This is a genomic window from Bradyrhizobium sp. JYMT SZCCT0428, assembly GCF_018131075.1.
Classification (GTDB): Bacteria; Pseudomonadota; Alphaproteobacteria; order Rhizobiales; family Xanthobacteraceae; genus Bradyrhizobium.
The window spans coordinates 1-57,671 of the sequence record NZ_JAFCLS010000027.1; the positions used below are offsets into that span (position 1 = coordinate 1).

Consider the following 57,671-nt stretch of genomic DNA (forward strand, 5'->3'; position numbering starts at 1 on the left):
GCGCTTATGCTTGGTACCCGGCTGCTTATCCTGGATGAGCCATTTCAGGGTCTCGCGCCTGTCTTGGCGCAGCGATATGCGGAAGCACTCCGGCGGTTTCGTTCGCAGGACAAGGACATTACCCTGCTAATCACCGAGTCGAACCCAAAGCTGCTCGAGACATTCGCCGACGTGACGCTCACCATTGAAAGAGGTGAGATCGAGGGCCCGCCAAGCTAATTGAAGATGCGGTGTTGGAGCCGCCGGCCTAAGCAGACCTCGTCGTCAATGTCTCCTGGGGGCACATATGGAACCCCTGGCGGTTTCCTGAAACAGCGTCCGCTTCCTGGACGAAAGCAGAGACTGCCACGTGTGGCTTCCAGTGCTCAAAAAAACGGCTCCAGTTCGTTTTTCGCGGATGGTCTCCAGGCTCCCATTTCGATTGTGAGTAGGCCGAAAGTCTCCGGGGCTGAAAACGAGGCTGTCGAGGCGAAGTTCTCTTGATATTTCAAAGGCTGAAGCTCAATCGGGAATGTCTGAGTTCGATCCCTCCCAAGCAGCCAGCCATTCGCTCAACCACAGAGAGTGTACTTGTGTTGGTTAAAAGTACCGCATTTTATAGAGTTTTTGTGCGACTGTCTAAAGTCTCCGGTCTCCAGAAACCGGCAACCTTGGCGAGAAATTGTCGAAAGTCTCCAGCCCAAACTGCCGAAATTACCGTTTTCGTGGAGACGATCGGCGGAGACTGGTTCGATCGCCACTGGACGGTGGGGATGGCAGTGAATTTTGGACCGGTTCAAACCGTTTGAACGAGGATGGTCGCCCATTCCTATACTATCTATCGGGCGACGGACTTGCGACACGTCCCACTAAAGAGGCCGTTCGGCGCGCTGTCGCCTTCGGCGCCTTGAGCGCGCGCCTCACTCCGCTCATCAAGGGACGAATAGGAGGTGCACGGCGAAGCTACTCGTTGACGGCTGTGACGTGGAGATTTGGCTAGGCACCGTGAAGAACTAAGGCCCGCCTCACTTGGCGGCTGACAAAAGAAACGGCCCCAGCGGAGGAGGAAGGCTGGGCCGTCGTTCTACCGATGCCAGTTTGGCGGCGTGGCATCCGGTAGTTTCAAAATATCGTGCCCACTCAATTGATCGTGCTCGCTTTGCTTACGATGAGAGAAACGGCCCCAGCGCGGGGCTGGGTCGAGCTGGGGCCATTCTAGGAACGGTGCAGCAGCTCCCACGGCGCGCCGTTCGCAAAAAGTGCAGCACATTTACCGCGCTGGAGCTGGTCAATTTTGACCACTCGCAAAATAAATCACCCAACCCAAGTGGCAACTTACCACAAATAGATTCGAGCGCCTCGGCCATGCTCTCAACCGCCAGGGGTTAGCGCCGGCTCTCCCGAGTAGCGGATATCGCATCCCGATGCGGGACGTCATGACTTGCTCGACGTGATGACCTGGAAATCCGGCGTGAGCCACCATCTTTCACCGTACGTTGTATGAATTTCGCTGCCGACCGTGGCAGCCCGAGTTCCGACCGGCCCCGACTGGTTTCACGAAATCAAATATGACGGCTACCGGCTGATGCTGGTCCGGCAGGACGACCGCGTGCGCCTCACGACAAAAGGCGGCCACGATTGGTCGAAACGCTTACCCTGGATTGTCGAGACGGCGCGCCAGATAAGGCAAAAGCATTTCGTGCTCGATGGTGAGGGCGTGGTGCTCGGTGTCGTCCGATTTCAACGCGCTGCACTCGCGCAAGCACGACGCCGGGGGGCAGTTCTATGCCTTCGACATGCTGGCCGGCGACGGCGACGACCACCGCAAGCTGCCGCTATCGATGCGAAAGACCAACCTTCGCGGCTCGGCTGTTGGCGCGGCGCGCCGAGGGCATTTTTGTCGCGCCCCATCGAACAGGTTGACGTCGGCACCGACCTATTCCGGGCATTGTGCGGCATGGGCCTGGAAGGGCTCATCAGCAAGCATCGTGAGCGCGCGTATCGCGCTGGCCGGTCGGCACACTGGATCAAGGTCAAGAACCGCCGGCACCCGGCGACGAGCCGCGAGTTTTGACTTCCGCGGCGGCCTCGGTGAGCGACCGCACCGGGCGCAAAATGTGCTCGACGGGATTGCCGCTTATAAGCGCCAATGCCTGGATTGGCGCGGGCCCCGCTCCATCCGGGAGCTGAAAGTGAGCTGTTGTAAAAACGCGGGTCTGGTTTTCCCGGGTTCGTCGCGCCGCGACCGTTGACAGGACTCGAACAGGGGTTACCGTGGACAAGTGAGGCCCGCCGCCCCAGGTCACCCCAGAGCGGCGGTCTCGCTACCAGGTCTGCGATAATCGAAGCCGTCCTCGCTCATAACGAGGGCGGCTTTTCGCAGACCCTGCCCGCCGAACATGACGAAGCAGTTCAAAGTAGCGTGAGGCATTCCAGGGGGGACCGCAAGGTGGCGCGGTCGTGAACCCACACCCGGAAATACGCATAACACGAAGGCGTGAATACGAGGCGGCACATAGCCGGGTTTCGGGTTTGGTCGCCGACGGTTTGGGTGCGGGGGTACGCCGCATCAACGGCGCGTGAGGTGTGGGGTGGTTCACACTTAAGAACGGCGAGTTCATTTACACGATGCCGTGGTCCCGAGAGATAGCAATGCCGCTATTCAACCAGTTAACTTGGCGAGGAATTGGCGCCACGCTGGCGCTCATATTGGTCGCGCTCGCGTTCGCGGTTGTTGGTTATGCGGAATGGTCATCGCAGACCGCGTTTGACGACTTTCTAACCGCGAGCACGCCTTCGTTGTCTGATCAAAACCAGTCCGCCGACACGCCGATCCCGCCTAATAAGGGGCAACCGAGCTGCTACCGGAACAAAGGGGCGTGGCCAGCTGCGTCCCAGTGACTTCCGTTCGACGCGATCGCTATCCCGCCTAACCAGGCGCGGTTGCCGGCGGTTCGGTGGCGCGAAAAGGCTCGCAACCGGATTTCGTAGGCTTGCCGCGGCCGACGTCGCTTACTGCTTGCCGGCCAAACAGGCTCGCAGATCAGGACATCATCAGGAAGGTGACCGCGGCACATCGCTTACCCTCAACATTGCAGTCGTTGTAAAGCATCGTCAAAAGCCAATTATGGGCTGACTGTCTGGGGGAGGGGGTCAGTCGGCCATTGCGAGCCAAGATCGCAGTGATAGTTGACGGCGCGGGCACGACTGCGGCACCCAAAAATTCAAGATGTGAAGCAATTCTTCGACCGTCCCACCGAGGGTGATCCGCTCGTACGGACAAGGACAGCCAGTTCGGCTGCCTTGGAGGAGCGCGACGGTCTGTGCCGAGGGGGCACGCGAGCGATCTCGCAAGCCTTTTTCGCCTTCCGCTCGGTACCTGCCTAAGGTCTGATAACCAGTTTTCGGGCTAATGTTAAATTGCCTGCAAGCAGCGTACATTTGACCTCGGAGGTAACGCAAGCATGACAAAATTGCCCTGCGCCTCGCAAATGGAGCTTGTCGTCCATGGCATGTAAGCCTCCCAAACCGATTTGTTGGACTGACCCTTGCCGGAATATGTTGTCACCGACCTCGACGATGCGCGAATCCGATCTTGGCGGCGCTTAAGTGGACTTCGCGCTTTGGGTTGAGACGAAGCAGACTGCATGGGGTGCCATCCCGTGCTCGAAAAAAGGCCCTAGTTCGTTTTTCAAGGATAGTCTCCCAGGCTCCCACTTGGATTGTGAGAAGGCCGAAAAGTCTCCTGTAGAGGTTTTCGAGGCAAAATTCTCTTGATATTTCAAAGGCCGAAACTCAATCGCGAATGTCTAAGTTCGATCCCTCCCAAGGCAGCCATGCAGTCACTCAACTAGAGAGAGTGTGCCAGTATCGGTTGAAAGTACCGCATATTATAGGGTTTTCGTGCGATTGTCCAAAGTCTCTGGTCTCCGGAAATCGGCAACCTTGGCGAGAAATTGCCGAAAGTCTCCAGCCCAAACCGCAGAAATTCCCGTTTTCATGGAGACGATTGGCGGAGACAGGTTCGAGCACCACTGAGCGGTAGGGTTGGCAGATGACCACCGCGATTACCGGGGCAAATCTGAGCCAAGCTAAAGTCGCGCGCGAGCCTTCTCTAATGCCTAGCGAGCACCAACGAGCGTGCTTGCAGGATCATTCATCTTCGACGTCTACGGCTAAGCTGCGGTGGGGACGACCTTAGGTCGTCAGCCGTTACGTCAACCAGCGTGAAATCGGCGCCGGACGATTCCGCTAACGCGGCACTTAAACGCTATTCGGGTCCTTTGGGTGATACTCGACCTTCTTGGCCTCCAGCTCGTCGATTAGCTTCTGAGCACCATCGCGTTTAAGCAACTCTGGTGGCCCGGTAGGCTCCCACCTGCAACGAAGCAGGGCATCATGTGTGACAAGTGCGACGAGATCGACAAGACCATCTTGCGCTACCGAAATATTCAGCGGAGGGTTCTCGATCAAATGCTGTACGTCTACCGGGATATTTTGTTCCGCGAACTTCGTTAACGCGCGTTTGGACACTTTCTAAATCACCTTAGGACACAAGGCCTTAATCGGGCAGCAGCGAAAGGCCATGTAAGAACAAATCACGATTAGAAACATATTGGTGCCAACGGCCGAAATCGGGACCAAAAAAAATTTTGAAGGACCCCTTGAAACCAAAAACGGGTTTTTCTAGTTCTGGTGGCGTCACCATTGTGTGATTTCTGGGCGCCATTCGGGCCCAGAACAGGAAGAGACGGGCACCGGTCGTGTCCGGTGCCGCTCGTACCCATTTTGCTCTTAGGAGGATCTGGCTATGCGCACTTACGACTTCTCACCGCTCTGGCGTTCGACCATCGGCTTCGACCGCCTTTTCGACCTCGCAGAAACCGCTCAGCGCGGTGTCGAGGATAACTATCCGCCCTACAACATCGCCCGCCTCGATGACGACCGGTACCAGATCTCTCTGGCGGTTGCCGGCTTCTCCCCTGAAGAGATTTCGATCACGGCTGAGCAGAACGTCGTGACGATCGAGGGTAACAAGGCCGACAAGCCCGACGCCCAGTATCTCTATCGCGGCATTTCGACCCGCGGTTTCAAACGACAGTTCAACTTGGCCGACTACGTCAGGGTCAAGAACGCGTCCTTTGACAATGGCCTGCTCAAGATCGAGCTATTCCGCGAAATCCCTGAGGCCATGAAGCCGCGACGGATCGCGATCAATGAAACCACGCCGGGCAACGTGCAAAAGCTCGAGGCCAAAGCGGCTTAGGTTTCTGAAGGGGCGGCCTGGTCGAGAACCGGGCCGCCAATCACTCGTCGTTAGAAGGGAGATGACCATGCGGCCGACGACCGCCACGGGCGATAACGTGTTTGATTTTGAAGCCATCCTTCACCCCGGCATAGTCTTCGAACATCCCAGGGACGTTGTGGCTGATCCAGGCCTCACGTTGGGCGAAAAGCGGGCAATTCTTGCTTCGTGGGCCTCCGACGCTTCAGCGATTGCTTCATGCCCTGCGCTTCGGGCGCCGGCGGGCCTGAAAGCCCCCGTCAACATCGACACCGTATTGGAAGCGTTGTGCGAGCTTGACGGCAAACCCCGCGATCCTCCTGGCGGCAAGCCGAAACGACGCTTTTCCGTTTCCCGTGTAGCAGCCTAGACGAGGGAGCTATGGAGACGACCAGCCTTCCGTATCGCCACGGGAACGAACAAGTTTGGGCTGAGTGGCTTCAGCGCGAAGCCGCTTCGTGGATGGGCCACACGCGAGCCAGGCAATCAGGCCGTGTCAGCCTGCGAAACGCCCGAAAAATCCCGGTGACGGTCAAGCGTTCAAGTCAAGCGGCAAACGTCAACAATCGAGGAACGATCTCGCCGCAGCGTTCGCATTGCTGCAACTCCCCGCAGGGATAACAAAATGCTGGCGCGCTTGCGCGCGCACCGCAACAACATCCATCGCTACCGGAGGCTGCTGAAAACGGAGCTGTCGGACCTAGAGCGCGATTTCATTCTCCGGCGCCTGGAAGAGGAGGAAGGCTCGTTCAATCAACTCTCGGCAACTGCGTGTTCTGTGCCATTGGGTCGGGCGGCATCCATGCGGTCGGAAAGTCATGTTTGACGTTGATGCGTTGGTCGTGCGGGGACATGAGAAGGTTATACAACATTACCGCTGGCTACTGGACCGTTCGGCTGAACCAGAGCGTGTGGCTCTTCAGAAGCGGATGGAAAAGCGATGGCGGAGCTCAACCAGCATTTGGCTCTACGAGCGCCTGGCCGAGGAACACTCACGGGCTGACCAAAGCTATCGTCGGGCGGCGTAATGGCACCGGGAATTTCGATTCGTGATGAGCAATGGAAGAAAGGGATCTGGTCTGGGCTATGTTGGGAGTTGGGATTGCTGCGGTGATGCTCGTGGCAGGATTGCTGTTCCTCGTCACTCGAGAAGTGCCGGTCGCGCCGCCCCAGCCGGTACCAACGGTTACGTCGTTCATATCCGGCTTTACGCAGGCTGAAGTCCAATCAACCCAAGTCAAATCAACAGAGGCATCGTCATGATAGCTAACGCCAGAACCCTTCCAGCACTTTCAGGCGGACTTGCCCACTACCTCACCGAGATTCGCAAATTTCCGCTGCTTACCTGGGAAGATGAAGTCACGTATGCCCGCCGTTGCCGTGACCAAAACGACCGGGAAGCGGCCTATCAACTGGTTACGAGCCATTTGCGCTTGGTTGCCAAGATTGCGATGCGCTACCGCGGCTATGGGCTTCCCGTTGCCGATATCATCTCCGAAGGCAACGTCGGTTTGATGATTGCCGTGAAGCGGTTTGATCCTGACAGTGGCTTCCGCCTGGCGACCTATGCGATGTGGTGGATCAAGGCCCACATCCAGGACTACATCTTGCGCACCTGGTCATTGGTCAAGATCGGAGCGAGTTCGGCGCAAAAGAAACTTTTCTTCAAACTTCGGCAGACGAAAGCTCGGATCTCGGCGCCCGAAGACGGTGACTTGCGACCTGAACACGTTCAGTTGCTGGCCACTCGGCTGCAGGTCAACGAGCAAGAGGTGATTGACATGGACCGCCGGCTTCGCGGCGACGTATCGTTGAACGTTCCGGTTAACAACTTGGAAGAGGCGGGCGATTGGCAGGATTGGCTGGTAGATCCAACCGCCAGTCCTCAGGACGTCAGTGCCGAGGATGACGAATCAGGAAAACGCCGTCGCGCCCTCGCGGAGGCCTTGAAGATGCTTAGCGATCGTGAGCGCGATATCATCCAACGTCGGCACATGGCGGATGAAGCCGAGAACCTCGATTTTTTCGCCACCAAATATGGCATCTCCCGGGAACGCGTCAGGCAAATCGAGACGCGCGCTTTAGCCAAGCTCACGAAGTCTGTGAAGGACCGGTTTGCGAAACACGCTACGCAGCTTTAACGCGGGCTGAAGCATCTGTCCGACCCGACCTCGGGGGATTAATGTTGGTGGCGACGCTATTTTGCACAGCCTGATGCGACCGATTATGGCCTTTAGCTGACTTAAGGGAGGGGTGAGACGCTGTCCGCCTCTGGCCCGAAAAACGGCACTAATTCGTTTTTCGCGGTAGTCTCTAGGCTCCCACTTCGGGTGCAAGAAGGCCGGAAAGTCTCCGGGGGTCGAAAAGAGGCTTTCGAGGCGAAATTCTCTTGATATTTCAAAGGCCGAAACTCAATCGGGAATGTCTGAGTTCGATCCCTCCCAAGGCAGCCAGCCAGTCGCTCAACCAGAGAGGGTGGGCCCGTATTGGTTGAAAGTACCGCATTTTATAGGGTTTTTGTGCGGTTGTCCAAAGTCTCTAGTCTCCAGAAAACGGCAACCTTGGCGAGAATTTGCCGAAAGTCTCCAGCGCAAACCGCAAAAATTCCCGTTTTCGTGGAGACGATTGGGCGAGACAGGTTCGATCACTACTGAGCGGTAGCCACGGCACTCACTCGACCGCGAGCCTGACATAGTTCTCACAGGGCCGGACCTGGTGGCAGGTGTGCGTGAAGCGATCGAGCTGCGCTTGACGGCAGCCATAACTCCTGGGTGCCGGTGCCCGTGTTGACAACGGCAATGCCGCCGACGATGCGACAGCACAGCCCGCCTTCCAACGAGACCAGGCTGCCATCAGGAGCACGGCCGCCTCCAGGCGGTGGTGCGCGCCCAAGGCAGAACAAACCGTGCCACTACCCGTGCGCGACCATGACATGGCGCACGGCCGTGTAGTCTTCCAATGCGTAGAGCGACATGTCCTTGCCGTAACCCGATTGTTTGACCCCGCCATGCGGCATCTCGTTGGTCAGCATGAAATGCGTGTTGATCCAGGTGCAGCCGTATTGCAGCCGGGCCGCCGTCGCCATCGCGCGTCCCACGTCCTTTGTCCATACCGACGAGGCGAGCCCATAGTCGCTGTCATTGGCCCAGGCGACCGCATCATCGACATCCGTGAACCGGGTGACCGACACCACCGGCCCGAAAACTTCACGCCGCACGATCTCGTCGTTTTGCAATGCGCCCGCGACGACGGTCGGCTGGTAGTAGAAGCCGTTGCCCCCGCCGACCTTGCCGCCGGTCGTGACGGAGATATGTTTGAGTTCCGACGCACGCTCGACAAAGCTTGCGACACGATAGAGCTGACGCTGCGAGATCAAGGGGCCAATCTCGTTTTCGGTGTCGTCCGCGCGATCGTACTTGATCGTTGAAACGGCCGACGAGAGATCCGCAACCAGCTTCTCGTAAATCCCCTTGCCGGCATAGATGCGGCATGCGGCCGTGCAATCCTGGCCGGCATTGTAGTAACCGAAGGCGCGCAATCCGGTCACCACCGCTGCGAGATCGGCATCGTCGAAAACGATGACGGGCGCCTTGCCGCCAAGCTCCAGATGGGTGCGCTTCACCGACTTTGCCGCCGCCTGCAATACCTTCTTGCCGGTTGCGACGTCGCCCGTGATCGAGATCATGTTAACCTTGGGGTGGTTGATGAGCGCGTTGCCGACCGTGTCGCCGCGCCCGAGCACGACGTTGACCACGCCTTCGGGCAGGATGTCTGCCAGCACCCTGGCCAGTTTGAGCGCCGTCAGCGGCGTCTGCTCGGATGGCTTGAACACCACCGTGTTGCCCCCGGCGATGGCCGGCGCGAGCTTCCAGGCCATCATCATCAGCGGATAGTTCCACGGCGCGATGGATGCGACGATGCCGATCGGGTCGCGGCGGATCATCGAGGTGAAGCCTGCGAGATATTCCCCGGCGATTGCCCCGGGCATGGTACGGACTGCGCCGGCGAAGAACCGGTAGCAGTCGACGATCGCCGGCAGTTCGTCGTTGAGCACGGCGTTGATCGGCTTGCCGCAGTTGAGCGCCTCGAGCCTGGCAAACTCGCTGGCCTCCGCCTCGATACGGTCGGCGATGCGCAGGAGATAGGCCGAGCGCTGCGCAGGTGTCGTGCGCGACCAGGTCGCAAACGCTTTCTCGGCGGAGTCGACTGCCGCCTCGATCTGCTGCAGCGAGGCCTCGGGCATCTGCAGCACCGTCTCTCCAGTGCGCGGATTGAAGATGGGCTCTTCGGTTTCGGTTCCCTTTTCCAGCTTCGAGCCGATCAGCATCGACATATCCATGGCCCAGTCTCCTTCCTGCATTTTCTATTTGCCCGCGCCCGAGACTTGATCGCCCTCGCGCGTCAGGTAGTAGGCGGCGATGATCGGGAACAGCGTCACGAGCACCACGACCATCGCCACCACGTTCGTGACCGGCCGCTGACGCGGCCGCACCAGTTCTTCCAGCATCCAGATCGGCAGTGTCTGTTGCTGCCCGGCCGTGAAGGTGGTGACGATCACCTCGTCGAACGACAGCGCAAACGCCAGCATCCCGCCCGCGAGCAGCGCGGTGCCGATATTCGGCAGGACGACATGGCGAAAAGTCTGAAAGCCGTCGGCGCCGAGATCGTACGATGCCTCGATCAGCGAGCCGGCCGTGCGGCGGAAGCGCGCGACCGCGTTGTTGTAGACGACGACCACGCAGAACGTGGCGTGGCCGAGCACGATGGTCCACGTCGAGAACGGAATATCCATCAGCGAGAAGGCGGACCGCAACGAGATGCCGGTGATGATGCCGGGCAATGCGATCGGCAGTATGATCAGGAGCGAAATGACCTCGCGGCCGAAAAAGCGCGAACCGCTCACCGCAGCAGCGCACAATGTTCCGAGCACGAGCGCGATCAGGGTTGCGATCGCCGCGACTTTCACGGACGTCGTCAGCGCCTCCCAGACGTCGGGCCGATTCCAGGTTACCGCGAGCCACTGTGTCGTGAAGCCGGGCGGCGGCCATTGGTAGGTTTTGTCTTCGGTGGTGAACGCGTACACGAAGATCAGGAGGATCGGCACGTGCAGGAACAAAAGGCCGCCGGCGGCCGCCAGCTTCAGCCCGAACGGCGCGGATGCTTCGCGATCAGATCGCATCGAACGCCCCCATGCGCTTGGCCATCCACAGATAGAGGCCCATGACCACGATCGGCACGACGGTGAATGCGGCGGCGAGCGGGATGTTTCCGGCCGTTCCCTGATGGGCGTAGACGGCCTGCCCGATGAACAAATGCGAGGTGCCTATGATTTTCGGAATGATGTAGTCGCCAAGCGTAAGCGAGAACGTAAAGATCGATCCTGCGGCGACGCCCGGCAGCGCCAGCGGGAAGATCACGTTCCAGAAACTCTGCCCTGGCGAGGCTCCCAGATCAGCCGACGCCTCGATCAGGCTCACGGGAATGCGCTCGAGTGACGCCTGGATCGGCAGGATCATGAACGGCAGCCAGACATAGACGAATACGATGAACGTGCCCGTGGACGACACCGACAACGAGTTGCCGCCGACGATCGGCAGCGCCAGCCAGGCCTCGAGCAGGCCCGTCAGGTGCAGCTTTGCAAGCGCCCAGTTGAGAATGCCTTCCTTGGAGAGGATGAGCTTCCAGGCATAGACCTTGACCAGATAGCTCGACCACAGCGGCAGCATGATTGCGAGATAGAACAATGCCTTCCACTTGCCGCGGGCATAGCGGGCCGCATAATAGGCGATCGGAAACGCGACGATGGCGGATGCGATTGTCACCAGCGTGGCCATCACGACGGTGCGAATTATGATGTCCAGATTGGAAGGCTGCAGCAGTTCGCCGTAGGTCTTCAGCGTGAACTCACGCTTGATCATCCCCGAATATTCATCGATCGAGAAGAAGCTCTGCAGCAGCAGCGCAAACAGCGAGCCGAGGTAGACGATGCCGAGCCACAGAACCGGTGGCAGCAGCATCAGAAACAGCAAGAGCTTCGGCTTGCGCCAGAACAGATCGGACAGGGCGCCCAGCACGCCGTTGCGCGCGGTGAGGACCGCCGGCGCGCTCCGATCGCTCAGCGCAACCGTATCGCTCATGCGTCGGCCGCCATCACATGCAGCGCGTTGGCGCCAAAGGAAAGCACAACGTCCGCTCCCTGCTCCGGCACGATCGCGCCGACCGGTACCGTCGCGTGCAGTCGCAATCCTTCGGCGTCCAGTCCGAGCCGCGTCGCCGCGCCGGTATAGCTCACCGACACCACGCGCGCCGGGATGCCCGTGCCGTTGGTCTCGGTGCTGACGCGGATCGCCTCCGGCCTCAGGCTGCCCCAGCCGTCGCGCTGGCAATGGCGTTTGACGAAATCCGGCGGCACGACATTGGAGGAGCCGACGAAATCGGCCACGAACCGCGAGGCCGGGCGGGCGTAGATGTCCTGCGGCGTGCCCACCTGCATGATGCGGCCGTCGTTGAAGACGGCGACGCGATCCGCCATCGACAGCGCTTCGCCCTGGTCATGCGTCACGAAGATGAACGTGATCCCGAGCGTTTTCTGCAGCGCCTTCAGCTCTTCCTGCATGTTCTCGCGCAGTTTCAGGTCGAGCGCGCCAAGCGGTTCGTCCAGCAGCAGCACCTTGGGCCGGTTGACGAGGGCACGCGCCAGCGCAACACGCTGGCGTTGCCCGCCGGAGAGCTGCCCGGGCTTGCGCGTGCCGTAGCCCGGCAGGCGGACCAGCGCCAGCGCGTCCTCCGCAGTCCGGATCCGCTCTATCCTGGGGACACCTTTCACCTTCAGGCCGTAGGCCACATTGTCCAGCACGTTCATGTGCGGGAACAGGGCGTAGTCCTGGAACACGGTGTTGACGTTGCGCCGATACGGCGGAACGCCCTCGGCACGTTCGCCGAAGATCGAAATGGCGCCCGTAGTCGGCTGTTCGAAACCGGCGATGAGGCGAAGGCAGGTGGTCTTGCCCGACCCGGACGGCCCGAGCATGGCGAAGAACTCGCCGGGCTGCACCACGAGGTCGACCTGGTCGACCGCTTTAACGCTGCCGAAATGGCGCGATACGTTCTCGAATGAAACGGCGGCGATCATGCTTTGCCCGCGTTGCTCGTATGATCCGGCGCTCGGCGCACGGCGCCCGTCGTTGGCCAGTGGCGGCAACCCTCAAGGGGTCGTCGCGCCTGGCCACCTTTGCCGCGGAATTTGCTCCGCGGCGTCAGGCTTCAGCGCCCGCCGATGACGCCGATATAGTCCGACACCCAGCGATAGTAGGGCACGCACTTGTCGCCCTGCGTCGCGCATTTCGTCGTCGGCGTCGTCCAGAAGCGAACCTTCGAGAAGTTGTCGAAGCCGTTGGTCGAGCAACCCTCCTTGGTCTGCATGCCGCGTCCGTCCGTGCACGCCGCCGGGACCGCCGGATTGGCTCCGAACCAGGCCGAGAGGTCGCTCTGCAGGTTGGATGCCAGCGAATGCTCAATCCACATGTAGGAGCAGTTCGGATTCTTTGAGTCGACGTGCATCATGGTCGTGTCGGCCCACCCGGTGACACCCTCGTCCGGGACCACCGATGCGATCGGTTGGTTCTGGCTCTTGAGCAGGTTGACCTGGAATGGCCACGAGCCCGACGCGACGACGCCTTCGTTCTTGAAATCGTCGATCTGGATGAAGGCATCGTGCCAGTAGCGGCCGACCAGCTTGCGCTGGGCGCGCAACAGTTCGAGCGCGGCCTTGTACTGCGCTTCGGTCAGCTCATAGGGGCTCTTGATGCCAAGATCGGGCTTGTGCGTCATGAGATAGAGCGCCGCGTCTGCGATGTGGATGGGGCCGTCATAGGCCTGGACGCGCCCCTTGTTCGGTTTGCCGTCCGGCAGCGCCATCTCCTCGAACACCACCTTCCAGCTCTTCGGTGGGTCCTTGAAGACCTTGGTGTTGTACATCAGCACGTTCGGCCCCCACATGTAGGGAACGCCGTACTGCACGCCGTCGACCGTGTGCCAGGGCGCCTTCTTGAGGCGATCGTCGATCGTTCCCCAGCTCTTGATGAGGCTGATGTTGATCGGCTGCACCCGCTTGCCGGCAACGAGCCGCAATGAGGCATCGCCCGATGCGGTGACGAGGTCGAAGCCGCCTTCATTCATCAACGCCACCATCTCGTCGGAGGTGTTGGCGGTCTTTACATTGACCTTGCAACCGGAAGCTTGTTCGAACTTTGTGACCCAATCGAACTTCTTGTCGGTCTCACCGCGCTCGATATAGCCCGGCCAGGCGACGATGGTGAGTTGCCCTTCGGCCTTCCCGATTTCCTTGATTTGCGCCGCGGATGGATGCGCAAACGCCAGCGCCAACGTCACGCCGCTCAGCAGTGCGAGTTTCGACTTCATCAACACCTCCCAGGTCCAGACGGCTGCATGTTCGAGGCAGCACGGTCCTCGCACCGAGCGTGTCGGTAAACGCAACCTTTCGCAAATTCATTTGTCAGGGGGCCGGTTTCGCTTTTTCCGATAGCGGGCCGTCATGGCCGCTGCCTTGCGCCCCGCTGGGCCTGCGCTATGCCTATGAAATCGCGTGCGTTTTGCGTGAGACCTGACCCGCGCCGCCACGTCATGCCGATTTGAACGACCGGCAGGGAGCCGGAGACGTCGCGCGATTCGATGCGATCGCCTTCCAGCGACCAGGGCCGGTAGACGAGATCGGGCAGCAGGGCGAGGCCGGCGCCAGTGGCGACCAGGCTGCGCACCGCCTCGACGGATCGCGTGCGGAAAGCAATCTTGGGGCGGGTGCCGAAGGCGGCGAGCAGTTTGCCGGTATTCTCCTCCACCTCGTCGATGGTCAGCATGATCAGGGGCTCGGAGAGAATGTCGGCAAGCGCGATGCTGTCGGCGCTTGCAAGTGGATGTCCGAGCGGCAGCCACAAGCGATAGGGCGAGACTTCGACGATCTCGGCGTCGATGGCGAGGCGGTCGCGCAGGTTCGACACCACCATGACGGCGACATCCAGCTCGCCGCCGATCAGGAGGTGCTCGAGATAGTCGCCGTTGTCTTCGATGGCGTGGACCTCGACCGACGGAAACGCGCGGCGATAGCGCGCCAGGAGATCCGAGAGCACGTAGCCGGCGACCAGCGAGGTGACGCCGAGCTGCAGGCGGCCGCCGCGGTTCGCAGCCTGCTCGGAGAAGGTCCTGCGTGCATCGGAGATGTCGGTCAGGATGCGCGTCGCGTGGCGCAGGAACTGATGGCCGGTGTGGGTGATGGACAGGCCGCGCGGATGCCGCTCGAACAGCTTGACGTTGAGATCGGCCTCCAGCTCCTTGATCGCCTCGGTGACCGACGATTGCGAGATCGACAGCGCCTGCGCGGCATGGGAAACCGTGCCGGTCTCGGCCACCGCGACAAAGAACTGGAGCTGTCTGATCGTAAACGCCATGACGGAACTAAGCACCAATTTAGCAGCGGATGAAAGCGGGAGCCGCGGGCCAAACCATCATTGGGCCGAACGGGGCCGGTAAAACCACGTTTCTCAACATATCGACGGGTTATCTGCGGCCGCAAGCTGGCACCGTAAGCTTTCTCGGCCACGACATTACAGCAGCTTCCGCGCACGATCACCAAGCTCGGCATCGCCCGCGCCTTCCAGATTCCACAGCTGTTCCTCGATCAGACCGTGATGGAGAATATGCTGATCGCGGCCGCCTCCCTGCGAGGACGCCCGTCCGGCTTCCAGGCTCTTTCGCGCATGCCGGAAGTGACGGAAATGGAGCGGCTGCTGCATCTCGTCGGTGTCAAGTCGTACGCCGAACGAACAGCGCGAGAGCTTCCCGAGGGACAACGCAAGCTTGTCGATATCGCGCTCGCGCTCGCGCTGAAGCCAAAGCTCCTGCCGATGGACGAGCCGACCTCGGGCGTTGCGTCGTCCGAGAAGCTCGCCATTATGGACATTCTCACCACGGCGCTCGTAAAGGAGAAAGTGACCTCAGTCTTCGTCGAGCACGACATGGACATGGTAGAGCGCTACGCCAGCCGCGTCGCCGTGTGGAATGTCGGCAAGATCCAGAAGGTCGGCACGCCAGCGGAGGTTCTCGCTGACCCGAAGGTTCGTGAACAGGTGATCGGGATATGAAACCGATGCTGAGTTTCGAGAATGTCAACGTCGCGATTGCGGACGCGCCTGTGTTGCGCAATGTGAGTTTCTCGCTGCTGCCCGGCGTGAGCGCTGCGCTTATCGGGCGAAACGGCGCCGGCAAGACCACGACCGTGCGCACTATCATGGGCTTCACGAAGGCGAGCGGCACCGTTCGTCTGGGCGGCGAAGATCTTGGACCGATCGCGCCGCATCGCCGGCCATCGCTGGGTCTTGGCTACGCGCCTGAGGACCGGCGTCTGTTTTCCGCCTTCACCGTGGAAGAAAATATCCTGCTTCCCGGTCGTGTCGCCAAGCTGAATCCGGACGAGACGCGACGGCGGCTGGAGCGAGCCTATTCGGTGCTGCCGGAACTCAAAGAGCTTGCCAAACGTCCGGCGGGATCGGTCTCGGGCGGACAAGGCAAGATGGTGGCGCTTGGCCGGGCGCTTATGCTTGGTACCCGGCTGCTTATCCTGGATGAGCCATTTCAGGGTCTCGCGCCTGTCTTGGCGCAGCGATACGCGGAAGCACTCCGGCGGCTTCGTTCGCAGGACAAGGACATTACGCTGCTGATCACCGAGTCGAATCCAAAGCTGCTCGAGACATTTGCCGACGTGACGCTCACCATTGAAAGAGGTGAGATCGAGGGCGCGCCAAGTTAATTGAAGACGCGGTGTAGGAGCCGCCGGCCTAAGCAAACCTCGGCGGTTTCCTGAAACAGCGTCCGCTTCCTGGACGAAAGCAGACTGCCACGTGTGGCCTTCCATTGCTCGGAAAACGGCCCCAATTCGTTTTTCATGGCTGGTCTCCAGCTTTCGCCGACGATTCTCCGGATCGGGAAGGGCTTGGCGAGACCGAACAGCTTGCCTGCCGTGCGAGACCTGCACTCGATGGTGAACATTGATCGCAATGTGGTCAGCGGCTCAACTGACGAGGAATTTAAGAAAAGCTGATCAATTCCGTGTGCCGACCAGTTGCGATAACGTCCGATGCGCGAGCGCAAACCATGATCGCGCACGGCCAAAGGCGGCAGCATTCGTTGCGAAGCTTTATCCTAGGCGGCCTTCCCCTCAATCATCGGAGGATCTTCAATTGCCGAAATCTCCGGCATCGCTTGACCCATAATCCCGTGAAGGTCGCCAACCATGCCGACTGTTGAGTCAACCATCGCGGTGACTTGCGCTTCGCGCTTGGCCCAAGCCTTCATCATGAACTTGCGCTCTTTGTCGATGTCGTCGCGCATCTCCTTGAAGCGTTCAACGACGGCCTCAATGCGTTGTTTGAAGCGCGAGCCAGTCAAGTAGTTGTACGCTTGCTCTGCTTTTGACTGCTGGCCCTGTTGAGCCGTGCGTGCGTTAGCGACCTCTAGCAGGCCTTGACGTAGGGTGAGAGCCACCGGCACGGCGCAGCGTGCATGAGCAACGTAAACGCCGTCGATCAAGTCAAACGTTTCCACGCCTTTGGGCAAAGCGGTTGAGACGATCAAGGCTACGTCGGCCTTCGCCGCGCGCTTGTTGTCACGCAGCTTGGGTAACCAGGTGTCAGACCAGGTTTTGGTGTTCTTTAGCTCCCAAAGGATCACGCCGGCTGGCGCACCAGCCCGAGCGTTGATTGTCTGAACGATGTCCCCGCCGGTCTCGCCTTTCGCAACAGGTTCAATCAGGTCGAGCGGAAACCTGCCTCGCAAAAGGCTTTCGAGCTCAAGTTCGAAGGCCTCGCCCTGCGTCTGTTGGGAACCTTGTTCTAATTTTCGCTTCAATTCTTCAACAGTCCGGCCAAGGGACTCAATTTGAGTGTCCTTCTGGGAAATTTGCGCCTTAAGTTCATCGGCCGCAGCCTGCTTCGCCTTCGTCACTAGCTCTGATTGGCTCGCCTGCACACGCGTCTCGATCGTGACTTCGAGCTCCCGGGTCTTTTCTTCGAAATCACGCTGCTTGCGTAATGCTTCCGCTTGAACCTGCTGCGCTTCGGCGAGCTTGGCCTCTCTTACCTTTAAGAGTTGCTCGTTTTCCGCAAGTTGCTGCCTGACGGCAGCCAAATCACCTGCCACCTCTTCTCGTGCTTTCTTCGCTTCGGTTGCCGCAACTTGAGTTCGCTCAGCCGCCAGACGCTGCCGAACCTGCTCTTCGATGTTCTCGCGAGCTTTGGAGAGGTCATCTTGCTGTCGACGCAGGTCTCCTGCTTTGCGCTCAAACTCAGCCTCGCGCGCAGCCAGTTTCTGCTGAAAGTTCTTTCGTTCAACTTCGAGCAGCGGCGCTGCAATCGACTCCGTCAGCGGGATTAGATGGCTGCATTTCGGGCAAACGATATGTGGCTCATGGGTTTCGCTAACCACGTGAAGCACTCCAGTTCACTATTTGTTCTATTGTGAACCAAGGTACTCCGGCGGTCAACTGGTAGCTGTATTAATCCCCAAATCTTCTCAGCGGTCGCGAGCAGCGAATGATAGGGAAACGAGTAGAACCCGCCGGTCTCGACCCACACTTGGCTTAACCAAAAGCGAATCGATCAACCTGGAAACAAGCGGCTAGTCGGCCGAAACATTTGGCCAGCCACCTTTTAGCGGGCCATTCGGCTAAGCTGGGCTAGCTTGACCGGGTGTCAACCAGTCCTACAATCCTCGGTTTAGGCGGGGGCCATTTTGGCGGGAACATCGATACGAGACAGGCTTTTGGCGGACCGGCGAGCTCTGCTCGATCTGGGTACGCGCAACAGGCTGATAAACATTCCCCTGCGGACAAAGAACATCCGGGCGATCGAGATCGTGGATTGCAAGTCGACAGAGGTTTTCGACCTGCTTGGTCAAGCGAAGCGCTGTACCTTCGTCCATACCGAGGAAGATAAACCCGCTTCAGCGGCTGACGGATCGACGGGGACGTCGGCACTCGCACCCAAAGAGGTCAACGGGGGTTCTCGGTCGCGGCAAACGGAAACAAAGCTCCAAACCAGGCTGTCCTCGGAAGGATTACAGAAGCGACTCCTCGACATTTGGTACGATGCGAAAACCTTGGAGGAAGAGCAGGGCGTCAACATCCTCTATCTGGCCTTCGGCCTGCTAAAATGGTTCGAGGACGATAAATCCGATACCGAGCGTTTTGCGCCACTCGTCCTGCTGCCCGTGCGACTTGAGCGGAGCAGTGCCGCCGATCGATTCCATCTTGTGTCCCGATCAGAACCTCCGTCACCCAACCTTTCTCTACAGGCGAAGATGGACGGCGAGTTCGGTCTAAAAATCGAAGATTTCGGAGACGAAGACGACGTCGATATCGCTGCCTATATGTCTGGCATCGCTGAGACCGTATCGCGAAAGTCTCGTTGGGAAGTAAGGCCGGACGCGATGGTCCTTGGCTTCTTCTCGTTTTCGAAGTTCCTGATGTATCGGGATCTCGATCCGGAGAACTGGCCGGCCGACGGGAGTCTCGACCTGAACGCCCTCATTCGGGGCCTGCTTCAGGACGGCTTCGAAGCAACAGAGCCGATCGTTTCCGACGACGGCAATATCGACGCGGTCATTCAGCCGGTAGCGATGAACCACGTCGTCGACGCCGACTCATCGCAGACCGTCGCGATCGAAGAGGTTACGCGAGGACGGCACCTCGTTATCAAGGGGCCACCGGGTACTGGCAAATCGCAGACGATCACGAACATCATCGCGTCGGCGGCCGCTCAGGGCCAAACGGTGCTTTTCGTCGCGGAAAAGATGGCGGCGCTCGACGTCGTCCACCGGCGGCTACGAGATGTTGGACTGGGCTCGCTCGCTTTGGAGCTTCATTCCAACAAGGCCAACAAACGGGTGCTTCTGGAGGAACTGAAGCGGACGCGGTCGATGTCGGCACCTCAGCCTCGCGGAGAAGCCACCCTCGTGCAGAGACTGACCGACATTCGCGATCGGCTTAACGAACACGCAGGAATGATGCATGCGGCTCACGTTCCGAGCGAACTCACTCCTTTTCGGTTGCTTGGTAACCTGATCCGATCATGGGGCTCGGCGGGCCAGTCCGGCCACGAACTGGAGGCGCCGGAATCGTGGTCCCCACTCGAACTCGAGCGACGGCGAGAACTCGTCCAGGAGATAGCTGAACGCGTCGCTTCGGATGGTCCGCCTAACCTTCACCCTTGGCGCGGCGTTGGTCGGGACGCCCTCGATCCTGGCGAAATGGAAACCCTGAGAAGGTTGTTAGACCGGCTGGCCGAAGATCTAGCGAAGGCAGCCGCGGGTGCGGATCGCGCGTGCGCTCTTTTCGATTTGTCCCGACCTGACACGTTCGGACAAGCCGCAGATCTCCTCGGGTTCGTCGAAGCAGCCGCAGCAATGCCCGAGTGCGACCGGGCGGCTTTCCGGGATCCCATTTGGGAACGCCCCGACGAGATCAGTGAGATCGTCGAGAAGGGGGCACGCTTTTCGAAATTGAAGGGCGTGTTCGAGTCAGCATTCGTCGAATCCGCGTGGGACGCATCCGTCAGAGAATGCAGGGATGTGATCGCGAACAAGGGCCGCTCCTGGTTGAGGATATTCAGTCTGCGTTATCGGGCACAGACGGCGACTCTTGCATCGTATCTGAAAGTTCCGATGCCGAAGACGGTCGATCAACGATTGTTGCTCCTCGACGGGCTCATCGCTGCCCAGACGGCACGTCGGTCATTCGAGGAAGTCCAAACTGCGGGCCGTTCGGCTTTTGGAGGCTCCTGGCGCAAGGAAAGATCGGATTGGGAAAGGTTGGAATCCCTTTCATCCTGGTGGGATAGCTTTCCAAAGGAAGTAGCGGGGGAAGGTACACGAGATCGCCTCGCACGCGTGGTTTTGTCCGCCGACGATAGGAAGTCGCTCGAGGACTTCAGGAGAACCCTCGACGCCGCGAAGACCGGTGTGGACCAGCTGTTCGATTTTCTGCGGCTCGATCCTGGGCGCCTCCCGGTTCAGGTGGGCCCCGATATGCTTTTCGCCGAGGTATCCGCGAAGGTCTCGGAATGGCGTCGTTCGTCCGAGCGTATTACTCGGTGGGTCGCATTCATGGATCGTATCCGTACGGCGGAGGACGCCGGACTCGGGACGCTGGTCGGTCGGCTGCTCGATGGGTCTCTATCGGGCGATGCGCTTTCGGAGACGTTTGATCGTGCCTACTTCGAAGCTATGCGGAGCGTCATCTTCGCTGGACATCCCGAACTGAAGAAATTCGACGGGGAATCTCATGGGCGTCAGGTGGAGAGCTTCCGCAAGCTGGACCAGGAGCGCATGAAGCTCGCGCGCGATCAAATTGCTCACGAACATGCCTCGCGCCTGCCGAGAAACATGGGTGGTATCGGCCCGCTTGGCGTGCTGAACGGAGAGGTCGCGAAGAAGCGAAATCATTTGCCAATCCGGCAACTTTTGGAACGGGCCGGACCGGTCATTCAGCAGATCAAGCCGATCTTCCTCATGAGTCCGCTTTCGGTGGCTCAATTCCTGAAGCCGGGCGCGGTCTCGTTCGATTTGCTGGTCGTCGACGAGGCTTCCCAGATTGAACCAGTAGACGCACTCGGGGCGGTGGCGCGATGTCGACAGATGGTAGTCGTCGGCGACGAGCGGCAGTTACCGCCCACCCGCTTCTTCGCTAAGCTGACGGGTAACGACGATGATCGAGATGAAGATGACGAGGTGACCTTCCAGGCGAAGGATGCCGAAAGCATCCTCGATTTGTGCCTGGCGAAGGGGCTCCCGCATCGGATGCTTAATTGGCACTATCGCAGTAAGCATCAATCGCTGATCGCGGTCTCGAACAAGCAGTTCTACGACAATCGACTGTTCATCGTACCCAGTCCCTATGACGCCGTCGCCGGCATGGGCCTGAAATTCAACCATCTGCCTGATGCGCACTACGATCGTGGAAATACCCGGACGAATCCCAAGGAAGCCCGGACCGTGGCAGAAGCGGTGATGCGGCACGCACGCGACGCGCCGGATAGGACGCTGGGCGTGGCTACTTTTTCGGTCGCCCAACGCCAGGCCGTACAGAATGAGCTCGAGCTCCTCAGAAAGCAGAATCCCGAGACGGAGGAATTCTTCAGCCGCGGATCCTCCGAACCCTTTTTCGTAAAAAATCTCGAGAATATCCAGGGTGACGAAAGGGACGTCATCTTTATATCCTTGGGATACGGTCGGACCAAGGAGGGGTATGTCGCGATGAGTTTCGGACCCCTCAATTCTGATGGTGGCGAGCGCCGGCTCAACGTGCTGATCTCGCGAGCCAAGCTCCGTTGCGAAGTCTTCTCGTCGATTACCGGCGACGACATCGATCTGTCGCGTTCGAAGGGCAGGGGCGTCGCGGCACTCAAGATGTTTCTCTCCTTTGCGCAAACCGGAAGGCTTGGCATCGCTGAAGAGACGGGCCGAGATCCAGATTCAGTATTCGAAGAACAGGTTGCGGCGCGACTGACAGCGCTCGGTCACGATGTAAAGACACAGATCGGGACTGCCGGCTTCTTCATAGATTTGGCGGTAGCCGATCCGGACAAGCCCGGTCGGTTCGTCCTCGGTATCGAATGCGATGGCGCGCAGTATCACTCGTCCCGATCGGCTCGCGACAGGGATCGTCTTCGGCAGAACGTCCTGGAAGCGCACGGATGGGTTTTACATCGCATCTGGTCGACCGATTGGTTTTTGCGGCCGGAAGAAGAGACGACAAAGGTCGTGAAGGCTATCGAGGCGGCGAAGGCGCAGTGGCGGGAGATGGACGAACGTGCCGACGACTCGGTCTCAGCCGTTCCCATTCGCTTTTCGGCTCACGAAGAGGTCGACGCCGAGGTGGTGGTCGCCGAAATTGGAACGGTGAGTGAAGCGACCGCTCGCTACGAGGAAGCAAAACTTTCGGTACGCCGGCAGGTAGAACCTCATGAAACGCCTCTGCCAGAGATGATGAAACATGTCGTAGAAGTCGTCACAGTGGAGGGGCCCGTACACGAGTCGGAAATCGTCGTCCGAATCCGCTCAGCCTGGGGATTAGCCCGTGCCGGCAACCGGATTAGGGATGCCGTCCAGGCGGCAATCAAGGCAGCAAAGCGGAAAGGCGAAATCAGTGGAGGGCCATTCTACCTACTACCGGGACAACAAGTGATCGTACGGAGTCGCGGAGAAGTCGATTCTAACACGCTTCGGCGTCCGGAAATATTGCCGCCGGAAGAAATCAGGGTCGCGATTGCGCAAGTTGTAGAGGAGAATTTTGGCGCGGAGCGAGACCAGTTAGCACAGGCCGTTGCTCGGCTGTTCGGATTTGCGTCGACGAGCTCTCAGTTTCGGGAAGCGGTGGAGGGTACTCTCGCGGATCTGCTCGAATCGGGCCAGTTGCGCTTAGACGGTCGACTCATCACACAAGCATAGGCGCTTCCGCAGGTGGATTTTTTCTGGAAATCGTGTGGTACCTACAGGGTGCCCTCCAGACGCGTGGTGTAGCCGGTGAGGTAAGTATCACTGTCGAATTCTCGCGAATCTTTAAATCCCCACGAAGGCCCTTGAGGTTTTCGTCACGACTTTGGTCGCAGGAACAGGAAGGCACCTTGACAACTCATGTCGTGCAACCTTCATTGATGCAATCAATGATTTTATAGCCCGCTTTGTACAATTTATTTCTTGGACACCACTTATGGTTGACGACAGCAGTTTGTTCGAATGGTGCGCCGCACGCTCAAAATGGCAACAGGAGGCCGTGAGGCTTCTGGCCACAAAAGCGAAACTTGATGAGAGTGAGCTTAGGCAACTGGAGGTGGCCGTCAGAGCCGAAGCCGGCTTTGCTGTCGGAAAGGCAGCCGCGTGGCCCGCTCTCTCCAAAGCCCACCTCAAGGCTGGCAACAAATTCGCGCCGATCACGGTGCTCGGTTCGATCGGTCCATTGCGCAACATTGATCGCCTGGCTGCGCAGCAACCCCCGCTCAAATTCGCCATTAATGGCGTGACCCTCATCTATGGCCCGAATGGGTCAGGGAAAAGTGGCTATTGCCGCATTGCCAAGAAAGTCTGCCACTGCCTCCATGATGTTACCTTGCGGGGCAATGTGTTCGAGCCGGCATCGACCGATCCGCGCGAGATCACGCTGACCTTTCGTGTCGACGGCGACAAGACGCGGACTGTTATCTGGGATGACCGGACCGATCCGCCGTCAGAGTTAGGACGCATTTCCGTTTTCGATAGCGACGTCGCCGGATTATATGTCGATGCCGAGCGCAATATTGAATTCCTGCCCTTCGAGCTTGCCCTGCTGACCAATCTGGCTGAAGCGCTACGCATCCTCGATAGCCGCTTCAGAGCCGAAGAAGCGCAGTTGAACAAGGCGCACAAAACGCCTCTTCCGCTTGGCTATGAGAAGAATACCAAAGTGTCGGCGATGCTTGCTAATCTGAGGGCAGACGAGCATCTTCCCGCTGAAGCCGCGATGAGATCACTGGCGGCATGGACCGACAAGGACGACGCCGAGCTGCAGGCGATTAAGCTGGAGCTAAGTCAGGACCCAGCGCTCCTGTCGAAAGTGAAACAGGCGACTAAGGGGACGGTCGAGACACTTGTCGTGGAGGCCAATACGATATTCGATACAATCGGCAACGCTGGCGTTGGCAGGTTGAAGGACGCTCAAGCGAAGGCAGCAACGATGCGCGATGCGGCTAAGGCAGCTGCAGCCGCATTTTCCGAGGCTTCTGCGGTTCCTCAACTGGGCAATGAGACTTGGCGTCAGATGTTGACGTATGCCCGCGACTTCGCTGCCGAAGCGTATCCGACCCTTTCTAAACCCCAATTGGTCGCCGCCGATATCTGTGTGCTCTGCCATCAACCCCTTGATGGGGAGGCGCGTTTGCGGCTGGCGGCGTTTGATAAATACGTTGAAGGCCGGGCGAACGCCGACGCTGAGCAGGCAAAGAAGCTCTTCGCGGACATCGCCCGCGCGGTGCTCGACGTCAAGTTTACGAATGGACCCGAAATCAAGAACAGGCTGGTCAACTTCGTCGAACGCTCGGCTCACCGCCAGGGGCAGGCCGATCGGCTGGAGCAGTTTTATGCCACAGCCCAGGAGCGTCACGACCTGCTTTCAAAGGCCATCAAGGCTGTCGACTACACGGGACTGGATGGACTCGCCGATCTTGACCGGTCAGTTATTGATGAGCTGGTCGCGGAAAGCGCGACGCTCGCCAAGGAAATCGAAGGCCTGAAGCCAGCCGCCGGCGAAGCCGCCAAACGCGCCGAGCGTCAACAGAAGCTTGATAATCTCGAGGCGCGGAAGAAATTGTCGACCGATATCGAGACGTTTGTAGCGCGGCGAAACTCGCTGGAGGTTCTCGTTAAGACAAAGGCCTGCATAGCGGCTTGCTCTGTGGCCACGATCACGTCCCATATCACCCGTTTGAGAAGGAAGGTTCTAACGGATTCGCTTCAATCGAGCCTTCACGATGAAATCGTTGCGTTCGACCTTCAGCATCTTCCTCTGAAGCTTGCCGACCGCGGCGAGGTTGGCAAGAGCAAGGTCCACATCGGCCTCGAAGCGCAACAGAAGATCGGAAAAAACAGCGATATCCTGAGCGAGGGTGAAAAGAGAGCGCTTGCCTTGGCGGGCTTCCTGGCGGAACTGAAGGAAGTGGGGGCCAAGCATGGAATCGTGGTCGACGACCCTGTTTCATCACTTGACCACGGGCGGACCGACGCGGTGGCAAAGCGCCTGGTGAAGGAAGCGGCCGCTGGACGGCAGGTCATTATCTTCACGCACAATCTTTTCTTCCACCATGCGGTCGTGGAGGCCGCGCAGGAGATGAAGGTGCGCGTTAGGGAAGAGTGGATTGCGAAGCACGGCGATGGCCGCTTCGGCATCATTGATGACAATCAACGACCCTGGATTTCTATGGGGGTCTCAAAGCGCCTGTCGCTAATCACGGAACTCCTGCAAAAAAAGAAAGCGACCTATTCGGAATCGGACGAGACCCAGCGTTCATTTGTTATCGAGCTCTATACGAAGATGCGCGAGACTTGGGAGCATTCGATCGAGGAAATCCTTTTTGCCGGCGTCGTGGGCAGGTTCAGGCCGAACGTTTCGACCATGAAGTTGAGGGCTGCCCGGATCGAAAAGGCCGACTACGAATCCGTGTACGCTGGCATGACGCGCTGTTCGAAATTCTCCGGGCACGATCAATCCATAGGGGTGCCGGTTGATCTACCGAAGTGGGACACAATCAAAGCGGACCTTGATAGCCTTGCCACATTTATTAGCGTTGCGGATAGGCGGCGTAGAGCGCTTGAGGACGAAGGTAAAGCGTTCGAGAAGGGGCCTATGGCTGCCGATATACTCGAATAAGCTTTCGCTCGAGGTTAGACTGCCATCTCTGCTAAGCGTGACCTTCTGCGTCGACTCGCGTGCGTGAAGTAACCGTTGATACATACAAAGTGAATTCAAGGAGTTGCTGAAAAAATGGTTGGCAGTCACCCACCAAGAGCGCCCTAACCCGCAGATTCGGGAGTAACAAACTACGGGTGGTGGGCTGACTAGGTTTCCAGCAATGTGGAATCGGTTGGTAGGCAGATAAACAAATTATACAAGGATTATCAGTTGGTATCGATGTTCCATAACATCCGATGGCCGAATCTCAGCCGATCGATTGATGCTGCTCTCGCCATGATAGGGGCAGGCATTTTGGGATCTGCTTCAGTTCAGTCGTCGCTTCGCCGTCCAAGGCTGCCCGTGTCAGGTCAGGTGACAGAAACGCGAGCCGCAGTCCTTGCCGGATTACCTTAGGATGGAGATCTGTTGCTGCAGCGAGCGCTTCGATGGATGCCTGGCGCCCGCTTGATAGGTCTTCGAGCCATGCATGAGCCCGGATAATCGATTTCACAAGCTTTTCGTCGATCTTGGCAGCCGGCGGGGTATTAACTTCCGTGGAGCCCTTCGGCTTTGGATTCCAGGGAATATCGATCGAGCGTCGTTTTCCTTTTGATGGATTGAGTACCAACCGGATCCGACTATTAGACACAGTGATTGTTTCGGCCTGCTCAAGCAGCTTGTCTCTTGGCAACTGAAGATTTTCACTAAGCGCGGTCTCGATCAGCCCCTCGATCTCTGGCGCCGAAATTCGCGTGACCGAGCCGGCCTGATGGCGTCGCCCTCGCAACGCCGTACTGACATAGAAGCGGTAGCGGACACCGTTCTTGCTCGAAAAGCTCGGTCCCATGCGGTTACCCTTGTCGTCGAAGAGCTTGCCCTGGAGCAGCGCACCGCTTTCAGAACATGTGACCTTGCGCCTCACGGTGTTGGATTTGAGCAATTCCTGCACGCGCTCGAAAGTCGGCCGGTCCAGAATCGGATTGTGCTCGCCCTTGAACCATTTGCCGCCATAATGTGTTTCCCCAATGTAGATCCTGTTCTTGAGAAAGTGGGCAAGGGGTCCGTAGGTGAAGGGTATGCCACCGCGATATTTTGCCACCTTCACGTTACGTCGCTTGGTGACGATCTTCCGCCGATCGAGTTCAGCAACGAGCCTGCTAAACGATCCTAGTGCCAAATAGAGCTTGAAGATCGTACGGACGGTTTCGGCTTCTGATTTGTCGATGACGAGCTTTTTATCTTTAGTGCCGTATCCGAGCGGCACCGTGCCGCCCGTCCATTTTCCCTTGCGCCGGCTGGCGGCCACCTTGTCCCGGACGCGTTCGGCTGAGAGCTCCCGCTCGAATTGGGCGAAGGATAGCAGCACGTTTAATGTCAACCTGCCCATAGACGTGGTCGTGTTGAATTGCTGGGTGACAGCCACGAACGAGACCGATTTAGCATCGAAGGCCTCGACCAACTTGGCAAAGTCGGCGAGGGAGCGGGTGAGCCGATCAATCTTGTAGACTACAATCACATCGACCTTGCCGGCTTCGATGTCGGCGAGAAGCTTCTTCAGAGCAGGGCGGTCGAGGTTGCCGCCGGAGAAGGCAGGGTCATTATACAGCTGGGGCAGGGTCTTCCAGCCCTGAAACGCTTGGCTAGTGATGTAGGCCTCACAGGCCTCGCGCTGGGCATCTAGCGAGTTGAATTCCTGCTCAAGGCCATGCTCGGTGGATTTGCGGGTGTAGATGGCGCAGCGCAGGAATTTCGGGTCATTTCCCATCGGGAGCCTCCAGACGCGTCGAGCGCAGCCCGAAGAACCGGGGTCCGTTCCATCGGGTTCCGGTGATGGCAGTGGCGATCTCGGAAAGGCCGGCAAAGGTTTTGCCGCCGTAGGTAAAGCCATTGGCCACTACCATCACACGGTAGGTCCGCCGATTCCAAGTCCGCACCAATTCTGAGCCCGGCTTGATCCTCCGCGGCAAATCCAGCCGGCCATTGGGCTTCACTGAGGTGGCCGTCACCAGTTTGTCGAGCAGTCGCCTTGTTGTCAGGGGAAGGCCGCCGTAGGCCTTCTCCTGGATGATGTGCGCAATGCTCCGGCGCAGGAGGTCTGGACCGAAAGCCTTTGGCGGTTCGGTCCGGAATAGGTCGCGATAGCGTTTCCGCAGGTCAGCGATCGGCATTGTCGGCAGCCGACCCAGCTCTGATTCAACCGCCGGATCGGCCTCAATTGAACTATTCTTGGGTTTCACGACGATGCACCCGCTTTGGTGATCCGGAATATGCGGGTTCCGTTGACCTTCTCCGAGGCGAGGTGGAGCTTCATTTTCTTCTTGACCACACCGGCAAAGAAGCCTCGCACGGAGTGCTGCTGCCAGTCGGTTGCTTTCATAATCGCGGCGATCGTTGTGCCCTTTGGCTGCCGAAGTAGGCCGATTACCGTCTCCTGTTTCGATGAGCCACTTTTGGTTTTGCCTTTGGACGGAGCAACAGAGTGTCCAGCTGCGCCCTTGTCGGCGCTCCGCCTATGCCGTTTCACCCGTGCTCCCTTGGCGGTGCTCTTGGATGATTTCACTTTGGATTGCTTGGTGGCCATCTGGCTCTCCATCTTTCGACAGCTCACATGCTGCCACCGACACAAGCCCCGCGATCATGCGGGGCGCGAGGAGAGGAAGCCGCGCACTATACCTGACGCAGGCTACTTCGAAGGCGTTCAGATCGTGGGCATTGCGCTCAGGTGCAACATTAACCACCGCAGCCCTCAATAGTCGGCGATGCCACGGTTCGCCTGAGGCCGCGGCGAGTTTACTGACGCTCCTGTTGCGCCTGAAGTCCAACGAATTCGGAGCAATCTTGTGGCTCATTTCTCGCTGTTTAGATCATGAATGTGCTGGGCGTGCGAAGGTCACACTCACTGCCGAATCGTGGTGCGGCTTTCTTTAAGCCGCTTACTTTTAAGGACCCCCGACCCAACGCATGCTGGTGTCGTAACTGAGCGGATCATACGCGAGCGCCTGTGTGATGCTATCGACTTGGTCGTCGTTTCTGCCTTGCGGAAACGTCAGTAACTCCGCTTCCAGCTCAGCTAGAAATGACGCCTCTCTCGGAAATAGGACGAGACCTTCCGCAAATTTGCCTGTTTGAACGTAGAGCCGGCCGATCTTGTCCCGGTCCACTGGAATGAGGTCTACATAGTAATGCCGGCTTTGATTGAGTTCCTGGGCGAGGGCGATACCGGTGGAAGCGTCCTCGATCAGAATTCTGCTCGGCTTGTAGCGCTCGGCGAGCTCTAATGCCGTGGCTCGCAACTGCGGGTATTCATAGCGGCCGCGGGTCAGATCGAGCAGATAGAAATACTTGTCGACCACGAGCCAAGTCGTGCAAACTGACCAATCGTTTTGAGCCCCGTCTTTGGCGGCGGTATCCCAGCTCTGGATCACCGTGCCGCTCGTGAGCTCGGGAGCCACGTCGTAAGAGCGCAGCCAGTTTCGCTTGACCATGGCACCGCCGGCTGGAACGGGAGACTGCTGATATTGGGCGGCGAACACGTCCGGCCCAAGCGTCTGCTGCTGTTTGCGCAACGTGGCCAGCGATTCGTGAGCCTCATGCAGCGCTTCGCCCATCTTACGGTGATAGAATTGATTAATGCCAACGGGGATGTTTTCGTCCACTTCAGCGATCGCGGGTAGACTCAAGATCTCCCAGTCATCAGAGGAGCTCGATAGGAACCCCGAAAGATCGTCCAGGTGAACGCGCTGCATGACCACGATGACGGCGCCTGTTGCCTTATTATCCAAGCGTGACATCAAAGTATTGGACACCCATTGATTGAGGGTATTGCGGCGGACCTCCGATTGCGCGTCTGCCGGCTTTTGTGGATCGTCAATGATAAAGAGATCGCCACCGAGGCCGGTAAGTGGACCCGACACAGACGTCGATTTTCGGAAACCGCGTTTGGTGGTGATCAGTTCTCCTTCCGTGCTGCGCGTTATTCGCATGTTCGGAAAAGCCCGTTTATACCAAGGAGAGTGCACGACCGAGCGGAAGTCGCTGGCATGCTTGGCCGACAGGTCGTCACCATAACTGATTGCGAAAATACGACGCCAGGGCATTTGTCCTAACATGAATGCCGTGAATGCCACCGAGATCGTGAGCGACTTGAGATGTCGGGGCGGCATATTGATAATGAGCCGGGTGATTTCGCCACGGCGAATGCGGTCGAGTTGATAGGCAATGGCCTGAATGTGCCAGTTCGGCAGAAACGGCGCGCCCGGGTTGAGGTACAGAACGCACCTGTGCAGAAAGCTTTCGAAATTACTGCGCAGAATCGTATCGATAGCCCGTTGAGCGTCTCGCGAATCGTTGGTCATGACTAGCCCTCATTGTTTGAACGATACTTTTGCAGGTACGCCTCCAATACGGCCTCATCGTCTTCGCTGAGCCCTGACTCCATAGTTCCCCCGGACGTCGCCGCCTGATAGCGGTTGAGGATGAAAGCGGCGCTCTTGGTATTGCCCTTCAGTCCATCTTCGATGATGCGACGGAATATGGCTTCCAGAATGGTAATTCTTCGCGCTTTGCCGCGCTCGTTCAGGCCGACCTGCTGTTGAAGCAGTTCCAACAGGATCGTTTCCGGATTCTTGGCGCCCTTGGGTCGTCCTTTCGGATTGCCGCTTTTCCCTGGCTTGAACTGATGCTCGCGAGGTGGTTTTCCGTATCCGACGTCGTCCCGCTCCCCAGCACGCTTCTTAGCCGGCGGGGTTCGTTTCCTCGCTTTGATCATTTCGCCCTCACACGTTTCGCGGAGGGGCGGGTAGCGGCCACCTCGTGGAAGGTCTGGCCGGTCGCCTTCAGAACTGCATCTCGCCTGGTAAAATTCTGCCAGCGCCGGATGGCGGCATCGACGTAGAGCGGATCGATCTCGACGCCGTAAGCGCGGCGACCGACCCGTTCGGCGGCAAGGATCGTTGTTCCAGATCCGATAAAGGGATCGAGAATGATGTCGCCGCGACTTGAGCAGTCACGCATCGCGTCTGCGACGAGCGAAACCGGCTTTACAGTCGGATGAACTGATAGATCGTCGAGGTGGCCGGTGCGGAAGGTATTTACGCCGGCATAGGTCCAGACGTTTGAACGGTTTCGGCCATGCCGGCCTAGTTCGATGTTGTTTTGGTGCGGACCTTCGCCGTTCTTAAATACGAGGATGAGTTCATGCTGCGATCGATAGAAACTGCCCTGACCTGCATTGGTCTTGGCCCAAACAACGAGATTCTTAAACTCAGTATACACCTCGTTGCCCGCTGCCATTGCTTCGCCAAGATGGCGCCAATCCATGCAGACGTAATGAATCGAGCCCTCGCGGGAATATTGCGCGGCTAGAGAGAAAGTTCTCGTAAGGAAACTAGTGAATTCGTCTCGTGACATTTCGCCGGACGCAGACGCAAATTCACGATGCTTGATCTTCCCGCGACCTTGCACAGAAGCAATGCGAACATTGTACGGCGGATCGGCGAAGACCATGGCGGCGCGGTTGCGCCCCATCAGCGCACCCAGTTGGGCGACGTTAGTTGCGTCGCCACAAAGCAATCGGTTCTCGCCGAGCGCCCAATAGTCATCTTTTCGGCTAACTGGGATCTGCTCGATGTGAGGGATATCATCAGCATCGTCTCGCTCGCGATCAACGAGGTCACCCAAGAGGGCGTCGATCTCAGCTGGTTCAAAGCCGGTAATCTCAAGGTCGAGACTACACTCGGGGAGTAGCGTCGCTAATTCGCCGAGTTCGGCAGCCAGAACGGCACGATCCCAACCAGAATTGGCAGCGATCTTATTGTCTGCCAAGGCGAGAGCGCGCTTCGCTGCATCGCTTAGGTCGGACATCACGATGACCGGGACTTTATTGAGGCCTAGCTGGATCGCCGCTTGCCAGCGGCCGTGACCGCAAATGATTTGGCCGTTATCGTCAACTAAAATCGGATACGTCCAATTAAATCTCAGTATGCTGTTCGCGATCTGGTGAATTTGCTTCTTGGAGTGGGTTCGAGCGTTACGCTTATTCGGCCGCAAATTGCGGACGTTCATCATAGTAATGCGATCGAGAGTCATAGCGAGCTCCATTCGAATAACGAAAGAAGCTCCGTATATTCATCATTTTTGCCGGGTTGACAGCAAACTTGATCCAACTCCGATTGTGGCGAGCCAACTTGAAATGTGGCAGCATTGGATGCTCAGGTTCGACGAGACCTTTTAGCAGGAATTCGCATTCCAAATTTTCTCAGCGTGTCTGCGATCTTTTGTTCCGAAACAGTTGCGAATTCGGGAGCGCGGTCGGCAATATGGGCTTTGATGACTTTCAATTGGGGGACATCGAGGCCGGCAAGCTTGCTGCAATCGATAAAGCCGACGTAAGGATCGTCCTCCGGATGGCCGAAAAACACCTCTCCGGTTGAGTACGAGCATTTATCCAAAGCATCCATTTGCGATATCGTGAGAGCAACGATTGTGAGATCAAGGGCGCTGACCCCGTAAGGAAGCAGCGCCGGTGTGATCTCGACGGCGCGCATCAATGTGCCGTCTTGCAACTCGACGTTTCCTTTCTCGTCTAGAGTTGCACCCTCTAGCCGGCCGATATCGTCGATTAACAATTCAGCCTGTAAAGTAGCCTTGAATTTGGTAGCAGTTGGCAGTTTGACGATGAAGGTCTTTCGATGGGCCGCGCTTTCAAACGAAACCCACGTAAGGCTAACGACGTCGCCCGAGGGTAGCCGCATCCGGCCAAGTTGAATTTCACCGCGGTCGTCCCCATTGAAGCCGACGCTTTTTTGCAGAACATCGATCGCGTCAGCGATTGTTCGTCGCTTCTTCCATTCCTTTTCGCCGAGCACTTCGTATTCTGACATGCTGGACGGCCCAATCCGTGCCGATGGTAGCTGGTGAACGAGCTTAAAGCGGCAGCTGCTATGGAGCAGATATACTTGATTCCGGGGGAATTCAATGTCGATGGGACGATGTTTAGATTCGCGTAATGAGCGGTTATGGAACGTAGCCATCTAGGCGCCCCATCTTGGATGCCAGCAATTGATTCAGTGCGTCGGTAGGCAGGCGCGGCAACTGCGGCACGATGGGTTTCAGCCACCGCGCCTGGTCGTCTCGAACAAAAACCAGACCCTCCGTTCGCCTTCGTCGATCCAATTCTCGAGAAGGCTCGCGCCGGCGAGATCGCCCTTTTCATCGCAGAGCGCGTGTGCCTTGCGCATGTTTCCCACGAGAAACGCGTTGTCCTTGCGCAGTTCTTCCAGCATGTCGGCGGGTCGAACGTCGGCCTCATCGTTGTCGCTCAAACGCTGGCATCTTGCAATATGACCGATCGATCTGATCGTGGTGCCGCCCATCTTTCTCACGCGCTCGGCGATCGCGTCCGTCGTCGCGAAAATCTGCTCGCTCTGGTCGTCAAGCAGCAAATGATAATCGCGGAAATGCGGCCCCGAAATGTGCCAATGAAAGTTCTTCGTCTTGACGAAAAGAGCGAACATGTCCGCCAAGAGCCGCGTGAAGGACTCGGAAAGCGCCTGAACAGCATCGTCGGAGAAGCCGGCTGAAGTCTCAAGTGCGGCAAGTGCAGTCATTTCGTCGATCTCCAACTCGTGGCGGGTCAGGTCGTGGATCATCGGCGGGAAGACGCTAGTTCCGCTGAGCGGTCCAATACCCTGAACAACGCGCATTTCCCGAATAGCCGCTCCATCTGCCGCCGCCGGAGTTGCTCGAGAGCCGGCCCGAGCCGGACGCGTACTTGTCGTGAACGGTTACCGAAGCACGAACGGCACCCGAACGCGCCACATAGCCTTTGAACCTCACCAGATTTGGATGGGTGACGATCCCATCAGCGATGTTAACAGAGAAGCTATAGGTCGGGTCGCACGTGCCTCTCTGCGTCACAAACTGAAGCTCCCAGGGACCGTCGTAGGCCGAGCGAGCCTGCGCGCCGCAGGTCAAAGCAACAAGCGAGACTGCGGCGGCGGTCATACAGAGCGAGGGATTCTTCATCATCATCATCATGTCTCCGAGACGTTATGGGCGTTGCCACGGGTATATCGGGAAGAAGAGTGTGAACTATTGTTCAAAACTGCCTCAATCGTTCGCGATTGTCTTGAGGCCGTCCAGGTTGGTGGCCGCCGTTGCAAACTGCAATCCAGGGCGTCAAACGCCTATGAGGACTTGCTGCAGGCAGTTCACCAAAGTTTGTGCCTCGAAGGGCTTGCGGAGAAAGCAGGTCGCCCCGCTGGACATCGCTTTCTCCTCGGTGCCGGGTTCGGTGCGGGCGGTGATCATGATCACCGGCAGCGAAGAATGGCGAATGCCGAGCTCACGTTTCAATTCGAAACCGTTCATTCCGGGCATTTGGATGTCGGTGATGGCGCAGGCAAATTTTCCAAGATCGCTCGATGCGAGAAAATCCTCGGCCGATGCAAAGTCGCGCACTTCGTAGCCCAGCGAGCGAACAAGCCCGACCAGCGCTTCGCGCATGGCAGTGTCGTCATCGACGATCGAAATCAGGTGGCCAGCCGTCATCCGCAGGTCTCCCAGTGTGCTGGCGGCCGCCGAAATGTTTCATTGTCGTGACGAATGTGCATGGATGAGCTCTCTCAACGTGTCCGGTTCTTCAATGTATCCGCCATGCGGACCAGTTCAGCCAACGAACGGGCTCCCATCTTTCGCATCGCTGCGCCGCGATGAATTTTGACCGTTACCTCACTCAAGCCAAGTTCACCCGCGATCTGCTTGTTCATCTTGCCCGCGGTCACCAACGCCATCACTTCGCGCTCGCGCGGGGACAGCGTGACGTAACGATCGACGATGGCGACCGCTTGCTGCTCACTGGCGCGTTGCAGTCGGTCGCGGTTAATCGCCGCCGTCACCGCGTCGATCATGTCCTGGTCGCGGAACGGCTTTGGCAGGAAGTCGACCGCGCCGGCCTTCATGGCACGCACCGACATCGGTATGTCGCCGTGTCCCGTCATCAGGATCACGGGCAAGGGTACCCCGAGCCTGACCAACTCCGCCTGAAAGTCCAGGCCGTTGGTCCCAGGCAGGCGGATGTCGAGCACGATGCATCCCGGAGCGTCCAGGTCGTCAGCCCTCAGAAAGTCCACGGTTGAACGGTATGCTCTCGCGTTCAATCCCACGGAGCGCAGCACGCTGCTCAGCCCATCGCCGAGATCCGGATCGTCATCGACGATGTGCACAACGGGAGACTCGTCTGGCGGGTCGGGCATGCAACGTTCCACCCAGTAATGAGAGTAAGCCTCCATAGCACGGCAAAAGCCGCCAATGTCATCACACGAAGGTATGGTCGGTGATGGCAGGTCGTTTTCCAACAGCGGTCAACCGCTGGCGCGGAGGGCATGACCTACGCTCACACTAAGGTGTGAGGGTGATGAGACGCATCGACGATTGGCGTCACGAGAGGTAGCGGCCATCCTTAGTTTCACAATCAGGCATGAGACCTCGCATTGCGTGCTCAATGCCAGGCAAGTGCGACGTAGCAAATCGGGAGCAGCTGATGTTGAGGATCATGAATGAGCTGGAAAGCGAAGGTTCCACAGAGGCGTTTCGGCCGGTCAGTCTCCAACCGGAAGCGAATTTGCCGGTACCGCACCTGCTTCCGTCCGGCGCGATGGTGACGGCGGGCCTTGCCCGCGGCGGACTACCCCCAAGGGTGCTGCGGCGGATTCGCGAATATATCGAAGACAATATCGACCAGCGGATTAGCGTAGAGCTGCTGGCAGGATTGGCAAAGCTATCGGTTTGCTATTTCGTGCGGGCCTTCAAGCAGTCCACCGGTATCACGCCTCACGACTACCTGATACGGCAACGTGTGGAGAAGACCAAGCAACTGCTTTCGGACACCGACATGCCTCTGTCGGAAATCGCGCTTACCGCGGGCTTTGCAGATCAAAGCCATTTTGCCCGGCGCTTTCGTCAGCATGTCGGAATGTCGCCGCGCCACTATCGCTGGTCTAGTCCGTAGCAAGCAGGTCGGCGGCCGCCGTCGCCTCAACTTGCTGCAGGACAGGGAGACGAATCTTGAACAAGGCCCCCCAGCGGTCGCCGGAGGTCGCCGAGATCGATCCGCCGTGGCTCTCCACGATGGTGCGGCTGATCGAGAGTCCCATGCCCATTCCGTCAGCCTTTGTCGTATAAAAGGCGGCAAAGAGGTTGTTAGCCACCTTCGGATCAATTCCAGTTCCCGTATCCTCGATCTCCAGGACGGCCATTTGCGAAGTTGAATCCTCCAACGATGTCCTGGAAGTGATCGACAGCAGGCGTCTCCGACCTTCGATCTGCGACATCGCGTGAATAGCGTTGACGACGAGATTGATGATGACCTGTGCAAGCTGCACGCGGTCGCCGAGCACGAGCGGCGCGGGTGCCTGAAGGTCCACCTTGAGCGCCACGTCGTTGTTATGCATCTCGCGCTCGACGAGCGGAATGACGTCGGCAACGATATCATTCAAGGTGAGCACTGCGTGGGACGGATTGCTCTTCCGTGCCAGGGCACGAAGACGGGCGATGACATCGCTTGCGCGCCGACCGTTGCCGATCATTCGCTCGACCGCGCTACGCACTTCTTCAAGGTTGGGTTCGTCTCGCAACAACCATCGCAAGCTTGCTTCGCCATTGGTTACGATCGCCGCGAGCGGCTGGTTGACTTCATGCGCGATCGACGCAGTCAATTCGCCCAGGGTACTGATGCGCGTCACGTGCTCGAGCTGGCTACGTGCGTGACGGAGCGCATCCTCGGCCTGCTTCTGCTCTGTGATATCGCTGTTGGTCTCCATGGTGGCGAATGGGCGCCCGCGTTCGTCGCGCTGCATTGCCCAACGGCTTACGACCCATACTTCAGTGCCGTCGCGTCGGGTGTGAACGAGTTCTCCTTGCCAACGGCTGGAGTCGTCCAGCTGCTCCATGGTGCCGGCCGACAGCAGATACTTTGTCTTCAGTAGCGCGTGAGATTTTTGCCCTAGCGCCTCCTTTCGTGGCCAGCCATAGAGCTTCTCGGCCCCGGCGTTCCAGTAGGTGATGACATCGTTTCCATTGCGCACGAAGATCGCATCATGGGTCAAATCGAGAAGCGCCGCCTGGTCGCTCAGGCTTTCCGCCGCTTTCCGGTTCCTGAGCGCGGCGAGGGTCGCAATGCCTATAGCGCAGAGCCCGATCAAGGCGCGGAGTACCGGCCCGCTCTCAAACGCTTCGCTGTGAACGATTACGTAGCTCAGAAGTGTTTGCAGCACGCAGGCGGCGCAAACAAGCAGGATACCGCGTCGGCCCAGGAAATCTGCCGATGCAATCACCACGACGGCGTAAAGCACCGCTATCTCGATATCGAGCGGAGCGAACGTATCGATTGCAAAAATGACGGCTACCCCAACGAGCATCAGGGCGATTTGGAGACCGGTTGGCCGGCTCATCATTCGAGATAGTCGTTCTGACATCGGCCTCTGTCGAGCGGTAGTGTGTCTGAAGTCCGCCTCGGCGGTGTATCCAGTCTAGCTGGGAGCGGGGGGCGGCCGCTTGTCCCTGCGCGCTCCGACTTGCACGTTCGTGCGCCAATTGAGTTGCATCCCACGAGCAAGGACTGCGCGTGGGCAGGAATCTCCAAGTTGTCGCATAAGCTTACAAGCGCCGGGAACCCTGCTGCGTCTAAGCTCTTCCGGGGCAATGCCGGTGGCGTCGCAACCACGCTGTCGGGGAGGATCTTCAAATGCTCAAAGGCTTTACGGTCCCGCGGTCACCTCTGGGGACAGCGGCGCTAACACCGCCGCCTCCATGGCACTACGCAGGTGACGTTCTGGCCGTGGAGTTCTGGAATGAGCCGGATGTGTCGGCTGACATTCTTCCGCGAGGTGTCAGGCTGGATACACTGTGTTGGGGGCGGTCTGTCGCGATCTTCGCCGATTGCCAGTTCACCGCCAACGGTGACGAGTATCTGGATCCCGCGCGCTATCAGTGCCGCGAATTCATCGTTCTCCTCGATGCAACATGGCAGGGCTCAAGAATAGCCTGGTGCCCGTATGCCTACGCCGACAACGATGCCGCGATCTTGAGGGGCTGGATCCAGGGGTACCCGACGAAGTTCGGCGTTGTGCACCAGACCCGCACATTTGCCGCCGCCAGCCCGGCTTCGGCCCCACTCGCCAACGCGAGCAGATTTTCCGGTTGCGTATCTGCTCATGGTCAGCTGCTGGCAGAAGCGCGTGTGATACTGCGAGAGCGGGCAGATCATCTCGTTGGCCTGCTTGATCGTCCGATTGTTGCGCGCCGATATTTTCCACGGCTTTGCGCTGGCATGCACGACATTCCTGCAGTGGATGAGTTGGTTCGGTGCAGCATTGACAAATTCCTGATCTCGAACCTGTGGATCGGGGAAGGAGAGCTGACTTTTCCCGAAGCCCAGGGCGAAGAACTCGACATGTTGGGGCCGATCAAGGTCGGTCGCGGCTTCCGGTTCTCGTTTTCCTGTTCGTTCACCGATTGCACGATCTTGGCAGACTTGAGCGCCGAGCGAATGATTTGCCGACCAAAGAAGGGGCGATGAACCGATAGTGGTCTAGCCGCAAGAATAGACAAGCCGACGCAAGCCGGTGAAATCAACTGCGGCTGCCTTCGATAGACTCTGTTGAACGTCGGAAGGACGCAGGAGTTGGACGTGCTGAAAGGTTTTACCGTTCCCAAGTCGCCATTCGGTCTGGCGGCACTAACCCCACCGCCCCCGTGGCACTACTCCGGCGACGTTGTCGGAGTTGAGTTCTGGGCCGATCCCGACGCAACAGCCGCGACGTTGCCAAGCGGTCTCTCTCTCGACGCCAAATCGAACGGCCATGCGGTCTTGATGTTCCTGGATTGGCAATTCACCGCGCAGAACGATGAACTTCTCGATCCGGCCCGCTATCAGTATCGCGAGGCGTTTGTGTTGCTTGACGCGATGTATCGCGACACACCTGTGATGTGGTGCCCCTATATCTATGTCGACAACGATGCCGCGCTGGCGCGAGGGTGGACGCAAGGCTTTCCGAAAAAAATGGGCAGCATTTTTCAAACCCGCACATTTGCCGCGGCAAGCCCTGCCGCGGCACCGATTGTGCCCGGTGGCCGATTTGGCGCGAGCCTTTCCGCACACGGCCATCGTTTGGCAGAGGCCTGCATCACTCTGCGCAAGCCAGTCGAAAACGGATTGTCGCTCCTTGGCCGGCCGACGGTCCTGTTGCGATATTTCCCGAGGCTTGCCGCCGGACTTCAGGACAAGCCGGCGGTCAACGAGCTGGCGATGTCGATAACCGACAAGCTTACCGTCGCCGACGCATGGGTCGGAGAAGGCGAACTGAATATTCCGGACGCGCAAGGTGAAGAGCTCCACGCACTCGCGCCAGGCCGCGTCGTATCTGGCTTCCGCTATTCGCTCGCCTACTCGGTCACGGATCTGAGGATCCTGGAGGACCACACCCGTAAATAACCCGAACAACACTCCCGCCGTTGCGGCGAAGCGCACAGTCCCTCGCTTCGCCGGGAGGGCCTCCGTGGATCCCCCCGTCCCAAAGGAGGCCCTCTGCGGGAGTGTTTCATGAAGAAGGACAAATGCGTACAGCGTCTAAATATCCGGCCGACGGTTCGTTTACGAAAGAAGCGCAGATGGTTATACCGGTTCACATATGGGGACACGCGCTGCGCATATGGCTGGCGGCAGTGGCCGCGCTCTACGTGGCGTTCTGGCTTCAGCTTGGCGGAGCATCATCGGCCGCAGTAACCGTCGCTATCCTGGCGCAACCGACGCGCGGGGCCGCGCTCGCGAAAGCCGTCAATAGGATTGCCGCAACGTTTATCGGCGCTGCGATGTCAATCGTGATCGCGGGTCTCTTCCCCGGTGAACGTGTCGGCCTGCTTGCGGCTTTCATTCTCTGGATATGCATTTGTGTCTTCGTCGGCAGCTACTTCCGCGGCTTTCGGGCCTATGCCGCCGTTTTGTCCGGCTACACCGTCGGGATCATTACGGTAGTCAATATTGATACGCCGCAAAAGGTGTTCACAACAATGACCGATCGCGTGGCCGCGATCACGATAGGTATCCTTTGCGTGACACTCATCAACGATCTCTTCGGTTCCCCGTCCGTGTGGCGTGAGCTGGATCGTCGGATGGGCCAGACCTGGCATGATGTGCGCGACTACGCGCGCGACGTGTTGGGCGGAGCCAAGGACGATTCGGACAGAGCAGGGATGCTCTTCGCCGCGATTGTTGGCTTGAGGGACGAGGTCGATATCGTTGCTCACGATATGGCGGATGGTCGGCATCGGGCCGGTGGTGCGCGGAGCGCGATGCTGGCGCTGGTTGAGATTGTCCAACAGGTTCGATTGGTGAGCTTACTTGAACGTGGCGATCCCTTGGCAGCGACTATCAGGGACCAATGCCTTGCTGCGCTCGATGGCGATCGCTCGGAGGCGCTGAGGTTCCTTGCCAGGCTGCGCGACGACGAATTGTCGCGTCCCGACGCGACTGTCGCGGCCATAGGGCAGATTCAGCAGGCCATTCGCGGCGTGGAAGCGATGACTCATCTCGAGGATGGGCTCTTATCCCTACGTGAAGGGAGCGAGCCGGCGCGGGATGTGCGATTGCCACATCGCAAGGAGTTCTTCTTTGCGTTGCAAAACGCAATTCGTATCGGGATTGCGGTGTCGGCGGGGGCACTTTTTCTCGTGGTTGCAGGATGGCCGGCGTCCGTTTCAGCTTTGATGATCACCGCAAACCTGTGTGCTTTGGGCACGACAGTGCCAAATCCGTCGAAATTCGCGGTAGCCGCCATCTTGAGCTTCGCGCTCGCCGCGCCAACTGCCGGTATCGTCCACTTCTATCTTCTCACCGACTCACAGGACTTTGTCCGACTTGCGATTGCGATCGCGCCGGTGATTATTTTTGGCGGCTTGTTCAGCGTCAATCCGAAAATCGCCGGCATCGGAACTACGATGATCGTCATTTTCATGGTTTTGCTGGCGCCTTCTAACCCTCAAACGTTCAACGCGCTCAGCTTCTTTTCGCAATGCATGTTCGTGGGGTTTGCTCTCGGTGTCGTATTTTTGGCGTCCCGCCTGGTATGGCCGGTATCCGAGCTCGACAAACAATGGGCCATCGTCAGGGCGACGGAGAAAACATTGGCGGAGTCGGTGACCGGAGGGGCATACAGCCTGCAAGCGCTGAGCATCGCGCTGGCCTCCAGGATTTCCGACTATGTTGCCGCGGCCACCGGCAAGCGTAGATCCCATCTGCTCAAGGGCCTTCTCGCGAGCAACGACCTGTCGCTTGCGTCTGCTGCTGCCTACGCTCATCTGGAGCAGAGTTCAGACAATCCGGCCATTCGCTCCAAGCTTGGCCCCCTGCGACGGGCTCTTCAGTCCGGGAATAGCCGGCGACTTTACGCCGGCGCCAGATCAGTTCTTCGACACATGCAGGCAGGCAAGGCCGGGCTGCATGAAGCACAGTTGTCGGCTGTAACCGACCTGTGGTCCGCGGCCCTGGTGGTGGAGCGCGAGAGGCGCAGGATTCGGCATTTTGCCGGCCGAGGCTTTGTCAGCAAAGGAGTGGGGCGATGGTCGTAGCGTTAGCGACAAAACGGCGAACGGTGGTCAACCTGTTCCGATATCTTGCGACCGGCGTGCTCGTCGTGGCTGCGCTTGTTGCTGCTCGCTATGGCTGGCTCGTTTACGTGACGTCGCCATGGACGCGCGACGGTATGGTCCGTGTGCAGGTCGCAAACGTGGCGCCGCAGATTTCCGGCCAGATCGTCGAGGTGCGAGCTTCCGACAACCAGCACGTCCGCAAAGGAGATATACTCTACGTCATCGAGAAATTCGATTTCGAGGTGGCGCTGGAGAATGCGAAAGCGACCATCCTAAGCCGTGAGGCCGACCTTTCAGTCAAGAAGGCGCAAAACGCCCGGCGGGCGATTCTTACGACATTATCCACGTCGATTGAGGAGAAGCAGATATTCGACGGCAGCGCGAAGATGGCGGATGCTGCCCTCTTGAGCGCCAAGGCCGCGCTTGCGCAAGCCGACATCAATCTGCAGAGGACCGAGGTACGTTCGCCTGTCGATGGCTACGTCACGAACCTCCTGATGCGGGTCGGCGACTCTGCGCGGGCCGGCACGCCCAACGTTTCGGTGATTGACGAGCATTCCTACTGGATCGACGCCTACTTCGAGGAAACGAAGATCGCCAACATCCATGTCGGGGATGACGTCGAGGCGACGTTGCTTGGCTATCAAACGCCGGTCAAGGGAAGAATCGAGAGCATCACCGGCGGCATCAGTGCCGCGAACGCCGCCAGCAGCACGCAGGGCCTTCCGAACGTCGATCCGGTGTTCACCTGGGTTCGTCTCGCGCAGCGCATTCCGGTGCGGATCAGAATCGACCAGGTCCCGCAGAACGTGCCGCTCGTCGCAGGAATGACCTGCAGCGTTTCCGTTGTCGGCGGAAAGCAGGCGCCAGCGCCGAAGCAGGAGCGGGGAATCCTCGACCGACTCATAAGCCGACTTGGGTGAAGCCGATGCGTGCGCCGAGGGATATTGATCTAGGAGGCGTCCTGATTGACCCCTTTGTGAGGTTCCTGTTCCTCGCTTTGGTCATCCTGATCGTGGTCCGGTTTGTTGTCGGCCGGTTCGGATTGAGGTCGATGTTCGCCAATCCGCCCCTTGCAGAGGCGGCTCTCTACGTCTGCATCCTCGTCGGTGTTATCGCGTCCTGGATCTGAGAGCCGGCCTGAGGGCGGTCAAACAGCTCTTCAACCTATCGTTGGTGGGGGTATGTTATTGATACTCCTGGGTTATTTTATGTTGCGGCGCAATTAATACTTCAGAACGCTACTTAACACGCCAAATGGGACCGTTTGCACCATGCTTTCGACGGGCCGGGATGCTCATCGAGGGATTTACATGGAACCGTCTCAAGGCACCGCATCGAATTCTTCGCCAGCCGCTCTCCGGTTCGGCTATTTGGCCGGTAGTCTGGCGCAGCTTCTTGAAGTGGTGAGGCGCGAGTTCGAGCAGGATCGCGAGGCGGCGAAAGCGTCGCTGGCCGCCGCTTCGACCATCTTGCAATCGGAGATCGAACGCCATTCGGGCGCGAAGCGATCCAGGGTGGCGGGACTGGCCGGTTGGCAGATCGCGCGGGTGCGAACCTTCATCGACAAGAACTTGCACCGGACCATTCACACCCAGGATCTCAGCGCTGTCGCGCGGCGAACCCCCGCGCACTTCTCGCGGTCGTTCAAACTGAGCTTCGGAGAACCGCCACATGCCTACGTGGTCAAGAAGCGGTTGGAGAAGGCTTGCCATCTGATGCTAACCAGTTCAGCTTCGTTGAGCGAAATAGCGCTGAGCGCTGGATTTTCGGATCAGGCACATCTGTGCAGACTGTTCAGGCAAGCCTTTGGGCATAGTCCGGCCAGTTGGCGACGCGAACACGAGATGCAGCCGTGAGGTCATCGAGCCGGCGCGGATGAGAAATATCCCATGAGCGGTCAAAACAGGAAAGTTCTGAGTTTCGGTCCTTTTGAGTTGTCGATCGGCAACCGGCTTCTGACGAGCGGCACAAAGGTCGTGCCACTCGGGGGCCGGGCGATGGACATCCTCATCGTCCTGGTCGAGCAAGCGAGCAAGGTCGTCAGCAGAAGAACCTTGATCGAGCGCGTTTGGCCAAAGCGGGGAGCTGGTGATGTCAGCCTCCGCGTGCACATCTCGGCGCTGCGCAAGGCGCTGGCTCAAAACGACCCCACCAGGCGATACGTCGCGAACGTACCAGGCCGCGGCTACAGCTTCGTCGTGCCGCTAATGTCATTCTCCGTGGAGACATCGGAGACTGACTTGGCTTCGAGGTCACGTCTCCCCGCACGTTTGGCGCGTATGGTTGGTCGAAAGGACGTGATCGATGCGATCCAGGCGAAACTCGCCGCACAGAAATTCGTTACGATCGTTGGCCCTGGCGGTATCGGGAAGACGAGCGTTGCAGTCGCGGTCGCCCATGAGATGCGCTCCATCTTCGACGGCCGGGTTCGCTTCGTAGACCTGAGCACACTTGGCGACACCTCCCTCGTTGCGCCCGCGGTGGCGAGCTCATTCGGACTAGCGATACAAACAAACGATGTGGTGCCGGCCCTGATCGATCACTTGCTGGAAGCTCCGACGCTGCTCGTCCTCGACAGTTGCGAACATCTGATTGATGGAGCTTCCGCTCTCGCGGAAAAGCTGTTTTGCCGTGTGCCAACATTGCATCTGCTTGCGACCACCCGGGAAACATTGCGTATCGAAGGTGAGAATGTCCACGAGCTCGCTGCGCTTTCATGTCCTCCGGACGATCAGGGGATATCGGCATCGCGCGCGCTTGAATATCCGGCCGTTCAGTTGCTGGTCGAGCGCGTACGAGCCATGCGGGGCCAATTCGAGCTGGTCGACGCCGATGCGCCGATTGCGGCTGGAATCTGCCGGCGCCTCGACGGGATCGCACTGGCAATCGAACTCGCGGCCTGCAGAGTCGACATCTATGGTCTTGGAAAAACTGCAAGCCTGCTTGATGATCACCTGAATCTGACATGGGCAGGGCGTCGGACCGCCGCGGCGAGGCATCAGACCTTGAATGCTACTCTCGAATGGAGCTATGACCTGCTCGATGAGCGGGAACGGCTTGTATTGAGCAGGCTTAGCGTCTTTTCGGGCGGGTTCACGTTCGAGGCGGCTATCGCAGTTGTTGCAGATGACAAGGCTGATGAAGCAAGGGCGTCGGATTGTGTTTGGGAGCTTCGGTCAAAATCCTTGATCGCAGCGTATGGACAAGAATCGCGGCTGCGGTTGCTCGACACTACGCGCGCGTTTGCCTTGCAGCGACTAGCCAAGAGCGATGAGGAGAATATCTTTCGCCACCGTCACGCCCTTTACTTCAGCGACTTATTCAGGCAGGGCGCCGCGATGGACGTGTCGGGTTGGCCCAAGGCGCTGGGAATCGAGGTCGACAATCTCAGGGCCGCCCTGAACTGGGCGTTTTCCGCCGCGGGGGATGCGGAAATCGGTATCGAACTCGCTGCTGCATCGGCAAGCACCTGGATGGGTATGTCGCTGCTCACCGAATGCCGGGAGTGGATGAGTAAGGCCATAAGTCGTCTCGACGACGTGAATTCGGGCACACGACAGGAGATGGTCATTCAGTCGGCGCTCGCAAGTTGCATGATGTTCACAGGTGGCATGACCGATGAGTCCTACGCGACCTGGGCCAAAACACACGTTCTCGCTGAGGGCCTCAAGGATGCCGAACATCAGCTGATCTCCCTGCTAGTTCTCTGGGCGCACCAGATTCGCATCCCACACTATCCGGGGGCGACCGGACTGGCCGATCGCTGCGGCAATGTCGCCGAGCGGAGCGGTGATCGCGGCGCTATCGCAATGGCCAACTACATGCGCGGGGTCACCTACCACCACTCCGGGCGGATACTGGAGGCCGAAGGCTGTCTCGAACTATCACTGCACCGCGACGACGAAGCCTCACGACAGTCTCTTATCAAGCGATTTGGCTACGACCGTAAAGCCGATGCTCTCGGCGTCATGGCCAACCTGGCTTGGCTGCGCGGCTCTCCCGATCATGCGCGGCGGCTTAATCGAACGTCGATCGCAGAGGCACGCCAACTCGATCACGCCGTGCCCCTTTGTGTGGCGCTGACCTGGGCAAGCTTCAACATGTATCTGACAAACCCCGATGGTGATGAGACCGAAGCGCTTGCCAACGAACTTGTCGAACACGCCGGAAAATACGCCGTTGAAAGCTATCATGGGTTCGGTCTCGCTATGCAGGCCCTCTTGAGGGCAAGGCGCGGCGAAGCTGAAGCAGCCGCCGCGACACTCTTCTCTGGTTTGGAGAAGCTGTCGGCGGCACGCTACGGGGTGTTCAACTGGTTCATGCAGGCTGAACTTGGGAGATGCATGGCCGCCGACGGCCGGCCGCGGCAGGCGCTTGCGGTCTTCGAAGCCGCGAAGATCAACCTTGACGAGCGCCAATGGTACGCTCCGGAATTGCTCCGCATCAGGGGCGAGCTGGCCTTGGCCAATAACGAGGGGCTGGCGGTTGGCAGGGAGTATTTTGGCCGCGCCCTCGCATTGTCGACCGAGCAAGCGAGCTTTTCATGGGCGCTCAGGGCCGCCACCAGCTTGGTGATTACTGAAAAGTCGGTCGGGAGAAAAGAGGCAGCGTGGAAGGCGCTGCAAGCGACTTATGGCAAGTTCCGCGAGGGTTTTGATACTTTCGACCTGGGGCTGGCAAAGCAGGTCTTGAGTGGATCATTCCCGCACGGTGGCGTTCTCAGCGCGGGCACCAGAAGGTTCGTACCGGCAAAGGATTCGATCGACACTTGATCGGGCCGGGCAAAGCGTGACGAAATCATCGGGCGAAGCGAAGACTTGAACAATGACAAATAACTGAAGCAGCAAATTTTAATGGTTCTTCGAGGAGGGTGTGAATCCAAAACGTGGTTTACTTCTAGCGTTCCGACCATCGAAACTCTCGAGGCGTGGTGCCGAGCCTCTGACGGAAATGACGCGCCAGATGACCTTGGTCGAAAAAGCCCACAGTGAACGCAATTTCCGCTAACGAGAGATCCGTTTGAACCAACATCTCCTGGGCACGCTCGATTCGCTTTTGCGTGAGGTAGGCATGCGGCGCCACCCCGGCGGATTGCTTAAATTGTCGCGCAAAATGATGCACTGATAGTCCGGCGACTCCAGCCAGAATCGACAGATCGATGCTTTCACCCAAATGCACTTCGACGAATTCCCGCACTCGACGCATCGCGCCGGGCGACAATCCGCCCTGTGCTTGCGGTGATGGTGGCAGCCGTGAAATATCGATCGAGCCCAAGCGCGGGCGCGTGTGCAGGTTATCGTCAGTCATAGGGTGACCGGGTGGAGTCACAAGCGCTGGCCGACTGTCACCGCAGCCGGCGATTAGCAATCGCGCAGAGATATCGGTCCGGTCCTGGCGCCGGAAGAGGTCGATGTCTCGTTCGAAAATCGACCACAAGCTGGTACCCGCCTGGAGCCCGCGATCATCGAGCATGAGGGACGTGCGCGCGGCGCGGTTTGCGCCAATGATTTGTTGGTTGCCGGCAACCGCGAGCAGCATGCCTGAACCGATTCCTTCCGGCGGCGCTACTGCCACGATCCACTCTCGACGGAACTGCTCACGAAAAAATCGCTCTTCTATCGCGCGCGCCGATCGTACTGTGAGCGCGCCGGTCAGCGCGTGCGCTCGTTCGGAGAGTCCAGGATCGATGGCAGAGACATCCAGGACTGCCATCAGTCGCCCATCGAGCCCGAACACCGGCGCGCCAGAGCAGCTCAATTCAATATGTCTGGACCTGAAATGCTGACTTCTGTGAACGGTGACAGGCCGCTCTTCGGCGATGACGGTGCCGATGCCGTTTGTGCCCTCCACGTCCTCGGACCACACTCCGCCGAGCCAAGTTCCCCAATATTGGAACTGGCTTGCCAGCGCATTTTCACCACGGTGAGCGACTGCGACGCCCGAGCTATCACAGAGCAGGACGGTGTACCCAGCCTCACGAACCACCTCGTACAATGCATCCATCTCCTGCCGGGCAGTGAAGATGAGCTTATCCAGCGGTTCGCGAAAATGTTTCAGCTCAGCGGGCGTGAGGATACGTGGCGCCTGGCTATCGAGCGGATCGAGGCCGTGTTTTTTTGCCGACCTTTGCCAGGAGCTTGATACCGCTTGTATCTCCAGCGGAGGCGTCGCCCCTTCGGCAACCGAATAAACGCGGTCAGCGTGCCCCGCGATAGTGTCGAGCGAGCCTGCAGACCGCTCCGAGAGTCTCATCACCGCACCTGGGTTACTATGGGCGCGCTCTTGGCGGCGGCGGGCCGTTCAATTTCCGACCGTGGCAAAACGCGCTGTCGCTGTGAGCGGCGCCGGAGCTCCTCGGGGCACCGCGGACACCAAAAAAGGCGTTGTCGATGCGGTATCAAGATACCTCCGCGCCAAAGGCCATTGACGGAGCTGTTTCGGCCTATTTAGCAAAGTGCGCGTAAATTGCCGATCCCGAATTAGCCAGATTTGGACAATTGAGCCCGACCCCGTCTCTCAAAGGCGCAACAGGCCAAAATTCCACATGAAAAAAAGCAAAGGCCTCCGGGCCGGATCAAGCCCGTCCAAGAGGAGAATTAATCATTCGGGGGATGTTCACGGCACCGGGTGATTCCGCTCCGAAGATTCAAGGAGGGCACTATGATCTACATTCGACATCTGGGCGCCGCGCCTGAGGATACTAAAAAACAGGATTTTGATGCCGCACTAATCCGAACGAACGCCCTGACGTTGGCCACCGACGGCTTGCGCGAGGCGCAGGTTGATCTGGCGTACGTCGATCGGATCGCAACGATAGGACGGCTCACGGCCTCGATCGCCCCTGAAGTGACGCAGCGCATTGCAGCGATAGTCACCAACGCTCAGGCCGCTCGGCACTTTCTGGATCGTCGACCGCCGGACCTGGACGAGGTACGGGAAGCGCTCGATTGCATCGTGAGAGAGGCCTATCGAGCAAGCGACGTGATCTACCGGATCCGCGGCCTCCTTAAGGAGGCGCCGCCGAAGAGGGAGCGCGCGGAGATCAATGCAGCGATCCGCGAAGTGATTGAGTTGACGCGTAGCGAGGCGACGAAAAACGGCGTATCAGTGCAGACGCGGTTCGCAGAGCCATCGCCGGTCGTCCAAGCAGATTGGGTGCAACTGCAGCAAGTAATCCTCAATTTGATTATCAACGCCGTCGAGGCAATGAGCGGCATTCGCGGAGGAGCACGCGAATTGCTGATTTGTACCGGGAAAGCGGAGTCAAACGGCGCGCTGGTGGCGGTACGAGATTCGGGTCCGGGACTGGATCTGAAGAGTGTGGACCGCCTATTCGAGGCCTTCTACACTACCAAGGTGCAAGGCATGGGCATAGGTTTGGCCATCTGCCGTTCCATCATCGAAGCGCACGGTGGGCGACTGTGGGCGAGGGCGAACGCGCCCTGCGGCGCCATCTTTCAATTCACATTGCCCGCCCAGGCTGGAGATCGTGATGGGTGCTGAGACGATCACGCGCCGACTTATGCCGGCCTAATCCCGGAAGCGGCGAGTGTTGCCACGAGGGACACGTCCGAGACGGGTCGGACTGCCAGCGGCATACTTCGTCGGTGCATTCTTCCTTGCACTTCGGCCTCGAAGGCCTGCTCCAAAAGCGCTGCCGCGCCGTTGCTCAAGACCTCGGTCAGCGGGTCCGCAAAAAGTTCTTGGTTGGGAGGGTTGGAAAACGTTAGTGTCGGTCTGGGCGTATCACTCCTTCAGTGGAGAAGTGGAGGCTTCGAACACCCCACGATACGCCGCCCCCTCATGCCGTCACCAACTTTCGCGCATTGCTCCTCGTTGGTCGGCTGGCTCACAAATGAGGCAAGCCATGGCGCATCGGGACCCTTCATCGCCAACACCCATGCCGACGATTCTCCGGTACGGCATTGCAATTCTGTCCGTAGCAATCGCCAACGGCTTGGCTTTCCTCGTGCTGCGGCATTTCGAAGCTATTTTGACGCCGTTCCTGTTCGCAGTCGCTGTGACCGTTTGGTACGCTGGAACCGGGCCAAGTGTGCTCGCAATTGTCCTCTCAGTCATTAGCCTCAATTACTTCTTCCTTCGTCCCTCTTTTTCCTTCAGCCCAATAAGCTCTGCCGATCTCGTCTATTTAACCTTTTGCATATTCTGCGCCTTGGGTGTCGGCTGGGTCAGCGCCGTGCGACGACATGCAGAGCAAGAGCTTCGTCAGGCCCGTGATGAGCTCGAGGCCAAGGTGGTGGAACGAACTGCCGACTTACAGCGGAGCGAAGGCTATTTGGCCGAAACACAGAAGCTGACCCACACTGGCAGTTGGGCATGGGACGCTCGCAGCCAGAGAGTGCTCTACTGCTCCGAGGAAATGTTCCGAATTTACGGATTGGATCCGCAGGTGGATCTGCCGACCCGCAAAAACTTTCGGCAACGAGTTCATCCGGAGGATCGAAACAGGACAGACGCGAGATTTGCGAGGGTGGTCAACGAAAAAGTTGACAGCTTCGACGAGTACAGGGTTTTGCTGCCTGACGGAACAGTTAAGCATGTCATTTCATCGGGGCACCCGATTCTCGACGGGAACGGAGAGCTCATCGCGTTCATCGGCACTGCGACAGACGTAACAGAGCGCAAGCGCGCGGAGGAGGCATTGCAGGAACGCGAAGCGAAAATCCGTCGCTTGGTCGATTCCAACATCATCGGAATTTTCATCACGGGCCTGGAAGGTCGGGTTCTTGAGGCGAATGACGCGTTTCTTCATCTTGTAGGACAGGAACGGGACGATCTGGTTTCAGGTCGCATACGCTGGACGGACTTGACCCCACCGGAATGGCGCGAGCGCGACAAGCGTGCCCTGGCGGAACTGAACTCAAAAACGATTGCTCAGCCGTACGAGAAGGAGTTTTTCCGAAAGGATGGCAGGCGCGTCCCCGTGCTGATTGGAGGGGCGCTGTTCGAAGAGGGCGGCAACGAGGGCGTCGCATTCGTGCTCGATCTGACGGAGCGCAAGCGGGCCGAACAAGCTCTGGTGCGAAGTGAGGCTTATTTAGCCGAAACGCAGAAGCTGACCCACACCGGCACCTGGGCATGGGACGCTCGCAGCCAGACGGTGCTCTTCTGCTCCGAGGAAATGTTCCGAATTTACGGGTTGGATCCGCAGGTGGATCTACCGACCCGCAGAAACTTTCGGCAACGAGTTCATCCCGAGGATCGCAACAGGGTAGACGAAAGACAAGCGAGGGTGGTCAACGAAAAAGTTGACAGCTTCGACGAGTTTAGGATTGTGCTGCCCGACGGAACAGTGAAGCACGTCAGTTCAACATGGCACACGTTCCTCGATGGGAACGGAGAGCTCATCGAATTGATAGGCACTGCGACAGACATAACAGTACGCAAGTGCGCCGAGGAAGCATTGCGGGAAAGCGAAGCGAAAATCCGGCGCTTGGTCGATTCCAACATCATCGGAATTTTCATCTGGGATCTCGAAGGTCGCATTCTTGAGGCAAATGACGCGTTTCTCCGCATGGGGGGGTACGATCGAGAGGATCTTATCTCGGGCCGACTGAACCGAACGGACCTGACGCCGCCGGAATGGCGCGAGCGCGACGCGCGGACTGATGCAGAGCTGAAGATGATCGGGGCAGTCCAACCATTCGAGAAGGAGTACTTTCGGAAAGACGGGGGTCGCGTACCCGTGTTGATTGGTTTGGCTGCGTTCGGCGAAGAACGAGACCAGGGCGTCGCATTCGTGCTCGATCTGACGGAGCTCAAGCGCGCCGAGGAAGCATCGCGGGAAAGCGAAGCGAAATTCCGCGACTACGCGGAAAGCGCCTCCGATTGGTACTGGGAAACCGACCCTGATCACAAATTCACACGCCTCACGGAGGACGAACGACGTCTCGCTCGCGGCCTCGCGACTGTGAGCCGGATTGGAGTGGCCCGATGGGAATTCGCAACGGACGTCCAATCGGAGCCGGAAAAGTGGGAGCTTCATCGGTCTATGCTCAAGGCGCGTCAGCCGTTCCGCGATTTTGTCTACCGGGCCACACATAGCGACGGAACTGTGGTTTATAACAAAATCAGCGGCAAGCCAGTGTTTGACGCCAAAGGAGAATTCCGCGGTTATCGTGGCACAGGCACCGATGTTACGGCATTGTGGATGGCAGAAGAAGAAGCTCGCGAAAACGAGCAGCGATACCGCAAGGCGGAACTCGAGCTCGCGCACGCTAACCGCGTCGCGACGATGGGCCAATTGACGGCCTCGATCACCCATGAAGTGAATCAGCCGATTACAGCGGCAGTCACGTACGCGTTAGCCGCACGGCGTTTCCTAAGCGCTGAGCCGCCGAATTTTCGTGAGGTGGATGACGCGCTCTCCCTTATTGTCAAGGAGGGCAATCGCGCAGGCGAGGTCGTCGGGCGAGTCCGCGCACTCATTAAGAAGGCTCCCGTTCGAAAAGACGCCGTAGAGATTAACGATGCTCTCCTCGAGGTTATTGCTCTCACCCGGAGGGAGGCCGCAAATAATAGCGTCTCGGTGCGGACGCAGTTAGCGGAGGGCTTGCCGCGTGTTCAGGGAGACCGAGTGCAGCTGCAACAGGTACTGCTTAACTTGATCATCAACGCCATCGAAGCGATGCGAGACAGCGGCGAAGGGGAGCGGGAATTGCTCGTCAGCAGCTATAACGGACCGGATGGCGTCTCAGTCGAGGTGCGAGATTCAGGTCCAGACTTCGCAGCGGCGGATCTTGACCGCGTGTTCGAGGCTTTCTACAGCACGAAACCGAACGGTGTGGGACTTGGGCTGTCGATCTGCCGGTCGATTGTCGAAGCGCATAACGGACGATTGTGGGCGAGCCCTAACGTGCCACGCGGCGCTATCTTTGGCTTCATTACGCCGGCTCATCCGGCCGCCGCATCGTGAGTGGAGTACCGCTTCGGATCCGCGGCGTAGCGGAGGTCGAGTCTGGCAGGCACCCTGGTCTATGGTCAGACACAATAGGACCTTTGCGAGAGATGCAGGCAGAGCTTCTGCGCTAGGCCACGCGACCCGGGCTGCGCGGCTTTGTCAGCGGCAGTTGCAATTGGTCGGCCATGCGCGCCAGGTCAGGCAAGGACGATGCCCGCATCTTGCGCATCACTTGGCCACGATGAACTTTTACCGTGATTTCGCTTACGCCGAGGTCGCCTGCAATCTGCTTGTTCAGCCGTCCGCTCACCACGAAAGCCATGACTTCGCGCTCCCGCGGCGTCAACTTTTCGAAACGAGCTTTCAGCTCTGCAATAGCTCGTTCTTGCTCAAGCTGCTCTCGATCACGGGTATGACCGAGCTGTATCGCGTCAAGCAAATCCTGCTCCCGGAACGGTTTTGTCAAGAATTCGATCGCGCCACCCTTCATCGCCTGCACCGACATTGGAATGTCACCATGTCCGGTAATGAAGATGATTGGCAGCTGTCTTTTGGCCCCCGCCAATTCGCGTTGCAGCTCGAGTCCGCTCTGGCCGGGAAGCCGGACGTCAAGCACCAGGCAAGCGGGCCCTTCCGGCCGATTCGCCGCGAGAAATTCGCTCACCGAACCGAATAGGCTAACCCGAAAGCCTGCCGATTGAAGCAGCTTGCCTAATGAGTCCCGCACTCCCGGATCATCGTCGATGACCATCACTATTGGCGGTTGCTCTACCACATGTTCCTCGTTGACATGCGCATTGGCTTTGCCAGTCCGGCACCGAGCATAGCGAGATTATCGCATGGCCGATAGAGGGAGTGACCGGCCCAATTCGGTTCCGACGGATCGCAGCCATCGGCGAACTGGCCGGCTGATGTCGGCCAGGTTCCGCATCAGGCCACCATGTGCCGTTCAAAGTCGAACCGATTGGCTGGCAGCGCAACCTTTGGATGGTGTGCCCGCTGCTATTTGGTACTCGATCTTTCCACTAGATCAATAGTGAGCGTCAATGCGTGCGGTTATGGTGAAGTCTCCTCCCTCGAGACCGATCACTCCTAGCGCCTCCCTTGCCTCTCCGGCGCCGTCCAAGCTGAAGGCGTTTTTGTGAGCTAACAGGGCCCGGGATATAAACGTCGATGCATGTGGCGCAGCGCCATGGACCAAGATTTCCTGCCTCCGAAGCCAATCGTTGAGTTCCTATACATTTGTATAATCGAAGCACGTAGTGGTTGCGCCTAGAAAAGAAAGAGTCTCGTGGACGACATCCGTTGTTCCGTAGAAAAGCTGTCTCGCGGTTACCGGTCTTGCCAAGTGCCAAACAGAGGATCAATAGTTGCCATAGTCGATGACGACAAAGCGGTTGGAAACGCAATCGAAGTTTTGATGCGTTCGATCGGATTGGTCGCCCAGGCGTTTTCGTCGGGGGAGGAGTTCCTACGCTCACCCGAACTGAGCCGCACCGGCTGCCTGGTTGTTGACTTCGACATGCCCAGGATGAGTGGCCTTGATCTGCACAGCAATCTGTCTCGATTGGGCAACGAGATTCCCACCATACTGATAACGGCCTATCCGAGCGACGATATTCGTGTCCGCGCACTTCAGGCTGGGGTCATCTGCTATCTGCCCAAGCCGTTCGATGAGAGCGACCTCCTGAATTGCATTCAGACCGCTCTAGATAGCTCAAAGGGAAATAGCGGCGCGCCGTAGTTTGCCTACGTCGCATCAACGGCCGCTAAGCCCGCGACAAGTCGCCTCCGCCGGCCATCGGCGATACAATTCATTCACATCGGCATCGCAGAAGGCGCGGACAAAAGAGCAGTCCGTTATCTGCCGGCTGATCCGTGGCCAACCGTCTCCAGCGGCTGGAAAGGCAAGGCAGGACGGTCGTGCCGGCACATGGTGCTCGTGCCCGCCATGTGGCCCCAGCGGTGCTGGGGTCGGCTCAACCCTCCGCGTAAGCTATACCAAGGTTTAGTTCGTCCTTGCCAAAGGTGTGAGAAAGGCTACGAGCTTCGTTGTGGCCAACTTTCCGCGCGCACAATTGCGGCATTTGCCGGCTGACGGTAATTATGCGGGGGAGCTCTTCATTCTTGGCTGACATATGTATGGCACCGTAGTTCATAGAAAGCTGAGGTTCGGCCCTTTCGAACTTTCGATTGGCGAGAGGATGCTCCGGCGCGACGGTGAAGTGCTTCCCCTCGGCGGCCGGGCGCTGGATATTTTGATCTATCTTTCCGGGCATCCGGGTGAGGTGATCTCAAAGCAGACACTGATTGATCACGTCTGGTCCGATGTGACCGTCGAAGAGGGGAGCCTGCGGGTACACGTGGCCGCCATCCGCAAGGCGCTCGGAGACGGCAAATTCGGCAACCGGTACATCGCGAACATTCAGGGCCGGGGCTACTCGTTCGTCGGGACTGTCGCCGAGGTCGGCAACAATGCGGCCGACACCGCCCCGCGGCGACACCATGGCCCGCTGCCCGCGCGGCCGCGCAGGCTGGTCGGGCGGGAGCCGGTGCTCAGCGAGGTCATGGACAATCTGCGAGCGGAGCGCTTCGTCACCCTGCTTGGCCCCGGTGGCATTGGCAAGACGACCATCGCCGTCGCCGCAGGCCACGCCATTGCCGAAGAGTTCGGCGGAGATGTCTACTTCGTTGACCTCGGAAGCCTCACCGATCCGGACCATGTTGTGCGGGCCATCGGGACCTCCCTGGGACTTGTGCTGAAATCGAACGCAGCGAGCGCGGAGCTCATCGAACTCATCCATTCGAGAAAGCTGCTTATCATCCTCGACAGCTGCGAGCACGTGATCGAAGCCGTCGCCTGGGTCGCCGAACAGCTCTTTCAAGGCGCCGGGCAAGTCCATTTGCTGGCCACAAGTCGCGAATTGCTGAGGGTGGAAGGCGAGCATTGCTACCGTGTCCTTCCGCTGGATCTTCCACCCGCCGATTCGGAGCAGACGGCGGTTGCCGTGCTGCGGTATCCGGCGGCGCAGCTCTTTGTGGAGCGCGTAACGGCAAGGGGCGGCAATTTCGTTCTCACGGACCGTGAGGCGCCGTTGGTCGCCGACCTGTGCCGGAGATTGGACGGCCTGCCGCTCGCGATCGAATTGGCTGCGGGACCAGTGGCGGCGCTGGGCATCCGGGGCACGGTGGCCCGCCTGTTATCTCGGCTGGAATTGCTGAAATTGGGCCATCGGACCGCGATCCCCAGGCATCAGACGTTCAAGGCAACGCTGGATTGGAGCTACGATCTGCTGTCCGGTATGGAGAGGATTGTTTTCAGACGAATTGCCCGGTTTGTAGAACAGTTCAGCCTTGAGGGGGCGAGGCAAGTCGCTGGCGAACAAGGCTCCGATGATGGAGAGATCTGTGACGCAATCGCCGGTCTGGTCGAAAAGTCGTTAATATGTACTCAGCTGGACCATGGGCAGCCACAATATCGACTGCTGGACACAACGCGCGTCTATGCGCTCGAAAAGCTGAAGGAGCATGACGAATTCGACGCGATCTCGCTGCGACACGCGGAATACGTTATCCAACAGCTCGAACCGCAAAAAGAGATGCTATCGACCCTGCCAAGGGCTGAAAGAGTTGCGGCCTATTCCCGACAACTCAGCAATGTTCGGTCGGCGCTGGAATGGAGTTTTGGGCTACACGGCAACGACGAGATCGCGACAAGACTCGCGGCCGCTTCAATGCAACCGTTTCTCGAACTGTCCCTGTTGATCGAATGCTGCATCTGGGCAGAGCGAGCGATCGCTCGTTTCGGAAATCAGCACAAGAACTCTCGCCGGGAGATGGAGATTTGCGCGTCATTGTCCTTGGCGCTGATGCACACCGAAGCGAGTGGTCAGCGCGTTCGCGAAGCTTTTTCTCGGGCGTTGGACGTTGCGGTCATACAACGAGACTTTGCCTACGAGCTGCGGCTCCTGAGCGGGCTCTTCATGTATTCGCATTGGACCATGGACATTCGGGGTGCGACCGAAATCGCCGTCCGGAGCAAGAAATTAGCGTTGAAAACGGGGGATCCCGACGACATGGCGCTGACGGAAGCAATGTTAGCCGCCTCCGATCATTTGCTGGGAAATCACCCGGCCGCACAACTACATTGCGAATCGGGCCTCCGATACCTGGCGTCCGGTCCGCGCTTTCGAACCGAACAATATCTTCTTCATTATACGAGCTTCTTGCTCGTCGGCATGGCACGTTCACTCCTGTACGGAGGCTTGCTCGACCAATCGCTTGACTATGCAAAACGCGCCAGAGAGGAAGGCAAGAGGTCAGGCGACCCCGCCACGTATTGCCGATCCCTAGCCTTGGTCATTCCTGTCTTTCTGACCATGGCAGACTTGAGGCAATCGGATCAGTACATCGGTGAACTGAGTGATCTCTCAACCGCGCACTCGCTGACGCCGTATCGCGCCATAGCGACTGGCCTGAAGGGCCAATGGTTGCTCCTTCAAAACAATCGCATCGATGGAATCGGGTTGCTGAAGAGAGCGCTGGAGGAGCTTCACGCTCAGCATCACGAGATGCTGAATATGGATTTTACCTGCGATCTGGCCAGGGCTCTTGGGGACGTTGGTAAACACGAGCAGGCGCTGATCCTAACCGTGAATGCGATTGAGCAACAGCAGCGCGCTGGCAAATTTCTGCATATGCCCGCCCTGTTCAGGGTGAAGGGCATCATCCTGGCGTCAAGGTCGGCCAATGACTATCCCGAAGCAGAAAAGAGCCTGCTGATATCGATCGAGTGGGCAAGACGTCAGTCCGCCAATCTGTTTGAATTAAAGTCGGCAATCGATCTTGCCGAGCTGTTGATCTCACAGAAGCGAATGGCTGAGGCGTACAGACATATCAGCGCGGCTCTTAATCAGACGCCACATGGAATGGTCTCGCCGATTCACGATCGCGCTCGACAAATCCTCAGCCGGTTCCAATCCAACATCCGGGCTGCCGGCTAGAGCGAGCCCGGACCCGCAATTGATCTTAGCGCAATCGCGTACAAATCCTCGCAATCGCTTACAAGCCCGCTTTCGGGGCACGGCGCAGGTTGGGATCATAACAATCCCTACAGCGTCCCGCATGGTTCCGCATCATCGCCGTCTCAACAAGGCCGCTGTCACGCGAAGCGGCATTGGACCTGATTGCGCTGGCGGCCGTGGTACTGTTCGCTCACGGGCAGACCACGGAACGAACAGTTGTCGCCGCCGAACGGCTTGGGCGCGCGATCGGCGTGCCGGTGACGGCGCTGCCATACTGGGGCCAGCTCACGGTTGAGATCGAGGGCACGACGGTGTCGAAAATCGTTC

46 protein-coding genes and 3 pseudogenes (1 of these 49 running past the window's edge) are annotated in these 57,671 nt (G+C 58.6%); 24 read left to right on the forward strand and 25 right to left on the reverse strand.

The window, feature by feature from the left end; genetic code table 11:
- A pseudogene (locus JQ575_RS25470) lies at positions 1–219 on the forward strand (ABC transporter ATP-binding protein); the annotation flags it as partial.
- A 1,279-nt stretch (positions 220–1,498) separates the two neighbouring features.
- The gene (locus JQ575_RS25475; RefSeq protein WP_312016023.1) at positions 1,499–2,053 is read left to right on the forward strand and encodes a DNA ligase; all 555 of its coding nucleotides are present in this window, start codon (positions 1,499–1,501) and stop codon (positions 2,051–2,053) included.
- 1,079 nt (positions 2,054–3,132) lie between these two features.
- Here the strand turns inward: JQ575_RS25475 and JQ575_RS46560 are convergent.
- Together JQ575_RS46560 and JQ575_RS25485 are read right to left on the reverse strand one after the other, a co-directional pair.
- Positions 3,133–3,420 (reverse strand): helix-turn-helix domain-containing protein, encoded by a 288-nt coding sequence (locus JQ575_RS46560; protein WP_409364820.1) that lies wholly within the window; start codon positions 3,418–3,420, stop codon positions 3,133–3,135.
- A gap of 822 nt (positions 3,421–4,242) precedes the next feature.
- On the reverse strand, positions 4,243–4,512 hold the full coding sequence (locus JQ575_RS25485) for a hypothetical protein (RefSeq protein ID WP_212035890.1): 270 nt from the start codon (positions 4,510–4,512) through the stop codon (positions 4,243–4,245).
- A gap of 277 nt (positions 4,513–4,789) precedes the next feature.
- On the opposite strand from JQ575_RS25485, the gene hspD reads away from it, so the two are divergent.
- The 4 genes from hspD to rpoH all read left to right on the forward strand — a co-directional run bounded on the left by hspD (position 4,790) and on the right by rpoH (position 7,404).
- A complete protein-coding gene (hspD, locus tag JQ575_RS25490; RefSeq protein ID WP_212035891.1) occupies positions 4,790–5,245 on the forward strand; it encodes a small heat shock protein HspD in 456 nt (151 codons plus the stop codon).
- A 67-nt stretch (positions 5,246–5,312) separates the two neighbouring features.
- Positions 5,313–5,633 (forward strand): hypothetical protein, encoded by a 321-nt coding sequence (locus JQ575_RS25495; RefSeq protein WP_212035892.1) that lies wholly within the window; start codon positions 5,313–5,315, stop codon positions 5,631–5,633.
- A gap of 255 nt (positions 5,634–5,888) precedes the next feature.
- Complete coding sequence (locus JQ575_RS25500) at positions 5,889–6,089, forward strand: hypothetical protein (RefSeq protein WP_212035893.1); 201 nt, start codon at positions 5,889–5,891, stop codon at positions 6,087–6,089.
- A gap of 436 nt (positions 6,090–6,525) precedes the next feature.
- Positions 6,526–7,404, forward strand: coding sequence for an RNA polymerase sigma factor RpoH (rpoH, locus tag JQ575_RS25505; protein ID WP_212035984.1), 879 nt, complete (start codon positions 6,526–6,528; stop codon positions 7,402–7,404).
- A gap of 538 nt (positions 7,405–7,942) precedes the next feature.
- On the opposite strand, the pseudogene JQ575_RS44880 reads toward rpoH, so the two are convergent.
- The 7 genes and pseudogenes from JQ575_RS44880 to JQ575_RS25535 all read right to left on the reverse strand — a co-directional run.
- Positions 7,943–8,069, reverse strand: a pseudogene (locus tag JQ575_RS44880) (aminotransferase class III-fold pyridoxal phosphate-dependent enzyme); the annotation flags it as partial.
- A 105-nt stretch (positions 8,070–8,174) separates the two neighbouring features.
- Positions 8,175–9,602: a gamma-aminobutyraldehyde dehydrogenase gene (locus JQ575_RS25510; RefSeq protein ID WP_212035894.1), complete on the reverse strand. Its 1,428-nt coding sequence runs from the start codon at positions 9,600–9,602 to the stop codon at positions 8,175–8,177.
- A gap of 24 nt (positions 9,603–9,626) precedes the next feature.
- Positions 9,627–10,442 carry an ABC transporter permease gene (locus JQ575_RS25515; RefSeq protein ID WP_212035895.1) on the reverse strand — a complete coding sequence of 272 codons (816 nt, stop codon included), beginning with the start codon at positions 10,440–10,442 and terminating at the stop codon, positions 9,627–9,629.
- Positions 10,432–11,400 (reverse strand): ABC transporter permease, encoded by a 969-nt coding sequence (locus tag JQ575_RS25520; RefSeq protein ID WP_212035896.1) that lies wholly within the window; start codon positions 11,398–11,400, stop codon positions 10,432–10,434. Before JQ575_RS25520 ends, JQ575_RS25515 begins: the two co-directional genes overlap by 11 nt.
- Positions 11,397–12,395 (reverse strand): ABC transporter ATP-binding protein, encoded by a 999-nt coding sequence (locus JQ575_RS25525; RefSeq protein ID WP_212035897.1) that lies wholly within the window; start codon positions 12,393–12,395, stop codon positions 11,397–11,399. The genes JQ575_RS25520 and JQ575_RS25525 overlap by 4 nt, the downstream gene beginning before the upstream one ends.
- Before the next feature lie 131 nt (positions 12,396–12,526).
- On the reverse strand, positions 12,527–13,684 hold the full coding sequence (locus tag JQ575_RS25530; protein ID WP_212035898.1) for an ABC transporter substrate-binding protein: 1,158 nt from the start codon (positions 13,682–13,684) through the stop codon (positions 12,527–12,529).
- 131 nt (positions 13,685–13,815) lie between these two features.
- Positions 13,816–14,727 (reverse strand): LysR family transcriptional regulator, encoded by a 912-nt coding sequence (locus tag JQ575_RS25535; RefSeq protein ID WP_212035899.1) that lies wholly within the window; start codon positions 14,725–14,727, stop codon positions 13,816–13,818.
- 29 nt (positions 14,728–14,756) lie between these two features.
- On the opposite strand from JQ575_RS25535, the pseudogene JQ575_RS45775 reads away from it, so the two are divergent.
- From JQ575_RS45775 to JQ575_RS25545, 3 genes and pseudogenes are all read left to right on the forward strand, one after another.
- Positions 14,757–14,840 (forward strand): annotated as a pseudogene (locus JQ575_RS45775) (hypothetical protein); the annotation flags it as partial.
- Positions 14,841–14,946: 106 nt separating this feature from the next.
- Positions 14,947–15,420 (forward strand): ATP-binding cassette domain-containing protein, encoded by a 474-nt coding sequence (locus JQ575_RS25540; RefSeq protein ID WP_409364823.1) that lies wholly within the window; start codon positions 14,947–14,949, stop codon positions 15,418–15,420.
- 5 nt (positions 15,421–15,425) lie between these two features.
- Positions 15,426–16,085 (forward strand): ABC transporter ATP-binding protein, encoded by a 660-nt coding sequence (locus tag JQ575_RS25545; RefSeq protein ID WP_409364821.1) that lies wholly within the window; start codon positions 15,426–15,428, stop codon positions 16,083–16,085.
- Here the strand turns inward: JQ575_RS25545 and JQ575_RS25550 are convergent.
- On the reverse strand, positions 16,082–16,459 hold the full coding sequence (locus JQ575_RS25550) for a hypothetical protein (protein ID WP_212035901.1): 378 nt from the start codon (positions 16,457–16,459) through the stop codon (positions 16,082–16,084). The two genes, JQ575_RS25545 and JQ575_RS25550, sit on opposite strands and share 4 nt — an antisense overlap.
- A gap of 18 nt (positions 16,460–16,477) precedes the next feature.
- Positions 16,478–17,758 (reverse strand): DUF2130 domain-containing protein, encoded by a 1,281-nt coding sequence (locus JQ575_RS25555; protein WP_212035902.1) that lies wholly within the window; start codon positions 17,756–17,758, stop codon positions 16,478–16,480.
- A 336-nt stretch (positions 17,759–18,094) separates the two neighbouring features.
- Here JQ575_RS25555 and JQ575_RS25560 point away from each other — a divergent pair, with 336 nt between their 5' ends.
- Both JQ575_RS25560 and JQ575_RS25565 read left to right on the forward strand, forming a co-directional pair.
- On the forward strand, positions 18,095–22,777 hold the full coding sequence (locus tag JQ575_RS25560) for a DUF3320 domain-containing protein (protein WP_249166893.1): 4,683 nt from the start codon (positions 18,095–18,097) through the stop codon (positions 22,775–22,777).
- A gap of 262 nt (positions 22,778–23,039) precedes the next feature.
- Positions 23,040–25,727 (forward strand): AAA family ATPase, encoded by a 2,688-nt coding sequence (locus JQ575_RS25565; protein WP_212035904.1) that lies wholly within the window; start codon positions 23,040–23,042, stop codon positions 25,725–25,727.
- Positions 25,728–26,016: 289 nt separating this feature from the next.
- Here JQ575_RS25565 and JQ575_RS25570 read toward each other — a convergent pair whose 3' ends face one another.
- From JQ575_RS25570 to JQ575_RS25620, 11 genes are all read right to left on the reverse strand, one after another.
- A complete protein-coding gene (locus JQ575_RS25570) occupies positions 26,017–27,516 on the reverse strand; it encodes a recombinase family protein (protein ID WP_212035905.1) in 1,500 nt (499 codons plus the stop codon).
- On the reverse strand, positions 27,506–27,988 hold the full coding sequence (locus JQ575_RS25575; RefSeq protein ID WP_312016024.1) for a DUF2924 domain-containing protein: 483 nt from the start codon (positions 27,986–27,988) through the stop codon (positions 27,506–27,508). Before JQ575_RS25575 ends, JQ575_RS25570 begins: the two co-directional genes overlap by 11 nt.
- Positions 27,985–28,332, reverse strand: coding sequence for a DUF3489 domain-containing protein (locus tag JQ575_RS25580; RefSeq protein ID WP_212035907.1), 348 nt, complete (start codon positions 28,330–28,332; stop codon positions 27,985–27,987). The genes JQ575_RS25575 and JQ575_RS25580 overlap by 4 nt, the downstream gene beginning before the upstream one ends.
- A gap of 358 nt (positions 28,333–28,690) precedes the next feature.
- On the reverse strand, positions 28,691–30,106 hold the full coding sequence (terL, locus tag JQ575_RS25585; protein ID WP_212035908.1) for a phage terminase large subunit: 1,416 nt from the start codon (positions 30,104–30,106) through the stop codon (positions 28,691–28,693).
- 2 nt (positions 30,107–30,108) lie between these two features.
- On the reverse strand, positions 30,109–30,519 hold the full coding sequence (locus tag JQ575_RS25590; protein ID WP_212035909.1) for a DUF5681 domain-containing protein: 411 nt from the start codon (positions 30,517–30,519) through the stop codon (positions 30,109–30,111).
- Positions 30,516–31,838, reverse strand: a complete 1,323-nt coding sequence (locus JQ575_RS25595) for a DNA methyltransferase (RefSeq protein WP_212035910.1) — start codon at positions 31,836–31,838, stop codon at positions 30,516–30,518. Before JQ575_RS25595 ends, JQ575_RS25590 begins: the two co-directional genes overlap by 4 nt.
- Positions 31,839–31,960: 122 nt before the next feature.
- Positions 31,961–32,632, reverse strand: a complete 672-nt coding sequence (locus tag JQ575_RS25600) for a hypothetical protein (protein WP_212035911.1) — start codon at positions 32,630–32,632, stop codon at positions 31,961–31,963.
- 228 nt (positions 32,633–32,860) lie between these two features.
- Positions 32,861–33,358, reverse strand: coding sequence for a Dps family protein (locus tag JQ575_RS25605; protein WP_212035912.1), 498 nt, complete (start codon positions 33,356–33,358; stop codon positions 32,861–32,863).
- Positions 33,359–33,413: 55 nt separating this feature from the next.
- Complete coding sequence (locus tag JQ575_RS25610) at positions 33,414–33,785, reverse strand: hypothetical protein (protein WP_249166894.1); 372 nt, start codon at positions 33,783–33,785, stop codon at positions 33,414–33,416.
- A 144-nt stretch (positions 33,786–33,929) separates the two neighbouring features.
- Complete coding sequence (locus tag JQ575_RS25615; protein ID WP_212035913.1) at positions 33,930–34,301, reverse strand: response regulator transcription factor; 372 nt, start codon at positions 34,299–34,301, stop codon at positions 33,930–33,932.
- Positions 34,302–34,375: 74 nt separating this feature from the next.
- A complete protein-coding gene (locus JQ575_RS25620; protein WP_212035986.1) occupies positions 34,376–35,005 on the reverse strand; it encodes a response regulator transcription factor in 630 nt (209 codons plus the stop codon).
- Between the two features lie 287 nt (positions 35,006–35,292).
- Between JQ575_RS25620 and JQ575_RS25625 the strand changes: the two genes are divergently transcribed.
- A complete protein-coding gene (locus JQ575_RS25625) occupies positions 35,293–35,760 on the forward strand; it encodes a helix-turn-helix domain-containing protein (protein WP_212035914.1) in 468 nt (155 codons plus the stop codon).
- Here the strand turns inward: JQ575_RS25625 and JQ575_RS25630 are convergent.
- On the reverse strand, positions 35,750–37,225 hold the full coding sequence (locus tag JQ575_RS25630) for a sensor histidine kinase (RefSeq protein ID WP_212035915.1): 1,476 nt from the start codon (positions 37,223–37,225) through the stop codon (positions 35,750–35,752). The two genes, JQ575_RS25625 and JQ575_RS25630, sit on opposite strands and share 11 nt — an antisense overlap.
- A gap of 269 nt (positions 37,226–37,494) precedes the next feature.
- On the opposite strand from JQ575_RS25630, the gene JQ575_RS25635 reads away from it, so the two are divergent.
- The 7 genes from JQ575_RS25635 (at position 37,495) to JQ575_RS25665 (ending at position 46,171) form a co-directional block, all read left to right on the forward strand.
- Positions 37,495–38,328 (forward strand): acetoacetate decarboxylase family protein, encoded by an 834-nt coding sequence (locus JQ575_RS25635; RefSeq protein WP_212035916.1) that lies wholly within the window; start codon positions 37,495–37,497, stop codon positions 38,326–38,328.
- Between the two features lie 111 nt (positions 38,329–38,439).
- On the forward strand, positions 38,440–39,243 hold the full coding sequence (locus JQ575_RS25640; RefSeq protein WP_212035917.1) for an acetoacetate decarboxylase family protein: 804 nt from the start codon (positions 38,440–38,442) through the stop codon (positions 39,241–39,243).
- 122 nt (positions 39,244–39,365) lie between these two features.
- On the forward strand, positions 39,366–41,375 hold the full coding sequence (locus tag JQ575_RS25645; RefSeq protein ID WP_212035918.1) for an FUSC family protein: 2,010 nt from the start codon (positions 39,366–39,368) through the stop codon (positions 41,373–41,375).
- Positions 41,366–42,319 carry an HlyD family secretion protein gene (locus JQ575_RS25650; RefSeq protein WP_212035919.1) on the forward strand — a complete coding sequence of 318 codons (954 nt, stop codon included), beginning with the start codon at positions 41,366–41,368 and terminating at the stop codon, positions 42,317–42,319. Before JQ575_RS25645 ends, JQ575_RS25650 begins: the two co-directional genes overlap by 10 nt.
- A 5-nt stretch (positions 42,320–42,324) precedes the next feature.
- On the forward strand, positions 42,325–42,528 hold the full coding sequence (locus tag JQ575_RS25655) for a DUF1656 domain-containing protein (RefSeq protein WP_212035920.1): 204 nt from the start codon (positions 42,325–42,327) through the stop codon (positions 42,526–42,528).
- A 142-nt stretch (positions 42,529–42,670) separates the two neighbouring features.
- Positions 42,671–43,255: a helix-turn-helix domain-containing protein gene (locus JQ575_RS25660; protein ID WP_212035921.1), complete on the forward strand. Its 585-nt coding sequence runs from the start codon at positions 42,671–42,673 to the stop codon at positions 43,253–43,255.
- Positions 43,256–43,288: 33 nt separating this feature from the next.
- The gene (locus tag JQ575_RS25665) at positions 43,289–46,171 is read left to right on the forward strand and encodes a winged helix-turn-helix domain-containing protein (protein WP_212035922.1); all 2,883 of its coding nucleotides are present in this window, start codon (positions 43,289–43,291) and stop codon (positions 46,169–46,171) included.
- Between the two features lie 124 nt (positions 46,172–46,295).
- Here the strand turns inward: JQ575_RS25665 and JQ575_RS25670 are convergent, their stop codons facing one another.
- The gene (locus JQ575_RS25670) at positions 46,296–47,651 is read right to left on the reverse strand and encodes a helix-turn-helix domain-containing protein (RefSeq protein WP_212035923.1); all 1,356 of its coding nucleotides are present in this window, start codon (positions 47,649–47,651) and stop codon (positions 46,296–46,298) included.
- Between the two features lie 408 nt (positions 47,652–48,059).
- On the opposite strand from JQ575_RS25670, the gene JQ575_RS25675 reads away from it, so the two are divergent.
- Positions 48,060–48,902, forward strand: coding sequence for a sensor histidine kinase (locus JQ575_RS25675; RefSeq protein WP_212035924.1), 843 nt, complete (start codon positions 48,060–48,062; stop codon positions 48,900–48,902).
- Between the two features lie 364 nt (positions 48,903–49,266).
- Positions 49,267–52,335 carry a PAS domain S-box protein gene (locus JQ575_RS25680; RefSeq protein ID WP_212035925.1) on the forward strand — a complete coding sequence of 1,023 codons (3,069 nt, stop codon included), beginning with the start codon at positions 49,267–49,269 and terminating at the stop codon, positions 52,333–52,335.
- Between the two features lie 112 nt (positions 52,336–52,447).
- Here the strand turns inward: JQ575_RS25680 and JQ575_RS25685 are convergent, their stop codons facing one another.
- A complete protein-coding gene (locus tag JQ575_RS25685; RefSeq protein WP_409364822.1) occupies positions 52,448–53,095 on the reverse strand; it encodes a response regulator transcription factor in 648 nt (215 codons plus the stop codon).
- Between the two features lie 573 nt (positions 53,096–53,668).
- On the opposite strand from JQ575_RS25685, the gene JQ575_RS25690 reads away from it, so the two are divergent.
- The 3 genes from JQ575_RS25690 to JQ575_RS25700 form a co-directional block, all read left to right on the forward strand.
- The gene (locus tag JQ575_RS25690; RefSeq protein ID WP_212035987.1) at positions 53,669–54,064 is read left to right on the forward strand and encodes a response regulator transcription factor; all 396 of its coding nucleotides are present in this window, start codon (positions 53,669–53,671) and stop codon (positions 54,062–54,064) included.
- A 460-nt stretch (positions 54,065–54,524) separates the two neighbouring features.
- Positions 54,525–57,323, forward strand: coding sequence for a winged helix-turn-helix domain-containing protein (locus JQ575_RS25695; RefSeq protein WP_212035927.1), 2,799 nt, complete (start codon positions 54,525–54,527; stop codon positions 57,321–57,323).
- A 173-nt stretch (positions 57,324–57,496) separates the two neighbouring features.
- Positions 57,497–57,671: the beginning of a threonine/serine exporter family protein gene (locus JQ575_RS25700; RefSeq protein ID WP_212035928.1), read on the forward strand. Its footprint extends 590 nt past the window's final position; only the first 175 of its 765 coding nucleotides appear in the window; it begins with the start codon at positions 57,497–57,499; the stop codon falls past the right edge of the window.

Bases quoted from the DNA above. Each gene is read 5' to 3' on its own strand.
- JQ575_RS25620 (WP_212035986.1), bottom strand. From the start codon at position 35,005: ATGCCCGACCCGCCAGACGAGTCTCCCGTTGTGCACATCGTCGATGAC.
- JQ575_RS25525 (WP_212035897.1), bottom strand. From the start codon at position 12,395: ATGATCGCCGCCGTTTCATTCGAGAACGTATCGCGCCATTTCGGCAGC.
- terL (WP_212035908.1), bottom strand. From the start codon at position 30,106: ATGACCAACGATTCGCGAGACGCTCAACGGGCTATCGATACGATTCTG.
- JQ575_RS25550 (WP_212035901.1), bottom strand. From the start codon at position 16,459: ATGCTGCCGCCTTTGGCCGTGCGCGATCATGGTTTGCGCTCGCGCATC.
- JQ575_RS25545 (WP_409364821.1), top strand. From the start codon at position 15,426: ATGCTGAGTTTCGAGAATGTCAACGTCGCGATTGCGGACGCGCCTGTG.
- JQ575_RS25655 (WP_212035920.1), top strand. From the start codon at position 42,325: ATGCGTGCGCCGAGGGATATTGATCTAGGAGGCGTCCTGATTGACCCC.
- JQ575_RS25630 (WP_212035915.1), bottom strand. From the start codon at position 37,225: ATGTCAGAACGACTATCTCGAATGATGAGCCGGCCAACCGGTCTCCAA.
- JQ575_RS25680 (WP_212035925.1), top strand. From the start codon at position 49,267: ATGGCGCATCGGGACCCTTCATCGCCAACACCCATGCCGACGATTCTC.
- JQ575_RS25665 (WP_212035922.1), top strand. From the start codon at position 43,289: ATGAGCGGTCAAAACAGGAAAGTTCTGAGTTTCGGTCCTTTTGAGTTG.
- JQ575_RS25615 (WP_212035913.1), bottom strand. From the start codon at position 34,301: ATGACGGCTGGCCACCTGATTTCGATCGTCGATGACGACACTGCCATG.
- JQ575_RS25520 (WP_212035896.1), bottom strand. From the start codon at position 11,400: ATGAGCGATACGGTTGCGCTGAGCGATCGGAGCGCGCCGGCGGTCCTC.
- JQ575_RS25635 (WP_212035916.1), top strand. From the start codon at position 37,495: ATGCTCAAAGGCTTTACGGTCCCGCGGTCACCTCTGGGGACAGCGGCG.
- JQ575_RS25625 (WP_212035914.1), top strand. From the start codon at position 35,293: ATGTTGAGGATCATGAATGAGCTGGAAAGCGAAGGTTCCACAGAGGCG.
- JQ575_RS25580 (WP_212035907.1), bottom strand. From the start codon at position 28,332: ATGGCCACCAAGCAATCCAAAGTGAAATCATCCAAGAGCACCGCCAAG.
- hspD (WP_212035891.1), top strand. From the start codon at position 4,790: ATGCGCACTTACGACTTCTCACCGCTCTGGCGTTCGACCATCGGCTTC.
- JQ575_RS25570 (WP_212035905.1), bottom strand. From the start codon at position 27,516: ATGGGAAATGACCCGAAATTCCTGCGCTGCGCCATCTACACCCGCAAA.
- JQ575_RS25495 (WP_212035892.1), top strand. From the start codon at position 5,313: ATGCGGCCGACGACCGCCACGGGCGATAACGTGTTTGATTTTGAAGCC.
- JQ575_RS25530 (WP_212035898.1), bottom strand. From the start codon at position 13,684: ATGAAGTCGAAACTCGCACTGCTGAGCGGCGTGACGTTGGCGCTGGCG.
- JQ575_RS25510 (WP_212035894.1), bottom strand. From the start codon at position 9,602: ATGGATATGTCGATGCTGATCGGCTCGAAGCTGGAAAAGGGAACCGAA.
- JQ575_RS25670 (WP_212035923.1), bottom strand. From the start codon at position 47,651: ATGAGACTCTCGGAGCGGTCTGCAGGCTCGCTCGACACTATCGCGGGG.
- JQ575_RS25660 (WP_212035921.1), top strand. From the start codon at position 42,671: ATGCTTTCGACGGGCCGGGATGCTCATCGAGGGATTTACATGGAACCG.
- JQ575_RS25535 (WP_212035899.1), bottom strand. From the start codon at position 14,727: ATGGCGTTTACGATCAGACAGCTCCAGTTCTTTGTCGCGGTGGCCGAG.
- JQ575_RS25605 (WP_212035912.1), bottom strand. From the start codon at position 33,358: ATGACTGCACTTGCCGCACTTGAGACTTCAGCCGGCTTCTCCGACGAT.
- JQ575_RS25515 (WP_212035895.1), bottom strand. From the start codon at position 10,442: ATGCGATCTGATCGCGAAGCATCCGCGCCGTTCGGGCTGAAGCTGGCG.
- JQ575_RS25595 (WP_212035910.1), bottom strand. From the start codon at position 31,838: ATGACTCTCGATCGCATTACTATGATGAACGTCCGCAATTTGCGGCCG.
- JQ575_RS25610 (WP_249166894.1), bottom strand. From the start codon at position 33,785: ATGATGATGATGAAGAATCCCTCGCTCTGTATGACCGCCGCCGCAGTC.
- JQ575_RS25695 (WP_212035927.1), top strand. From the start codon at position 54,525: ATGCTCCGGCGCGACGGTGAAGTGCTTCCCCTCGGCGGCCGGGCGCTG.
- JQ575_RS25565 (WP_212035904.1), top strand. From the start codon at position 23,040: ATGGTTGACGACAGCAGTTTGTTCGAATGGTGCGCCGCACGCTCAAAA.
- JQ575_RS25645 (WP_212035918.1), top strand. From the start codon at position 39,366: ATGCGTACAGCGTCTAAATATCCGGCCGACGGTTCGTTTACGAAAGAA.
- JQ575_RS25675 (WP_212035924.1), top strand. From the start codon at position 48,060: ATGATCTACATTCGACATCTGGGCGCCGCGCCTGAGGATACTAAAAAA.
- JQ575_RS25650 (WP_212035919.1), top strand. From the start codon at position 41,366: ATGGTCGTAGCGTTAGCGACAAAACGGCGAACGGTGGTCAACCTGTTC.
- JQ575_RS25500 (WP_212035893.1), top strand. From the start codon at position 5,889: ATGCTGGCGCGCTTGCGCGCGCACCGCAACAACATCCATCGCTACCGG.
- JQ575_RS25590 (WP_212035909.1), bottom strand. From the start codon at position 30,519: ATGATCAAAGCGAGGAAACGAACCCCGCCGGCTAAGAAGCGTGCTGGG.
- JQ575_RS25600 (WP_212035911.1), bottom strand. From the start codon at position 32,632: ATGTCAGAATACGAAGTGCTCGGCGAAAAGGAATGGAAGAAGCGACGA.
- JQ575_RS46560 (WP_409364820.1), bottom strand. From the start codon at position 3,420: ATGTACGCTGCTTGCAGGCAATTTAACATTAGCCCGAAAACTGGTTAT.